Annotated in this window: 47 protein-coding genes (1 of these 47 cut by a window edge); 20 read left to right on the plus strand and 27 right to left on the minus strand. The window is 59.4% G+C overall.

Features of this window, described 5'->3' with window-relative positions:
* On the plus strand, positions 1–208 hold the end of the coding sequence (locus ACYQ14_RS20875; protein ID WP_283837766.1) for a tripartite tricarboxylate transporter permease. The gene continues 1,274 nt to the left of window position 1, outside the view; the window shows 208 of its 1,482 coding nt (coding positions 1,275–1,482); its start codon lies off the left edge, out of view; it ends in the stop codon at positions 206–208.
* A 309-nt stretch (positions 209–517) separates the two neighbouring features.
* Here the strand turns inward: ACYQ14_RS20875 and ACYQ14_RS20880 are convergent, their stop codons facing one another.
* Positions 518–1,690 carry an MFS transporter gene (locus tag ACYQ14_RS20880; RefSeq protein ID WP_459891110.1) on the minus strand — a complete coding sequence of 391 codons (1,173 nt, stop codon included), beginning with the start codon at positions 1,688–1,690 and terminating at the stop codon, positions 518–520.
* A gap of 433 nt (positions 1,691–2,123) precedes the next feature.
* Positions 2,124–2,948 (minus strand): IS5 family transposase, encoded by an 825-nt coding sequence (locus ACYQ14_RS20885; RefSeq protein ID WP_459891112.1) that lies wholly within the window; start codon positions 2,946–2,948, stop codon positions 2,124–2,126.
* Positions 2,949–3,384: 436 nt separating this feature from the next.
* Here ACYQ14_RS20885 and ACYQ14_RS20890 point away from each other — a divergent pair, with 436 nt between their 5' ends.
* Both ACYQ14_RS20890 and ACYQ14_RS20895 read left to right on the plus strand, forming a co-directional pair.
* Positions 3,385–4,035 (plus strand): type I 3-dehydroquinate dehydratase, encoded by a 651-nt coding sequence (locus ACYQ14_RS20890; protein WP_459891467.1) that lies wholly within the window; start codon positions 3,385–3,387, stop codon positions 4,033–4,035.
* 83 nt (positions 4,036–4,118) lie between these two features.
* Positions 4,119–4,799: an IS6 family transposase gene (locus tag ACYQ14_RS20895; protein ID WP_459891114.1), complete on the plus strand. Its 681-nt coding sequence runs from the start codon at positions 4,119–4,121 to the stop codon at positions 4,797–4,799.
* A 195-nt stretch (positions 4,800–4,994) separates the two neighbouring features.
* Here the strand turns inward: ACYQ14_RS20895 and ACYQ14_RS20900 are convergent, their stop codons facing one another.
* A complete protein-coding gene (locus tag ACYQ14_RS20900) occupies positions 4,995–5,546 on the minus strand; it encodes a hypothetical protein (protein WP_459891116.1) in 552 nt (183 codons plus the stop codon).
* Between the two features lie 1,062 nt (positions 5,547–6,608).
* On the opposite strand from ACYQ14_RS20900, the gene ACYQ14_RS20905 reads away from it, so the two are divergent.
* From ACYQ14_RS20905 to ACYQ14_RS20920, 4 genes are all read left to right on the plus strand, one after another.
* Entirely contained in the window at positions 6,609–7,886 is a 1,278-nt protein-coding gene (locus ACYQ14_RS20905; protein ID WP_459891118.1) for an orc1/cdc6 family replication initiation protein, read from the plus strand.
* Between the two features lie 658 nt (positions 7,887–8,544).
* Entirely contained in the window at positions 8,545–9,555 is a 1,011-nt protein-coding gene (locus ACYQ14_RS20910) for an ATP-binding cassette domain-containing protein (protein ID WP_459891120.1), read from the plus strand.
* Positions 9,552–10,388, plus strand: coding sequence for an ABC transporter permease (locus ACYQ14_RS20915; RefSeq protein ID WP_459891122.1), 837 nt, complete (start codon positions 9,552–9,554; stop codon positions 10,386–10,388). The genes ACYQ14_RS20910 and ACYQ14_RS20915 overlap by 4 nt, the downstream gene beginning before the upstream one ends.
* A 316-nt stretch (positions 10,389–10,704) precedes the next feature.
* On the plus strand, positions 10,705–11,886 hold the full coding sequence (locus ACYQ14_RS20920) for a M24 family metallopeptidase (RefSeq protein ID WP_459891124.1): 1,182 nt from the start codon (positions 10,705–10,707) through the stop codon (positions 11,884–11,886).
* Between the two features lie 408 nt (positions 11,887–12,294).
* Here the strand turns inward: ACYQ14_RS20920 and ACYQ14_RS20925 are convergent, their stop codons facing one another.
* Together ACYQ14_RS20925 and ACYQ14_RS20930 are read right to left on the minus strand one after the other, a co-directional pair.
* Positions 12,295–12,651 carry a TrmB family transcriptional regulator gene (locus tag ACYQ14_RS20925; protein ID WP_459891126.1) on the minus strand — a complete coding sequence of 119 codons (357 nt, stop codon included), beginning with the start codon at positions 12,649–12,651 and terminating at the stop codon, positions 12,295–12,297.
* A gap of 110 nt (positions 12,652–12,761) precedes the next feature.
* Positions 12,762–13,733, minus strand: a complete 972-nt coding sequence (locus tag ACYQ14_RS20930; RefSeq protein ID WP_459891128.1) for an NAD(P)-dependent oxidoreductase — start codon at positions 13,731–13,733, stop codon at positions 12,762–12,764.
* Between the two features lie 126 nt (positions 13,734–13,859).
* On the opposite strand from ACYQ14_RS20930, the gene ACYQ14_RS20935 reads away from it, so the two are divergent.
* From ACYQ14_RS20935 to ACYQ14_RS20945, 3 genes are all read left to right on the plus strand, one after another.
* The gene (locus ACYQ14_RS20935; protein WP_459891130.1) at positions 13,860–15,212 is read left to right on the plus strand and encodes an amidohydrolase; all 1,353 of its coding nucleotides are present in this window, start codon (positions 13,860–13,862) and stop codon (positions 15,210–15,212) included.
* Positions 15,209–16,441, plus strand: coding sequence for a threonine ammonia-lyase (gene ilvA / locus ACYQ14_RS20940; RefSeq protein ID WP_459891132.1), 1,233 nt, complete (start codon positions 15,209–15,211; stop codon positions 16,439–16,441). The genes ACYQ14_RS20935 and ilvA overlap by 4 nt, the downstream gene beginning before the upstream one ends.
* 280 nt (positions 16,442–16,721) lie before the next feature.
* On the plus strand, positions 16,722–16,979 hold the full coding sequence (locus ACYQ14_RS20945) for an AbrB/MazE/SpoVT family DNA-binding domain-containing protein (protein WP_459891134.1): 258 nt from the start codon (positions 16,722–16,724) through the stop codon (positions 16,977–16,979).
* 374 nt (positions 16,980–17,353) lie between these two features.
* Here the strand turns inward: ACYQ14_RS20945 and ACYQ14_RS20950 are convergent, their stop codons facing one another.
* From ACYQ14_RS20950 to ACYQ14_RS20975, 6 genes are all read right to left on the minus strand, one after another.
* On the minus strand, positions 17,354–18,715 hold the full coding sequence (locus ACYQ14_RS20950; RefSeq protein ID WP_459891136.1) for an aminotransferase class III-fold pyridoxal phosphate-dependent enzyme: 1,362 nt from the start codon (positions 18,713–18,715) through the stop codon (positions 17,354–17,356).
* A 142-nt stretch (positions 18,716–18,857) separates the two neighbouring features.
* On the minus strand, positions 18,858–20,534 hold the full coding sequence (locus ACYQ14_RS20955) for a BCCT family transporter (protein WP_459891137.1): 1,677 nt from the start codon (positions 20,532–20,534) through the stop codon (positions 18,858–18,860).
* 1,094 nt (positions 20,535–21,628) lie between these two features.
* On the minus strand, positions 21,629–22,276 hold the full coding sequence (locus ACYQ14_RS20960) for a DUF8102 family protein (RefSeq protein ID WP_283837789.1): 648 nt from the start codon (positions 22,274–22,276) through the stop codon (positions 21,629–21,631).
* A 218-nt stretch (positions 22,277–22,494) separates the two neighbouring features.
* Complete coding sequence (locus ACYQ14_RS20965) at positions 22,495–23,841, minus strand: amidohydrolase (protein WP_459891139.1); 1,347 nt, start codon at positions 23,839–23,841, stop codon at positions 22,495–22,497.
* 184 nt (positions 23,842–24,025) lie between these two features.
* Entirely contained in the window at positions 24,026–24,415 is a 390-nt protein-coding gene (locus tag ACYQ14_RS20970) for a Rid family detoxifying hydrolase (protein WP_459891141.1), read from the minus strand.
* A 6-nt stretch (positions 24,416–24,421) separates the two neighbouring features.
* Positions 24,422–25,792 carry an aspartate aminotransferase family protein gene (locus tag ACYQ14_RS20975; RefSeq protein ID WP_459891142.1) on the minus strand — a complete coding sequence of 457 codons (1,371 nt, stop codon included), beginning with the start codon at positions 25,790–25,792 and terminating at the stop codon, positions 24,422–24,424.
* A 453-nt stretch (positions 25,793–26,245) separates the two neighbouring features.
* Between ACYQ14_RS20975 and arcD the strand changes: the two genes are divergently transcribed.
* Positions 26,246–27,682 carry an arginine/ornithine antiporter ArcD gene (gene arcD / locus ACYQ14_RS20980; RefSeq protein WP_459891144.1) on the plus strand — a complete coding sequence of 479 codons (1,437 nt, stop codon included), beginning with the start codon at positions 26,246–26,248 and terminating at the stop codon, positions 27,680–27,682.
* Between the two features lie 433 nt (positions 27,683–28,115).
* Here the strand turns inward: arcD and ACYQ14_RS20985 are convergent, their stop codons facing one another.
* From ACYQ14_RS20985 to ACYQ14_RS21010, 6 genes are all read right to left on the minus strand, one after another.
* On the minus strand, positions 28,116–28,478 hold the full coding sequence (locus tag ACYQ14_RS20985; protein WP_459891146.1) for a Zn-ribbon domain-containing OB-fold protein: 363 nt from the start codon (positions 28,476–28,478) through the stop codon (positions 28,116–28,118).
* Between the two features lie 10 nt (positions 28,479–28,488).
* The gene (locus tag ACYQ14_RS20990; RefSeq protein ID WP_459891148.1) at positions 28,489–29,628 is read right to left on the minus strand and encodes a thiolase family protein; all 1,140 of its coding nucleotides are present in this window, start codon (positions 29,626–29,628) and stop codon (positions 28,489–28,491) included.
* Between the two features lie 8 nt (positions 29,629–29,636).
* Positions 29,637–30,845 (minus strand): CaiB/BaiF CoA transferase family protein, encoded by a 1,209-nt coding sequence (locus ACYQ14_RS20995; RefSeq protein ID WP_459891150.1) that lies wholly within the window; start codon positions 30,843–30,845, stop codon positions 29,637–29,639.
* 89 nt (positions 30,846–30,934) lie between these two features.
* A complete protein-coding gene (locus ACYQ14_RS21000) occupies positions 30,935–32,146 on the minus strand; it encodes a molybdopterin molybdotransferase MoeA (RefSeq protein ID WP_459891152.1) in 1,212 nt (403 codons plus the stop codon).
* A gap of 44 nt (positions 32,147–32,190) precedes the next feature.
* Positions 32,191–32,649 carry a hypothetical protein gene (locus ACYQ14_RS21005; RefSeq protein WP_459891154.1) on the minus strand — a complete coding sequence of 153 codons (459 nt, stop codon included), beginning with the start codon at positions 32,647–32,649 and terminating at the stop codon, positions 32,191–32,193.
* Between the two features lie 72 nt (positions 32,650–32,721).
* On the minus strand, positions 32,722–34,326 hold the full coding sequence (locus ACYQ14_RS21010) for a uracil-xanthine permease family protein (RefSeq protein WP_283837802.1): 1,605 nt from the start codon (positions 34,324–34,326) through the stop codon (positions 32,722–32,724).
* Between the two features lie 286 nt (positions 34,327–34,612).
* Here ACYQ14_RS21010 and ACYQ14_RS21015 point away from each other — a divergent pair, with 286 nt between their 5' ends.
* A complete protein-coding gene (locus ACYQ14_RS21015; protein WP_459891157.1) occupies positions 34,613–36,499 on the plus strand; it encodes a CocE/NonD family hydrolase in 1,887 nt (628 codons plus the stop codon).
* Positions 36,500–36,545: 46 nt separating this feature from the next.
* Here ACYQ14_RS21015 and ACYQ14_RS21020 read toward each other — a convergent pair whose 3' ends face one another.
* Positions 36,546–37,709 carry an MFS transporter gene (locus tag ACYQ14_RS21020; protein ID WP_459891159.1) on the minus strand — a complete coding sequence of 388 codons (1,164 nt, stop codon included), beginning with the start codon at positions 37,707–37,709 and terminating at the stop codon, positions 36,546–36,548.
* Positions 37,710–37,833: 124 nt separating this feature from the next.
* On the opposite strand from ACYQ14_RS21020, the gene ACYQ14_RS21025 reads away from it, so the two are divergent.
* A complete protein-coding gene (locus ACYQ14_RS21025) occupies positions 37,834–39,219 on the plus strand; it encodes a uracil-xanthine permease family protein (protein WP_459891161.1) in 1,386 nt (461 codons plus the stop codon).
* A 44-nt stretch (positions 39,220–39,263) separates the two neighbouring features.
* Here the strand turns inward: ACYQ14_RS21025 and ACYQ14_RS21030 are convergent, their stop codons facing one another.
* Positions 39,264–40,307: an alcohol dehydrogenase catalytic domain-containing protein gene (locus ACYQ14_RS21030; RefSeq protein WP_459891163.1), complete on the minus strand. Its 1,044-nt coding sequence runs from the start codon at positions 40,305–40,307 to the stop codon at positions 39,264–39,266.
* A 123-nt stretch (positions 40,308–40,430) separates the two neighbouring features.
* Between ACYQ14_RS21030 and ACYQ14_RS21035 the strand changes: the two genes are divergently transcribed.
* Positions 40,431–40,856: a universal stress protein gene (locus ACYQ14_RS21035; protein ID WP_459891165.1), complete on the plus strand. Its 426-nt coding sequence runs from the start codon at positions 40,431–40,433 to the stop codon at positions 40,854–40,856.
* Between the two features lie 65 nt (positions 40,857–40,921).
* On the opposite strand, the gene codB is transcribed toward ACYQ14_RS21035, so the two are convergent.
* On the minus strand, positions 40,922–42,310 hold the full coding sequence (gene codB / locus ACYQ14_RS21040; RefSeq protein ID WP_459891167.1) for a cytosine permease: 1,389 nt from the start codon (positions 42,308–42,310) through the stop codon (positions 40,922–40,924).
* Positions 42,311–42,462: 152 nt separating this feature from the next.
* On the opposite strand from codB, the gene ACYQ14_RS21045 reads away from it, so the two are divergent.
* Positions 42,463–43,761, plus strand: a complete 1,299-nt coding sequence (locus ACYQ14_RS21045; RefSeq protein WP_459891169.1) for a cytosine deaminase — start codon at positions 42,463–42,465, stop codon at positions 43,759–43,761.
* A 69-nt stretch (positions 43,762–43,830) separates the two neighbouring features.
* Here the strand turns inward: ACYQ14_RS21045 and ACYQ14_RS21050 are convergent, their stop codons facing one another.
* Both ACYQ14_RS21050 and ACYQ14_RS21055 read right to left on the minus strand, forming a co-directional pair.
* Positions 43,831–45,111 carry an amidohydrolase family protein gene (locus ACYQ14_RS21050; RefSeq protein ID WP_459891171.1) on the minus strand — a complete coding sequence of 427 codons (1,281 nt, stop codon included), beginning with the start codon at positions 45,109–45,111 and terminating at the stop codon, positions 43,831–43,833.
* 62 nt (positions 45,112–45,173) lie between these two features.
* Positions 45,174–45,932, minus strand: a complete 759-nt coding sequence (locus ACYQ14_RS21055) for a cyclase family protein (protein ID WP_283837811.1) — start codon at positions 45,930–45,932, stop codon at positions 45,174–45,176.
* Between the two features lie 353 nt (positions 45,933–46,285).
* On the opposite strand from ACYQ14_RS21055, the gene ACYQ14_RS21060 reads away from it, so the two are divergent.
* Together ACYQ14_RS21060 and ACYQ14_RS21065 are read left to right on the plus strand one after the other, a co-directional pair.
* Positions 46,286–47,173 (plus strand): FAD binding domain-containing protein, encoded by an 888-nt coding sequence (locus ACYQ14_RS21060; protein WP_459891173.1) that lies wholly within the window; start codon positions 46,286–46,288, stop codon positions 47,171–47,173.
* 122 nt (positions 47,174–47,295) lie between these two features.
* Positions 47,296–47,790 (plus strand): SRPBCC family protein, encoded by a 495-nt coding sequence (locus ACYQ14_RS21065; protein WP_283837813.1) that lies wholly within the window; start codon positions 47,296–47,298, stop codon positions 47,788–47,790.
* Positions 47,791–47,985: 195 nt separating this feature from the next.
* Here ACYQ14_RS21065 and ACYQ14_RS21070 read toward each other — a convergent pair whose 3' ends face one another.
* Positions 47,986–50,460, minus strand: a complete 2,475-nt coding sequence (locus ACYQ14_RS21070; protein ID WP_459891175.1) for a xanthine dehydrogenase family protein molybdopterin-binding subunit — start codon at positions 50,458–50,460, stop codon at positions 47,986–47,988.
* A gap of 3 nt (positions 50,461–50,463) precedes the next feature.
* Positions 50,464–50,970: a (2Fe-2S)-binding protein gene (locus tag ACYQ14_RS21075; protein WP_283837817.1), complete on the minus strand. Its 507-nt coding sequence runs from the start codon at positions 50,968–50,970 to the stop codon at positions 50,464–50,466.
* Positions 50,971–51,189: 219 nt separating this feature from the next.
* On the opposite strand from ACYQ14_RS21075, the gene ACYQ14_RS21080 reads away from it, so the two are divergent.
* On the plus strand, positions 51,190–52,620 hold the full coding sequence (locus ACYQ14_RS21080) for a dihydroorotase (protein WP_459891178.1): 1,431 nt from the start codon (positions 51,190–51,192) through the stop codon (positions 52,618–52,620).
* 2 nt (positions 52,621–52,622) lie between these two features.
* The gene (locus ACYQ14_RS21085; RefSeq protein WP_459891180.1) at positions 52,623–53,231 is read left to right on the plus strand and encodes a nucleotidyltransferase family protein; all 609 of its coding nucleotides are present in this window, start codon (positions 52,623–52,625) and stop codon (positions 53,229–53,231) included.
* Here ACYQ14_RS21085 and ACYQ14_RS21090 read toward each other — a convergent pair.
* Positions 53,201–54,346 carry an XdhC family protein gene (locus tag ACYQ14_RS21090; protein WP_459891182.1) on the minus strand — a complete coding sequence of 382 codons (1,146 nt, stop codon included), beginning with the start codon at positions 54,344–54,346 and terminating at the stop codon, positions 53,201–53,203. The genes ACYQ14_RS21085 and ACYQ14_RS21090 overlap by 31 nt on opposite strands.
* A gap of 268 nt (positions 54,347–54,614) precedes the next feature.
* On the opposite strand from ACYQ14_RS21090, the gene ACYQ14_RS21095 reads away from it, so the two are divergent.
* Complete coding sequence (locus ACYQ14_RS21095; RefSeq protein ID WP_459891184.1) at positions 54,615–55,379, plus strand: IclR family transcriptional regulator; 765 nt, start codon at positions 54,615–54,617, stop codon at positions 55,377–55,379.
* An 821-nt stretch (positions 55,380–56,200) separates the two neighbouring features.
* Here the strand turns inward: ACYQ14_RS21095 and ACYQ14_RS21100 are convergent.
* Both ACYQ14_RS21100 and ACYQ14_RS21105 read right to left on the minus strand, forming a co-directional pair.
* Positions 56,201–56,869: a hypothetical protein gene (locus ACYQ14_RS21100; protein ID WP_459891186.1), complete on the minus strand. Its 669-nt coding sequence runs from the start codon at positions 56,867–56,869 to the stop codon at positions 56,201–56,203.
* Between the two features lie 59 nt (positions 56,870–56,928).
* The gene (locus ACYQ14_RS21105; RefSeq protein ID WP_459891188.1) at positions 56,929–57,501 is read right to left on the minus strand and encodes a hypothetical protein; all 573 of its coding nucleotides are present in this window, start codon (positions 57,499–57,501) and stop codon (positions 56,929–56,931) included.
* Positions 57,502–57,671 lie beyond the last annotated feature (170 nt).

Consider the following 57,671-nt stretch of genomic DNA (forward strand, 5'->3'; position numbering starts at 1 on the left):
ATTCGTGATGCGCTTCCGAGGGTATCCGCTCGCTCCGATGGTTCTCGGACTGATACTCGCGCCGATCGCCGAAGCGAACCTTCGGCGTTCGCTGGATATTTCCGGTGGCTCACTGGACATTTTCTACACCAGCCCAATCGCACTCACCGTTATCCTCCTGAGCATCGCAACGGTGGCGGTGCCGGCGATCAGATCGGTTCGGGACTAACCTGATTCAGCCGGATTACTCTCTTCTCGTTTCAGTTTTCTCATTTCTCATTTTAGTTTCTCGTTTCAGTTACTCGTCTCTCATTCTAGTTTTCTCGTACGGCCCCTCGAGGAGCATCGCGGTTCGGTTTGACAGTAGTGGCTACTACGTTCGGAACAATAACGGCAATAACAGCATGAAAACGGAGGAATACGAATCGTTGAAACGAATGTTGTAACTCTGGGACAAGGCTCTGCCACCGTGGAACAGTTTCGCTGGCAAATACTCGGCAGGGAACGATAGACCGTGCTAAGACGGCAAGATAGCTCGTCAGTAGCCAAGGTCAAAGAGGGCGTTAACGACGAGCAACAAACAAACGCCGACGAGCAGAACAGTCAAGAAGCCGAAAGAAACGGTCCAGCTAAACAGGTCTGCCAGCAGTCCAACGACAACCGACCCAGAGGCGGCAATAGTCATGTACACCGTCCGAAAGAGCCCAAACCCAAATCCTCGTTCGTCTTGTGTGAGACGATCCATAAGCCGCGGGAACACCCCCGCACCCCACGCCATTCCGAGACCGAGCAAGAGCGCCCCAAGTATCATCAACCAGGCCCCTGAACCCTGGATAAGCAAGAGTAACCCTGCGATAGCAGAAGTCATACAGATACCGATCGCTATATCGCGACCGAAGCGATCCGCTATAGCCCCGACACCGACCTGTAACACACCCTGGGAAAGGAAATACAGGCCAAACAGGACCGCCGCAAACGTCGTCGAAAAGCCGTGTTGTTGGACCAGAAATGCGGGCAAAAACGACGCGACAGCTTGCCAGACGAACTCCACGATGATAGCGATCGTTCCAGTGAACACGACCGGTGGACGGGAGAGTAGCCCCAGTATCTGCTCTAGTTGTACCTGTTTTCGCATTGACTGATCAGGATTGGACGGCTCGATCGGGCGAATCTTCCATAGAGCGAGACCAAATACGAGAAATGCGACGATAGCGGTGCTGAAAATAGCAGGACGCCAACCATATCGAACGGCGATCCACGAGATAATAACCGGCGTTGCGAGACCAGCGAGCGGAGCCCCAGAGTTGTGGATGCCAATTGCGGTCCCGATATCGTCGTAGATCCGCGTGAGCAACGTGGTTGCAACGCTGTAGTGAAGACCAGCGACACCGCCGAGCAGAATCGTTCCCAGAACGAAGACGCTGAAAACAGGTGCAACCACGATTATGAGTGTCGTGAGACCGGTTCCAGCAACAGAGATGAGGATAATCAGTCGCTCACCATACCGATCAGCGAGGATGCCGCTCGGAAATTGAGTGAGTGCATATGCGAGCCACATACACGTTAGCGAGATGCCGATGAGCGTGTTTGAAATCTCGAACTCGGCGGCGATATCAGGAACGACTGGACTGATCGCCAGACGACCAAACACTGTCACGAACAGAGCTAATGTACAGACGGCTAGCACTGTATCCCGATATTGCCAATCCATCGATTGATAAGATATGTTCATGTTGAGTCATCTAAACACTTCGGAAAACACACCAACTCGATAGCGAGAAAGTATCGAAGTGAAGATATAGTAATATATTGGAGTCACCAATAATAAGTAAAATTAAACATATTTTGATTATATCAGAGAGGATTAGTTACCAGCCACTCCACTAAACATCATATGATAGATATATAGTGCATTATATTGATTTCTTTTCATTTTAGACAGGTAGTTGACGAGAACGTGGCTCTCAATACGCAATTATAAGCCAACTATCCCGTTATAAGCTATCGTATCTCATTTGAAGGCATCCCCTGTTCGAATGAGCGTATTATTTATATTTTGATTTTAAGTCTTAGTTCGTGATTTGAATTCTTGTATATTTTCCCATATTGGGCCGTGGTGAATCGCCATACGGCGCTTGATTTTGCTAGTTGACGGCACGTTTGATGTTGTAGACGACACACATCAGGACGATTTCACGGAACTCACGATACCAGCTTCGCGCACGCACGGCGTCGCCGAGCGTGCGCTTGCTCACCGAGAAGACGGTCTCAGACAACGCTCTCTGGCCGTAGAGAGTCCCATCGATCACGCGCATAACGCGCGGATCGATGGGACGGAACTCTCGATGCTTGATTAGCGGTCTTACGTCCTTTACCCGGAGTTTATCGCGTAATTGTTGCCAGTCGTAACCTTTGTCAGCGGCGAGGCTGCGCAACTCGCCCGCATTGCGGCGGGCGAGTTGCCAGCCGATCTGCGTGTCGTGACGTTTCTTGGTCGTGCAGTGAACGTCGAGGACAGCTTGTGACGCTGTATCGACGAGTGCGGTTGTTTTGAGCGTCTGAACACGATAATTCGTCCGACGGCAGTAGTGTTTGCTCGCGTTTTCGCGGTCGAAAAACGTCGCATCCATCGCAGTGTGACCAGATGGCTCGTGCAGTTGCGCCGATAGGCGCAACAGCACTCGCCAGACCTCCATCTTGATCCTGTCAAACGCCTTCACTAGCGTCGAGTGATCAGGGAGATCGGCCTTCTCAAGGCCGATCTCCGCCAGTATTTGTGGCATCTCGCTCAAGAGATCAAGCGCTTCCCGGTAGGATTTCTCCAAGTAAATCCGCAGACAATGCAGCGAAACGACGGCGTAGTCGGCGAATCCGCCGCCACCCTTCGGGGCGGCGGATTCACCTTGGCCACCAACAGCACTTTTAGCCAACGTTACTACTTTCCCAGTGAAGCGGGAAATTTTGGACATAGAGCATCCGCCGTTTCCCGCTTCAACTCCCTAGTTCTGACGGTCGAAGTCTACGCAGTCATGCGATTCACCAGAGCCCCATATTGTTATAATCGAAGAGGGTAATCGAAGGAGGATGTTTAAACCAAGTGCAGAAGGGTTGGTGTCAGCATAATTGAAATTAGCAACCGAAAAGACCGAAGTGGCTTGGCCAATTCACCATTACATCATATAAAATACATGTATGTGGATTAGATATGAGTTCGAGATAGCACTCATCGATTCGATCCGGTACATCATGAATAATCAGAGATAGCGAGAATGGAATAGGAACATTTTATAAGATCGAGTGATAAAACATACCATGGACCGCGACGAGTTCGCTCTGGCAGCGACAACAAATGATCTGACACGGGAGTCAGAAGCTCGAGGGGCGGCTGATTTTATTGAATTTCGGATGGACAAAGCAGATGAACCGATCGCTCAACTCGACTCCTACGACGGGGAACTACCAATCATTGCGACCAACCGTTCACAATGGTTCGGCGGAAACGCGATCGACCACGGCCGTCTTGATCGACTGATGGAGGCTGCCCGATCCGATGCCGTCGAAATGGTCGATATCGAGTTAGAAACCGCTCGCGGAAAAGAGTGGGTTGTGGACGAATTTCGTGAGACGGATATTGAACTAATCATTTCATTTCACGAGTTCGAAGAAACACCCGATCAATCCACACTTAACGCAATCATCGAAGAGTGCGCTCAGTACGGAGATATCGCAAAGGTGGCAACCTTCGCCAACGATCAAACTGATACGCTCCGGATGTTAAACGCGATTAATACGGCGACTACGGACGGAACGAAGATTGCCGGAATTTCGATGGGTGAGATTGGAAGCCACGTTCGAGTCCTCGGTCCACTGTACGGTTCAAAGCTCGGATACGCACCGCTCGAGACCGATACGAGCGAATACGCGCCAGGGCAAATTTCTCTCCAACGGCTCAGGTCACTAATCGAAGCGATAAAGCAGGGAGAAACGGAGACGCAGATAATTGACGGGGTAGAAGAAAGCGTCTCAGCGTCACAGGGATTTAGCCAGACGGACTAATCAGCAGACGAACTATTTTGGCAAACAGGCAGTGTCTAGTTAGCCCAGTTTGAGAAGCGAGCAGGCCGTAGAGTTACTTTGGCATGAAGCTCGCAGACCTGCTCAGCGAGTCCTACGCGGCGGAACTTGATGAAGTTTGGGAGCGTGAGCGGACGGCGACGCCCGTCAGGGTGTTCGCCGTCCGGCTCCACGCGACCGGTTGTTCGCTTCGAGAAACACAAGCAATTCTTCGCTTGATAGGCGTTGAACGCTCTCATCAAGCAATCTGGAACTGGGTACATCAGCTGGCTGACAGCGTACCAGACCCGCCGGTGGCGAAGCCATCGCGGGTCGCGGTTGATGAGACTGCTGTCAAAATTAACGGCGAATGGTCTTGGTTGTACGCTGCAATAGACCTCGATACAAAGTTGATTCTCGATGCTCAGTTGTTCGGTCGCCACGGCACCGATCCGGCGGCTGCGTTCCTGCATAGACTCCGCGAGAAACATGATCTCTCCGAGACGGTGTTTCTCGTCGATCAGTTTGGCTATCGGACTGCCCTTGCTCGATTAGGACTAAACGGTCGGGTTGACTACACCGACCGAAACCTCATCGAAAAGTGGTTTCACACATTCAAAATGCGCGTTGACCGTTTCCATAACTCGTGGGTGGGCAGTCGGCGGAGCGCTCGCAAATGGATTGAACATTTTGTGCATTATTACAACCACCAGAGACCGCATCAATCGCTCGATGGACGAACGCCGGTTGAGGAGGTTCTAAACTAGACAGTGCCGGCAAACAGACTATTTCGACAAACGAACTATTTTCGTTGGGTACGGGTTAGCCGGTTCCGTTCGTGACGATTTTCTGGCCATTTTCGTGACGATTTTCGGACTATCTTCGTGCCGATTTGGCAGGTTCTATCTATACTCGGTCGTGGCCCGGTCACGTCAATAGTGGTACTAGCTACGAATAGTGGATTAGTTCTCGAGTGTATCATCGACGGATCTGGCAGAAACGTCCACCGAAACGGCGAACACCGCACCAAGAACCATTCCGAAGAGGACGTGTCCGATCATTGCCTCGGCGGCTAAAGCAGGAAATTCCTCGATTGCTGATTGACTGATAAGGCCAATTTGAGCCGGAGCCGCAAACACGGGAAGGATTGTCCAGACTAGAATACCGTAGGCGAACCCAGCTCCGACAAAGCGGATTGTATCAGAGAGTTCAGAAAGCGCTTCGGTTTCAACGGACGCGAGTAACGTCCCGAGAACCAGATCTCGAGTTACAATAAAGGCGAAAACAAGACCCAGTATTGCACCGTGAACAAGATGGATTACCCAACCGGTTTCGCTACCAGGTTCAAATCCATACAATCCGGGAATCGTCGCTTGAATGATTTCGGGATTTACGAACCACACGAGGAGTCCAAATACCCCTGTTCCGATTACCCCTCCAAGAACGCCGCCGACTGGCCATCCATATACACCGCCAATTCCGTACTGAACAGCATCTTTAGATTCGTTTCCCATGGGAAGGGAATTAATGGGCTGGAACTGATAAGGATTTTGCAGTAATTAGCTTGCATGAATTTCGATTGTTCGGAACCAATAGATTGTCCAAAACCAATACCACCGAATTAGACTGAAAGTCGTTACTGTACATTGAATCGAAACTAGTGTATTCGCCTACGGCTACTAGGTTGAGAAAGCGTCAGACACCACCATGTCCGCTGTTTCTCTTCAACGTCAACCGCTCAAGAACAGCGGACAAGGTGGAGTTGATTGGCCAACCATAACAGCGGACATTGTGGTGTTCACATGGGCAAAATTGGGATGGAAAGGGAAGGGAAGGGAACGTACTATTTCCTCGAGTAGTGGGAGAGAACGAACTTACCCACACCACCTTGTCCGCTGTTCTGGTGAAATTCACTCATCAATTAGTAGAACAGCGGACAAAGTGGTGTCCAAAGGAACAGTTGTAACGGACGATGTGATAGTACCTGTTTTTCAGATATTTCTTCGAACCGGACGAAAGGTATAGTAAAACGCGTTCATTACGTCGGTATTGGCAGATAGGAGAAGACATCCATTCGTCTGCCTCTAATTTCCAATCCCGGAATTTACCCGTTTTCGAAAGAAGCAGAATGTCCGAATTAGAGGATAGGCCGAGGTCACTAATGCGGTGTGTTCCACACTCTTCCTAAAATACTCCTCCAACGATACTAGGAATAACTACACACCACCTTCCGTTGTACACACCCACCCCACTTTGTCCGCTGTTCTGACCAGAACATACGGGTGGGCTGTTGATCGATAGGGAGTGCCGAAAATATCCACCTAGGACGGGATAATATTCAACATATCCTCAATGAATATAACTAATAAGGTGCAGTACGGACTAATCTCTCAGGAGGGATTATAAAACCTTCCATTCAATAAGTCCCATTTCTCTCCCCACTTCTTCTTCACTATAACTGCGGACAAAGTGGGGTGGGTGTGTTTTCCCGTTTATTATAAAGTGAACAGAACAGCGGACACTCCGGACACGGTGGTTTTATAACCATCCATGATAACGGTCTGCTAAGAAAGCGAATGGGTCTATTCGAACGCGACACAGAAATATACAAAAATCGCGATGCGCTACGCGAGGACTATCAACCCGAAGAGTTGGTCGGACGTGACGAAGAGATTCAGATGTATCAAGCATCACTTCAGCCAGTAATTAACGGAGAACAACCGAACAACGTCTTCCTCTATGGAAAAACGGGTGTCGGGAAAACGGCTGCGACGAGATATCTTCTTTCACATCTCGAGGAAGATGCGAGCCAGTACGACGACATCGATCTCAACCTCACGTTTCTCAACTGTGACGGCCTAACCTCGTCATACCAAATCGCGACTCGACTCGTCAATGAACTCCGCGAAGAAACGAATCAGATCAGTACGACCGGATATCCACGAGCGACCGTTTACGAAATGCTCTGGGACGATCTCGATTCTCTGGGAGGAACCAACTTAATCGTTCTCGACGAAGTCGATCACGTCGAAGACGATTCGATTCTCTATCAACTTCCTCGAGCGCGCGCAAACAATAATCTCAGTGATGCTAAGATCGGTATTATCGGGATTTCGAACGACTTTTCGTTCCGCGACGATCTCTCACCGAAGGTCAAAAGCTCACTTTGTGAACAGGAGATTCACTTTCCGGCATACGATGCGGGAGATCTCCAGAAAATCCTCGAGCAGCGCGCGGAAGTCGCGTTCCACGATGGTGTCATTGACGATGCGGTGATTCCGCTTTGTGCTGCGTACGGAGCGAAAGATGCCGGTGATGCTCGGCAATCGATCGACCTCCTCATGAAAGCAGGTGATTTGGCTCGCGAAGAAGAGGTAACCCAAGAACAAGCAAACGAAATCATCATCACTGAAGAACACGTCGAGGCAGGACGCCACGATCTGGAACGAGGTCGAATAGAGGAAGGGATTAACGGCCTTACCCAACATGGACATCTCGTTTTGTACTCGCTTCTCACATTACACCTGCAGGATGAAACACCGATCCGATCACGGGACGTCCGCCCGCGATACACGAACTTCGCACAGCGGGCGGGACGCGACCCGCTCGTTCCACGCCGAATGCGTGATCACCTTTCGGAACTCGCGATGCTCGGCCTCGTCTCTGTTACAGAACGGAATGAAGGGAGACGAGGTGGGACGTATCGGGAATACACGCTCGATATGGATATCGAGTTAATTCTTTCTGCGTTAGATGACATTCTCGAGGATGTTGGCGTTCACGATTCTATCCAGAAATATATGTCTGATGAAAATCCCCAAAGTGAAGACACATCATTATTGGAGTTTCAATAATATAATTCACCGTCAACCTCCCAACAACTATCCGTTCGCCAGACTGCTATTGTCTTTGAATAGTCTACTGACTTTGATCACAAAACCTTCTCCTTTCTCCTAAAGTACTGTCTCTCTTGTATACTAGAGTAAACGTAGGGGATAGGAATCATCCGCTCGAACAGCGGACGGAGTGGTGTAGTAAACTGACTGTCTGTGGTTAATTTATGGTTGATTGTCGCAGTGGTCTGGTTCGATTCGCGTACGGTGCCGATCGCTATCGTGTGTGCCGACTCGGAAGCTCTCGTGTGAGGTGATCGAAAGTGATACGTCACACTCTGTATCGTCCGATATCCACCACCTCAGAACGTCTAACAACTACTTCCGCTCCACTCATGGCGCAGGTTCATACACTCTGGAGGCGTCTACCTAGCGAGGAGAACGTGATGATCACCAACCCCCAAACTGAGACGGCTGCGGTGCGTTATTCCACTTGCCATCGATCAGAATTCAGTGAATTGCAGGTGCGAAGATGACTGAACACGAACTCACAGGAAACCGATCCGAATTCCAGGGATCGTCGACGCCTGCAGAGATGACTTCATCAGAGCCGACTCAATCTCCCCCCTCACCTACTCCGACCAAGGACGATCGGACTCGAAATCGGTCGTTCGGGGTTTTGGACGATACGGCGCTCGAGAGCAAGCAGGTGACCGATAGCGTTCCACTCGCAATCGAGACCAGCGGCCTCGTCAAACACTTCGGCGAGACGAAAGCCGTCGATGGAATCGACATGGCAGTTCCAGCGGGTGGTATCTACGGCCTCCTCGGGCCGAACGGTGCGGGCAAGACGACCACCATTCGCATGCTCGCGACGTTGCTACAGCCCGACGAGGGAACGGCGAACGTACTCGGGCACGATGTCGTCCGCGAAAGTGACGCAGTGCGATCCAGCGTGAGCATGACCGGACAGTTCGCGTCGGTAGACGAGGATCTCACCGGGAACGAGAACCTCCGCTTGCTGGCACGACTGTTGGGCTACTCGAGGTCACGATCCAAGGAACGAACTGCTGAACTGATCGACGCCTTCGGACTAACTGAGGCGGCGACACGCCAGGTGAAGACGTACTCGGGCGGCATGCGACGACGGCTCGACATCGCGGCGAGTATCGTCGTCACACCCGATTTGCTCTTTCTCGACGAACCGACGACGGGTCTCGATCCACGAAACCGAAACCAGGTCTGGGATATCATCCGGGCGCTCGTCGATAACGGGACGACGGTGCTTTTGACCACGCAGTACCTTGACGAGGCCGACTACCTGGCCGATCGGATTGCGGTCATCGACGATGGAAGAATTATCGCCGAAGGAACACCGAGTGAACTCAAGTCCTCGATCGGCTCCGGAGTACTGAACGTCCGATTACGCGATCCAGAACGTCGAGTGGATGCCGAACGGCTGCTAGCTGAGATACTCGACGCGCCCATCGAGCTCGACTCTGATCCGGTGGCACTTTCAGCGCGGATTTCCGACGCCGCAAACGCGGCAAACGCGTTCGAAGTACTCTCTCGATCCGGGATCGAAGTTACGGACTTTGCGCTCGGACAGCCGAGTCTCGACGAGGTCTTCCTCGCTCTGACCGATCGACCAGCTACCGACGAATCGGGGGAGGGAGGGAATTCTCGATGACGGTTTCGAGCGAGTCCGACGAGCCGGACGTCGAAATGCTACAGTCAGCGGTGGCGACCGGGGATCGACCGGACGGTCCGAACGCCGTCTCCTCGTCGCTCACGTTCGGCTGGCGGGCGTTGCTGAAGATCAAACACGTCCCCGAGCAACTGTTCGACGTGACCGTCTTCCCGATCATGTTCCTGCTGATGTTCACGTATCTGTTCGGCGGTGCGCTGGCCGGTTCGACGGGTGCGTACCTGCAGGATCTCTTACCGGGTATCCTCGCGATGACGGTCGTGTTCATCACGATCTACACGGGGGTTACGCTGAACAACGACATCGACAAGGGCGTCTTCGATCGCTTCCGAACGCTACCGATCTGGCAGCCGTCGGTTATCGTCGGTGCACTGCTTGGCGATGCGGTCCGATACACGATCGCGTCGACGCTGGTGATCGTCCTCGGTCTGATACTTGGATTCCGACCGGAAGGCGGGGTAATCGGAGTGCTGGCGGCGGTGGCGCTCCTGTTGGTGTTCTCCTTTAGCCTGTCGTGGATCTGGACCGCACTCGGGTTCGTTATGCGCTCGCCCGAGTCGCTCATGGGCGTGAGCATGATGATCCTGTTTCCGCTTACGTTCGTCAGCAACGTGTTCGTCGACCCCGAAACGATGCCCGACTGGCTCGAGGTGTTCGTCGAGATTAACCCGGTTAGTCACCTCGTGACGGCGATGCGCGGGCTGATGCACGGAAGCGCCACGGCCGGAGAGATCGGCGTGGTGCTCGCAATGTCCGTCGCGCTCGTGGTCGCCTTCGGGCCGATTACCATGTACCTCTTTCGCACTTCGACGTAGCTCTCCGTATAGCTATTTTCGGTAGTGAAATTTGAACGGGCTTGGGAGTATTTTGCTTGCCCAACCCTTAATATTTCGCTTGTCCAACCGCTGAATACTTTGCTTGCCCAACTGCGGATGCGCCTTCCTTTGCGAGGGCGGATTTGCTTACCGAGCACACCACTTATAAAAATCTTGTCGTGATGATCTGAATACGTTAAACGATTTTGTCTCGTAGATGATAACATGAGTGCGGTTATACACACTATCTGTTATTGACGTACACGAAAAACTTTTAATCCTCCTGATTGATCCTCTCACTAGAGTCCTTGTTATCATGTCACGAGATGTCTTCGACGAGGCCGAATACGAGCGCCGAGTGAGTCGGACGAAAGCGCGGTTGCGCGAGGCGAATCTCGACGCCACCGTCGTTGCCGATCCGGCGAACATGAACTATCTGACGGGGTACGACGGCTGGTCGTTTTACGTTCATCAGGCCGTAATCGTCACGCCCGACGCGGACGACGAACCGGTCTGGGTCGGTCGCGAAATGGACGCAAACGGAGCGCGGGCGACGGCCTGGCTCTCCGAGCCGAACATTCGATCCTACAGCGACGATCACGTCCACTCGCCGTACGACCTACATCCGATGGACTACGTCGCGGGCGTCCTCGAGGACTTGGACGTTGAGGACGGCCGAATCGGTCTCGAGATGGACGCCTCCTACTTCACCGCGAAGTCCTACACGCGCCTGCAGGAGAACCTCCCAGAGGCCGAGTTCGAGGATCGGACGCTGCTCGTCAACTGGGTTCGAGTCAAAAAATCCGAGCGGGAACTCGAGTACATGCGGGAAGCCGCGCGGATTTCGGAGGTAGCTATGGAGGCCGGGCTCGAGACGATTGAGGAGGGCGTTCCTGAGTACGAAGCCGCCGCGGCAATCTCCGAGGCGCTCATTACCGGGACCGACGCGTTCGGCGGCGATTACCCGTCTATCGTCCCGCTGATGCCGTCGGGTGATCACACCGGAACGCCGCACCTGACGTGGACGGATCGGCCGTTCGAGCAAGGTGATCCCGTAATCATCGAGCTCTCGGGCTGTCGCCATCGGTATCACTCCCCGCTGGCGCGGACGACGTTCGTCGGGGATCCGCCCGCAATCCTCGAAGACACCGCAGAGATCGTTGTCGAGGGCCTCGAGGCGGCGCTCGACGCCGCCGAGCCCGGCGTTACCTGCGAATCCGTCGAGAAAGCCTGGCGGGATACCATCGCGAAGTACGACATCGAAAAGGAGGATCGAATCGGGTACTCGATGGGGCTGGGCTATCCGCCGGACTGGGGCGAGCACACGGCGAGCATTCGACCGGGGGACGAAACGGTCCTCGAGGAGGACATGACCTTCCACATGATCCCCGGCATCTGGACGGACGAGGTCGGCGTCGAGATCAGCGAGACGTTCTACGTGACTAGCGACGGCGCGGAGACGCTCGCGGAGTTCCCGCGGGAACTGTTCACGACGTAAGTCACGTCCGATTGTTCGACTCCGGAATCGGTACCGTTCTTTGGCTTCTTCTACAGCCGTTACAGATACTCGAGAAGCATCTCGATCGCATCCTCGAGCGGCTCGGCACGAATCCGGCAGACGTAGTCGGTTACCAGATTGGGTTGGAGCGACGCAACAGCGTGTGGAACGATCGAACTATCGCTCGGTGCTCGACGATGCCGAAAGTCGTCATCGCTCAGCGGAATACGTCTCTCGTACCATGTTCGTGTCGTTATTCCATTACGACGTATTGTTCCCCGTCGAATGGGTGTGTTTCATTATTAACGACTACCCAGGGTCTCGTCGCCTCGTCGGTTTCTTTGAAAGGGTCCGGCGCGAGGACAACGTGTCCCCGTTTGAGGCCGTCGGACGGCGGCTGTGAATCTGTTACTTGTCGTCCTCGGCGCCGGACTTTTGTGCGGCGTCGAGCCACTCTCGACGGTCTTCTGCGCCCAACGTTTCATCGAGAAACTGACTCGTCGACTGAAACACGAACGCATCACGAACCCGCTCGAGATCGCCGATCGCCCAGTACGGCTCCTTGTGTCGGACGAGTTCGCGCGATCGGAGCCGATTGAGAACTGGCTGAATCGAGTTCTCGTTGATGCCGGTTTCGTCGGCGATTTCGCTCGCCTTGAACGCTTGCTCTCGGTTCATAACGAGAAACCGAACGACTCGTTCAGCATTCGTTTCGTGGCGTTGTGGCGAATCGAACTGATCGAATTCGTCGATGCTGATTGGCATGAGACGATCCCGTTAGTGACAGAAACGGCCACGATACGTATAAATGTACTCTCGTATGGTCTGTATTCTGAATCGTGTATTATGTATCTGACTTTAGCCAGTACGGCCTCTCACCGCGGACCCGGTTGCGACGCTGCGTTTTCCAGATCCCCTCCCGACTCGAGAGCGTCGACGTTGTGCGCGACGATGTCGGCCAGTCGATCCCAATGTTTCGGCGTGTGACCGCCAGTGTGGGGTGTGATCAGACAATTTTCGAGATCCCAGAGTTCGTGATCGCTGGGAAGGGGCTCGGGGTCGGTGACGTCGAGTGCGGCGCCGCGAATGCCGTTGTACTGGAGCGCAGAGACGAGCGCGTCGGTGTCGACGATCCCGCCCCGAGCGGCGTTGACGATCACCGCGTTCGGCGGCAAGGTCGCCAGCGCGTCCTCGTCAACGAGGTTGCGGGTTAGATCGTTCAACGGACACGCGAGGACGACGTACTCGCTCCGGGAGAACGCCTCGTGGATGTCTTCTTCATCGAAGCTTAGCACCTCGTCCGTCGGCCCGCCCTTCGACGGCGTGTACCGTATTCCGATCGTCTCGACGCCGAAGCCCTCGAGTCGTCGAACGACCTCCTGACCGATCGATCCGAGGCCAACGACCGCGACGGTGCTGTCGGTGAACTCGTGAGACTGGAAGTGACGCCACTCGTTGTTCGACTTGCGGCGCCACCCTTCGTGGAGGTTTCGGGCGAAGACGAGCATGTTCCCGATCGCCTGCTCGGCGATGCCGGGGGCGTGAATACCGCCGGCGTTCGTCACGGCGACGCCGCACTCGGCGAGCGCGTCGATCGGAACGTGCTCGGTGCCGGCGAAGGTACAGGCGAAGAGTTCGAGTCGATCCGCCTGCTCGAGGAGGGCTTCCTCGATCGTGATTCCGGTCACGACCTGCGCCTGTGGGACGAGTTCGCGCTCAGCTTTCGGCGTCCGTGCGAGTTCGACGGCGTGGTTCGGCAAGCGCTCGGACAGCGTCTCGGCGTACGATTCCATCGACAGGCCTTCCGTCCCTTCGCGGAGGACGACGACATCTGGGTTCGTGCTCATATCGATCTCTTCGCGCCCGGGTGACGCTTGCGTGAGGATTGTCACGAACAGTCTTATTCTTTATGTGTAAACGACGTTAACGAGAATTGTGTATTATTAAGGTAATGGGGCGCGTCAGCTAGTCGCATGAACGAACCGGTTCAGGATCGCCTCGTCACACTCCGTCGAAGTCTCCACCGCCATCCCGAACCCGCGTGGCGGGAGTTCTACACGACCGCTCAACTCGTCGAGGAAATTAGAGCGATCGGCGTCGACGAACTCGCTGTCGGCCCCGACGCCTACGATCCGGGTGACCGAATGGCCGTTCCCGCCGACGAAGAACTCGCATGGTGGGATCGACGAGCGCACGAGCGCGGTGCCGACCCGGAATTGCTCGAGCGAATGGCTGGCGGAAACACAGGAGCCGTCGCAGTTCTCGAGTGCGGCGACGGACCTCGGATCGGCCTCCGAGTCGACATCGACGGCCTGTTCGTCGAGGAGGCCTCGGGCGACGACCACGTGCCGGACGCCGAAGGCTTCTGCTCGGAAATCGAGGGGACGATGCACGCGTGCGGGCACGACGTTCACATGACTTGGGGACTAGCCGTTCTCGAGGCGATCAAAGAGAGCGATTTCTCTGGTCAGCTGGTGGTCTTTTTCCAGCCCGCAGAGGAGGTAAGTGGCGGCGGCTGTCCGATGGCAAAGAGCTCCTTCGCCGACGACCTGGATTACCTGCTCGCGATCCATGTGGGTCTTGACCACCCAACAGGACAGGTCATCGCGGGCATCGAGAAACCGCTCGCGATGTGTCACGTCGACGTGACGATCGAGGGAACGTCTGCCCACGCGGGAAAGGCCCCGCAGGAGGGCGACAATGCGATCCAGGCTATGGGAACGGCGATCGAGAACACCTACGGAATCCCCCGTCACAGCGGTGGGATGACCCGGATAAACATCGGTCACGCGGAGGCGGGAACCGCGAGCAACGTCATCGCCGAACGCGCCCACCTCGAAGCCGAAGCACGGGGTGAAACGACGGAACTGATGGAGTACGCGAAAGCCGAACTCGAGCGTGTCATGCGATCCGCCGCGACGATGCACGGCTGTCGGGCCGACGTAGACGTGATTAGTGAGTCGCCGCGAGCTGACAGCGATACGGAACTCGTCGACGTCATCGCGACCGTTGCGGGTTCCGTCGAGGGGATCGACGACGTCGTCCCCACTGCCGATTTCGGCGCGAGCGAGGACGCCACGTTTCTGATGGAACGCGTACAGGAAGACGGCGGCTTCGCGTCCTACCTGATCGTCGGTACCGACCATCCGACGAGCCACCACACGCCGACGTTCGACGTCGACGAGGCGAGCCTCGAGCACGGCGTCTCGGTGCTGGTCGAGACGATCCGAGAACTCGAGCACCGACATCCGATCCCCGGGTTGGAGGAGCGTTCCAGCACGCGGGCGGAAGAACGTCCCGTCTCGCGTTCGGAGGGCGAGAAATGAGCGGGGATCGCGTCTCGCTCGAGGACATCGAAGCCGCCGGAGAACGCATCGACGGCGTCGTTCACCGCACGCCGCTCGACACGTCCCGGACGTTCGCCGAGATGAGCGGTGCCGAATCGGTCGCGCTCAAACTCGAGAACACCCAACGGACGGGGTCGTTCAAGATTCGCGGCGCGTACAACACGATGGCCCAGCTTTCGGATGCGGAACGCGACGCCGGGGTCGTCGCCTCGAGTGCGGGCAACCACGCACAGGGGGTGGCGCTGGCCGGCGACGTACTCGATATCGAAACCACCATCGTCGTTCCGGAAGTCACACCCGCCGCGAAGATCGAGGCGACCCGCGGCTACGGAGCCGAGGTCGTCGTGGAGGGGAAGATCTACGAACGATCCTACGAGTACGCCCTCGAGCGGGTCGACGAGACGGGCGAGACCTTCGTTCACCCGTTCGACGACGAGGCGATCATCGCGGGCCAGGGAACGATCGGGCTCGAGTTGCGAGCACAGTATCCGGAACTCGATACCGTGCTCGTCGCCATTGGCGGCGGCGGACTGATCTCCGGCATCGGAACCGCGCTGAAGGCCACGGATTCGGATATCCGCGTCGTGGGCGTCCAGCCCGAAGGCGCCCTTCACGCGAAGCCGTCGCTTGAGGACGATCGAATTCACGAACTCGAATCCGTCGACACCGTCGCGGAAGGAATCGCCGACACCAGAATGCTCGAGACGACCTTCGCGGTTGCTCGCGATGTCGTCGACGACGTGATCGCCGTCAGAGACGACGAGATGGCCGTCGCCGTGACGCTACTGGCCGAACGCGCCAAGACGGTCGCGGAAAGTGCTGGAGCCGCACCGCTCGCGGCTGCGCTCTCGGACTCGAACTCACTCGATCTCGAGGGCGAACACGTCGGTATCGTCGTCTCGGGCGGCAACGTGAACCTCACCGAGCACGCGGAACTGGTTCGAACCGGATTGGGGGAACTCGAGCGTTATCTCGAGGCCAGGCTGGCCGTCGACGGCTGGCCCACAGCGCTCGGCGAGCTCATCGAGACGGTCGAGGACTGCGGAGCCGAACTGGACGTTCTCGAGCGCGCTCGCCGTCGCCCCGTCGATCAGCCAAATCGCGTTCCGGTGACGACCGGACTCGAAGGGAGCGGTCCCGAGCATCTGTCAGGCGTTCTCGAGGCACTTGAGGAATTGGACGAGATTTCGGTGCTCGAGTCTCGATAAACGGGGCGGAAGTGCGGTCCTCGGATCCCGATAAACCGTCAGCGGGCTGGTTTTCTCCGAACAATCGAATTCCATGCCGAGAAGACAATTTTCTCTGCACGGGAAGAGCGGAAGAAGCGACTGTCGTCAGCCCGTTGTTCTGAGTCAAATAGCTCCCCGTTTCCTGATAAATAGCGCACCGGTGGCTGTGAATCTCGTTCGCTTCCGGTCGGGTAAGTTTGGGGGGAATAAATCACCGTTCGTGGACATTTTTTAGTATTGCCGCCATAGTGGAAACTTCATGGGTGAAACAGTTGAGGCCGACGATCGAGGTCGGATCGTCATTCCTCACGAGATCCGTGGGAAACACGGCGACCGATATCGGGTCGTCGAACGCAGAGATCGGGTCGAATTGATCCCGCTCCACGACGATCCGATCGAAGGACTCCGCGATGCCGTCGGCGACGCATTCGACGATACATCGATCGAGGAGATCAAACGAGAGTCCCGCGAGACCGCTCGAGAAGATGCGTTAGACGAACTGTCTGGAAACCGGTGATGATCTACGCTGACACGGACTTCTTTACCGCGTTACAAACGACCGTCTCTCGAAAGAAGAATTCGACTACCTAATCCGTCGCTATCGAATCGTGGAAAGCCCGTGGGATGCCCGGGGGATGCCTATGGGACGAGAGGGGTGGAGATGAAGGCTGAGTGGGGATGGGTGGAATGGAGGGCAAACCGTGTTGCCCACGGGTATTCACCACTTGGAGTCGATTCAGTATAAAAACTCTACCTGATCCCCGAAGTTTGGGAATGGGGTGGTAATTGTATCTACTACGGCGTTTCAGCGGTTTCGCTCGATCACCGCGATCGTGTCCGCGAACTCAACACGGTTCCGAACGAACCGAAGCTTCCACCCGGGAGATACCGTTAGGCCGCTCTCGCGCTCTTCCCGACCGAATCGATCGCCTCGAGAAAAAGCCCTCCCCCAAGCGCGATTTCGCGTTCGCTCGAGTCCAGCGGCGGGAGCAGCCGAATCGTCTTTTTGCCACAGCCCAGCGTCAGCAATCCGCGTTCGAGCGATTCCTTCACGACGGCGTTGCGACGTTCGGTCGTGTCGAACTCGACGGCGAGCATCAGCCCTTTGCCGCGCACGTCCTCAACGTAGTCCGGCGCGTCGTCGCGAAGCAGTTCTTTGGCTTGCTCGCCGCGTCGCGTGGCGTTTTCGAGCAGACCGTACTCCTCGATGGCCTCGAGGGTGAACGCGCCCATCATCGACCCGAGCAGGTCGCCGCCGCCGAACGTCGAGCCGAGCCGGTTCTTTTCCGCGGGGAAAATTTCCGACCGCGAGATGGTCGCACCAACGCGAAGCGCTTTGGCGCTGGCGATCACATCTGGTTCGATCGGGTAGTGATCCGACGCCCATATCTTTCCCGTTCGGCCAACGCCGGATTGGATTTCGTCGACGACGAGCGGGATGTCGTACTCGTCGGTGACGTCCGCGACCTCGCGCATGAACGCCTCGCTGGGGAAGCGATAGCCGCCGACGCCCTGGATCGGCTCGAGGGTGAGAAAGGCGATTTCGTCGGGGTTGATGTGGCCTCCCTCGGGCGAGAGCGAGTTTCGGAGCCGCGAACCCGATCCGGTAAAGAATCCGCAGTCACACGTCTCTGCGCTACAGCCGCGGTCGGCACAGAACGGTATCGTCTCGATGCCGCTGATTTCGGGATACTGGCGCGTGTAGATCTCCTTGGATTTCGTCAGCGACAGCGTTCCGAGGGTACGGCCGTGAAAACTCCCTTCGAACGCGACGCCGTATTTTGCGGGGGCCCGGTGGTCGTGCGTTATCTTCATCGCGTTCTCCATCGCTTCCGCGCCGGAGTTCGAGAGGAAGACGGTGTCCATCCCGTACTGACTCGAGATATCGACCAGTTTTGCCATCAGGTGACTCGAGCCCGGAACGTCGGACTCGTCGGGGGTTGGCCCTGCCCCGAAGTACATGTCCTGGCCCGCGATTTTCATCGGCTCGACGAGGTCGAACTCCCGAAGCTTGTCGAGAAGTTTCTCGTTGTTGTATCCGAGCGGCGCTGCACCGATGTGACACGTAAAGTCCAGCAGAACGTTTCCGTCGACGTCGGTGACGAACGGCCCGTCGGCCTCGCGAGTGATATCCCAGACGAACTCGTGGGAGTACTCGCTCGGTGCCGCGTTGGCCCCGTGAAACTCGACCCACTCTCGAGCGTTCGGTCCGGGGAACGCGGCCACGTCGGGCTCCGCCGTGCTCCTATCCATACACAGAATATGTGTATGACATACATTAAAACTTGTTATAGGCTGTCTCACCGGTTCGGACGGCGGTCGGTTGGTTTCTCGAGTCTTCCGCCCAATTTTCGGTTCGGTCTTTGTGACGGTGAAGTCGAATTCCCACTGCCCGTTAGTCGTCGTCGCCAGGATCGACGCTCGTCGGCGGATCGCTATCCGATTGCTCCTCGCTCGTACCGATCAGCACCGTCTCCTCTTGGAGCAGGATTCGACCTTCCGTCGCGCTGAAGTTCTTGATAAGCGAGAGCATCGCGAGGAAACAGACGAACGCGAACGGGGCGCCGGTGATGACGACGGCCTGCTGTAACGCATCGGCGCCGCCTTCGCCGCCGAGAATAATGAGGATCGCGGCGGTTAATCCGAGAACGATTCCCCAGAAGATTCGGTTTATGCTCGAGGGACTCGCTTTCCCACCGGTCGTCATCATCGAGACGGCGAGGGTCGACGAGTCGGCAGATGTGACGAAGAAGGTGGTTACGAGGACCATGAAGACCAATATCAGGATCGAACCGACCGGCAACGTCAATTCGGCAATCCCCAGATTCACCGAAAACTGGAGCGCGTCGAAGAGAATAAAGCCGGAGGCTTCCGCACCGGCCTCTCCCGCAAGCACTTCGCCGAAGTCGGCAACACCGTTGTGTTGGGCCCAGACGGCGGTTCCGCCGACGAAGGTAAACCACGGAATCGTCGCCGCGGAGGTCGCAACGATCCCTGTGAACGCGACTTCGCGGACGGTTCGTCCCTTGGAAATTCGCGCGATGAACAGTCCGGCAAAAGGCGACCACGAGAGCGCCCACGCCCAGTAGAAGACGGTCCAGGCTTCGACCCATCCGGTCCCCCCTTCACCGGCACCGGTGTACAGGCTCATCGCCGTAAAGTCCGAAATCATGCCGCCGACGGCCTGGGAGCCGAGCAAGAGGAGGAACATGGTGGGCCCCACGATGAAGGTCGTAATCATCAGCCCGACGAACATGATCATGTTGAAGTTCGAGAGCCGACGGATTCCCTTGTCGATCCCGAGAACCATCGAAATCGTAAACAAGACCGTCATCATCGTCACCACGAGAAGCACGCCAACGTCGCCCAAATTGATCCCCCACTGGTAGTCGAGTCCGCTGACGAACTGGCTCCCGATGAAGCCCAGCGAGGTCGCGACGCCGCCGATCGTCGCGAACACTGCGAGGATGTCGATCACTTTCGCAGCCGGCCCGTCGAGATTGTCAGCACCGAGTATCGGCGTGAGCGCCGACGAAACCCGAAGGGGCACGTTGTCGTAGTTGTACGCGAAGTAGCCGATCGCAATTCCCATGATGGTGAAGACGGCTAACTGCGGCAACGCCCAGTGGAACAGCGTTTGTTGCACCGCGAGCGAAATCGCCTCGCTCGAGCCGCCGGTTGCGCCGAACAGCGGATTCGGGTCGTCATAATAAAACAGCGCTTCAGTCGGTCCCCAGAACACGACGCCTGCGGCGAACCCGGCCGAGTACAACATCGCGAAAAACGAGAGGAAACTGTACTCCGGATCGCCGTCTCCAAACTTGATCTTCCCCCACGGCCCGACGATCAAGAAGAGCAAGAAGACGACGATCAAGAAGACGATCACCAGTAGCGCCCAGCTCAGGTAGCTGAGCATTTCGTTGTGAACGACTTCGATTCCGGTCGAAACGGCGTCTCGGTCGACGAAGAACGCTGCGATCACGCCGACCGAAAGCAACGCACCGAACACGAAGACGACTGGATCGAGTTCCTCGAGGAACCGATTTACCATCCCGCGGTCTGCATCACTCATTGCTATTCACCTCCAATTCCGCGGTAGAGCGTGTCGTTCGGCGACACCATCCCTGTCTCCACGTAACACATACTATGCTTTGCGAAAGCATACCGAACTTGTCGTTAGTCTATGGTATAAATATTTCCTTTTTGTAACTGGCATATACAGATTTTGTTTATACAGAACGTCCAACTACGCGTCGTCAATCTCGGATTGAACTGACCGAATGTGTAGAATCCACTGGAAGAACGGTTTGAACGGATTCCTATCGAGTTACCACGGATCGGTAATAGCATAAAATCGGCATGAAACCTCCGTTTACGCAGGGAGAATATCACGTTCAAGCGTGTTTGTCGAATGCGACGAGCGGATTCCGCAATTCCGGACCGATGTCCGCGCCTGCAAATGAGCGATTGATCGGCCCGAACGGGGGCTTTCATTTCGCTTCGTGCGACTCAACGAGCCCGTTCGTATCAGCGGGGATATTCGATCCGAACTCAGTCGATTCGGATTCAGTCGACCCGGGCTCTCTCGTACGACCCACATCTCGTACGACCCACAGGTAATCCGTTACGCGTACGACACCCTCAGGTATCGAGTTGTTGGAGTCACCGCTGCCCAAGCGTTGTGTATCAAAGGGTAGGGGTAGTAGAGATCAGGCGTCGGATTCGACGCCACGGGTGATCCCTTTTGGAGACGGGTGGGTGTGATAGTGGTCGGATCGTCGAAATTGACGGCGGCCTTCCCCCCGTCATGTACGTAATGCAACCAACACTAGATAGCTATAGGGTCGATAAAGCGAGTTTTCCCTTTCGTTGGTTTCTGCTCAACTGTTCTTCCTGTTCAAATTGTTCACCGAGTGTCTTGAGTCGTGAACCAGCGTGTATCGCTATTGCTACCAGACGTTCCTGGGTTCTACCATTGACAGCTGATACACCGACGGCTGATACTGTAGAATCGTCGGTGTTCGTGAGTCTGTCCTTTCGGTGAACGATTGTAGAACCCCGAATCCGAGCGGCTGATGGCGAACTCGTCCGGCTCCGTTCCCGCCCCACGTCGGTTGGTCTGTCCTCATCCAGCGAAGCGACGACAAAGGCAGTACGGAGTGCAACTCAGTTCGTCAGTTTCTCGAGTTTCTGTTCTCGTGTCTCGGTGCTCTCGTTGATTTTCTTGGTGTACTCGTCGACGCGGTCTTTGATCTCCTCTCGAGCGTCGTCGGGCGAGAATTCGTCGGACATCGTCAGCAACCGGACGAACGCCCGTAGTTCCTCGTCGGTGAGCTGGGCAAACTCCTCGTCCTCGAGTTTTTCGACCACTTCGTCGACGTCGATCTGGCCAACGGGGTCAACGTTGAACTCGACGTTGACCATCCGGTAGTTCGACCCGGCGAGTCGCTGTTCGGCTTTGCCGACTCCCTCGGAGAGCATGTCCTTGAACGGCGTGTGATAGCCCATCGTCCCGAGGTGCAAAAACGCGAGCATGTCGGTGATACCCTGCGTGTAGGCGTCGCGCTCCTCGTCGTCGGGATCGAAAACCGTGTTCCGATCGCGTTCTTCCATATATTCGAAGAGGATACTGAAATCGAGCACCGCGTTTCGAACTCGTCTTCGAATGCGATTTCGTTTCTGTTTCTTCGAGTGGTCGGTGTAGTCCGTCTTCCGTCCGAGCAAGAAGTCACGATCCGATGGTGTGAGGATACCACGAGGGCGATCCGCGTCCGCTGCCGTCCGAAGCGACTCCGGCATCTCGTCCTGACTCATACAGTGAACACGGGTAGCCCCCGAATTAATGCTTCTGATCCGATAAATGTGATGGTTGGCGAACAGGTTCGCAGAGAACGCGATCCGGATCCGAGCACGAACGGCCTCACTGCTCCCGGTAATGCCGCTGTTTCGACGGTTCTCTTCGGTCGAGAATCTGGAAACGGTACAGACCGACTACACACCTCGCTCGATATCCGGTCGTGAGAAGAGGCCCCCTAGTGGTGTCGATCCGAGCATTCGACGATAGCGTCAGCGAGGACCGAAACGCCGATCTCGAGGGTTTTTTCGTCGATGTCGAACGTCGGGGTCTGCTGATTCGTGGGTGAATCAGTTCCGACGAGGACGTACGAGGCGAGTCCGCCGTTGTCCTTGACGTGTTCCATGAGGAAGGTAGCGTCCTCGCTCGCGCCGAACTCAGCGGTGGGCACGACCGAATCGACGCCGTCGACGGTACTCGCGATTTCACCGACGATGTCTCGAAGCGCCGGATCGCTATCGACGCGGGGCGACTCGCTTGTGACGCGCGGGGTCACGTCGCAGTCGTGCATCTCCGCGGCTGCGTATAGTACACGCTCGAGTTCGGTTCTGGTGTACTCCATCAGTGCCGTCGTCTCGCCGCGGACTTCGCCCTCCAGCGTGATTTCCTCGGCGATGACGTTGCTCGCGGTGCCGCCTTCAATGTGACCGAAGTTGACTCGGGTCATTCCGTTGCTGTGGCGCGGAATCGCGTAGGCGTTCTGGACGGCGCTCGCGACGGCCTGCATCGCGTTGGCACCGTCGTTCGGCGCTTTGCCCGCGTGGGCGCTCGCCCCCTCGAAGGTTACGGTCAAGTGAGCCATCGCCAGCGGCTTCTCGGCGCCCGCCACGACCGTTCCGGTCGGATCGTCGTGTCCGATGTGAACGGCGAGAAGATAGTCGACGTCGTCGAGATAGCCGCCTCGGGCCATCGCCCGGCCGCCGCCGGAAATCTCCTCCGCCGGCTGGAAGAACACTTTGAACGTCCCCGAAAAGTCGCTTCTCTTCACCGCCTCGAGGGTCCCGAGCCCCATCGCGATGTGTCCGTCGTGACCGCAGGCGTGCATGTACCCGTCGTGTTCGGACCGAAACCCTTCGTCCGCGGGTCGATGGCCGGGCTCGTTCGACTCCCGCAGGGAGATAGCGTCCATATCGACTCGAAGCCCGACGCACGGTTCTCCCCCACGGACACCGCCGATGGAGTCGGTTTCCTGTCCGCTATCGCCGCCGTGACCACTGTCGGGGTTCCCCTGTTCGATAACCGCGACGACACCGGTGTGACCGTCCGCAGTTCGCTCGAGAATATCGTCCCGAACGCCCGCCTTGCGCGCTCGCTCGAGCCACGGCTCGAGATCATCGTCGTCGGGTACGGCCATTCGCGCTTCCGACGAGAGCGCGTCCCGCCCGACGGCGATTTCGTCGACGCCGATTCGCTCGAGTTCCTCGACGATTCGGGCCGTGGTTCGGAACTCACACCAGCCGGGCTCGGGGTAGCGATGAAACGCCCGTCGTAGCTCGGTCAGCCTGTGTCGTCCGTCGTGTCCCATCGTAGTCGTCACAACGAAGGGGGGATACTTAATCGTGGTCGATAATCGCACACGGCACCATCGCGATCGGTGTAGAATCTCGTCTGCGGTTCGCCGTTCGGTCGGGATACTGTCCGCAGTTGTGCGGTCGTGAAGTCGGATCGTGAAGTCGGATCGTGGAGTTGGATCGTAGAGTCGGATATCTCTAGTCAAGCGAAGCGATCGCATCCAGTTCGACGCGGATGTCGTCGGGGAGCCTCGACGCTTCGATGCAGACTCTGGCAGGGGGCGTCTCGCCAAACCTGGCACCGTAGGCCCGGTTGACTTGCTCGTAGTCCTCGAGATCCGTGAGATAGACGGTGACTTTGACCACGTCCTCGAGACTGTTCCCGCCGGCTTCGTCGACGACCGCGGCGATATTGTCGAGGATCTGGTCGGTCTGTGCCGCGATATCGCCGTTGACGACCTCGTCCGTCGCCGGATCGACTGGCCCGTACCCGGAGACGTAGAGTGTCCCATCGTCGCGGACGCCCTGCGAGTAGGGGTTGTCGTTGCTCGGCGCACCGTCGGTTTCGATTGGTTCGGGTTCGGTCATCCGCGATCAGTTCGCTCCGGTCGTCTGTCCGATCGCCTCCACGACGACGTCGAGGGCCGTCTCAGCAAGCTCGTGAGTGAGCACGAGCGGTGGGAGGAATCGCAAGACGTTGCCGTGGCGACCGGCCGTCCAGACCAGCACGCCCCGTTCGAAACAGTACTGCTGGATGTCGTCGACGAGGTCGCCGTCCGGACTCCCCGTCTCGTCGACGAACTCCGCGCCGATGAACAGGCCGCGGCCGCGGACGTCCGCGAGACGTTTGGTACCGTCGGCGGCCTCGTGGAGCCGATCCCGAATGTACTCACCAAGTTCGCGGGCGTGCGAGAGCAGTTCGTGTTCCTGAATGTACTCGATCGCACGAGTACCGGCTCGCATGCCGACGACGTGGCCACGATATGTTCCGGCATGGTCGCCCGGGCCCCAGGTATCGAGATCTTCGTGGTACAGCGTCGCAGAGAGGGGGAAACCGGCACCGCCGAGGGCTTTCGCCGAGGTCATCGCGTCCGGCGTGACGCCCGCCCAGTCGCTCGCCCACCACTCGCCGGTGCGGCCGAGTCCGCTCTGAATCTCGTCGAACACAAGGACGATGTCGTTGTCGTCTGCGATATCACGCAATCCCTGCAGGAAGCCCGCCGGCGGCGTTACGATGCCACCTTCTCCCTGGATCGGCTCGACGACGATACCGGCCGGGTTGGCAAGGCCGCCGTACGGATCTTCGACGATGGCCTGGACCTCCTCGAGTGCGTGATCGACGGCCTCCTGTGGTTCCTTTTCCTGTCGGAACGGGTCCGGATACGGCGCGTGGACGACGTCAGCGAGCAACGGCGTGTAGTGTTCTTTGAAACTCTTGTTCGACGTGAGACTCATCGCCCCCGTCGTCGCGCCGTGGTAGGCCCCGCGGAAGGCGATGAGTCCATCGCCGCCCGTGTTGTACTTCGCGAGTTTGATCGACGCCTCGATGGCGTCGCTGCCCGTCGGTCCGCCGAAGACGACGCGATTTTCCCCCTGTAATCCCGACGGGGCGATTTCATCGAGTTTTTCAATCAACTCGAGGCGAGCCTCGGTCGGGAAGTCGACCGTGTGCACGAACTTGTCCGCCTGCTCGTGGACGGCCTCGAGAACGTACGGGTTCGAGTGGCCGACGTTGAGCACGCCGATTCCGGCGAACATGTCGATGTAGGTGTTGCCGTCTACGTCCCGTACCGTTGCTCCCTTTCCATCCTCGAACGCGATCGGAATATCGTTCGGGTAGGCGACGGCGCTGCTGTCGATCTCGCGTTGTTTCTCGAGGAGCCTCCTGGTGTTCGGTCCGGGAACGTCCTCGACGTTCGGTGCGTCTTCGAAGTGAATTTCCTCGATGGGCGGTCCAGCCGTCATACGTGGTATCAGGTGAAACAATTATAAAAAAGTGTCTACAAAAACCATACTGACTGTACACAGATATTGATATTCACTCGATACCATGCGGCTAAACCGGCTTTCCACCCAATCGCGCTCGTGCTACCGGTTTTTCGATCCCGATTTCTCGACGTCGAGAACCGGGAGGGAAAGCGCTGAAGGTCCCGAGACCGATTCGGTGATCGGTCCTGTCGTTGCGCGTGTACCGGTCGGCCTCGTCCGCTAGAACCCTGATAGGATCGGTTATACGTCATTTCCGACCAGTCGCCACCCCGCTCTGGCGACTGACCGGTAACCAGTTACAACTGACCCTATGAACCCCTGATTGCGGCTTCACCGATGGGTCACGAGAACGTGCATCTCGGTAGCAGGAAACATACACTATAGTAATCAAACAATCTCTTTTTATTCCTCGAGGGCATTATCTCGCCAATGGCACTCGACTTCACCCCGACCACTGTCGACGAACTGGACCCGGATCGGCGTCCGTCGGTTCGGCTCGCGCTCCTCCCGGTTCTGGCGGTCGTCGTCTCTCTTGGTATCGGATCCGCAGTGCTCGGACTCGATCCGCACGTTCCGTTGCTCTGGAGTATCGTCTTCGTCGGCGCGTTCGGGCAGTACCTCGGGTATTCGTGGGCGGACCTCTACGATGGTATCTCGAACGGCCTCCTGATGGGGCTGCAGGCGTTGCTCATCATCTTCACCATTTACGCGCTCATCGCCACGTGGGTCGACGCGGGAACCATTCCGGCGATGATGTACTACGGTCTCGAGTTGCTGTCGCCGATGGTGTTCCTGCCCGTTGCGACCGTTTTGGCCGCCGTCGTCGCGTTTGCCATCGGTTCCTCGTGGACGACGGTCGGAACCCTCGGCGTCGCGTTCGTCGGCATCGGAACCGGTCTCGGCGTTCCGAGCGCGATGACTGTCGGAGCGGTGATCTCGGGGGCGTACGCAGGCGACAAGCAATCGCCCCTCTCGGACACGACCAACCTCGCCGCGGGTGTGACGAACACGCCGCTGTACGACCACATTCGTCGCATGCGGACGGGAACGCTGATCGCCTTCGGGATCGCGGTTCTCGCCTTCGCGGCACTCGGACTCCAGTCGAGCGGATCCGTCCCGGCCGAACGGGTCGTGGAGATCCAGAGCGCCCTCGCCGGAACGTACGACGTTTCGCCGCTGGTGTTTCTCCCGCTCGTGATCACGTTCGGCTTCGCCCTTCGTGGCTACCCCGCGCTTCCGACGCTCGTAGTCGGCGTCTTCGCCGGCGTCTTCACCTCGATACTCGTCCAGGGGACCGGGTTCGTCCCTGCCTGGGAAGTCTTTCTGAACGGAACGAACCCCGCCACCGGTTTGGAACTCGTCGACGAACTCCTCGAGACGGGCGGGCTCACCGGATCGGCCTGGACGATCACGGTCGTCGTGGCTGCGCTTGTCCTCGGTGGCCTCCTCGAGAAAACGGGCGTTCTCGCGGTGCTCGCCCACCGGCTCTCGCAGGGGGTTCGGAGTTCGGGAGGACTGATCGCCGGCACGGGCGTCTCAGCGATCCTCATCAACGCGCTCACCGCCCAGCAGTACATGAGCATCGTCCTGCCGGGAATGACGCTTCGAAACCTCTACGAGGAGTTCGACCTGGATAGCGACCAACTTTCTCGAGCGGTCGAGGCGGCGGGAACGCCCACCGGTGCGCTCATTCCGTGGCACGCGGGCGGGGTGTTTATGGCCTCCGCCACCGGCGTTCCGACGCTCGAGTACGCCCCGTACTACCTGTTCGGGATGCTCTCTCCGCTGGTGTTGTTCGCGATGGCGCTGACCGGTTTCGGCGTTCCGTCGACCCACCGTGCCGAGACCGTTCAGACGGCAGATTGAGGGACGACTGTCGAACGAGGACCTGTACGGTAATCGGAAAATAACACATTGAATGTTCGACTATTAGAGAGTAATGACAGAAAACACTGAGAGTGTTAGCGAGGAAATCGCAACTATACTTCGGATTCTACTTTGTTAACGGCCGGTACCATTCTGTGAGAAAAATCCTATACCACTCTCTATCTGGGTATAAAATGGCAATTATGGCTAAAATACGGGAAATATAAAATATATGGGCGCATTTTCACCTTCCACGTGTAGCATCTGCGGATTCAATCACTCGAAGAAACTACTGGAATCACAGAATGCATTCGAAACTGGCTGGTATTGAGTATTATCTCAAATGGGAGAGTTACTTACAACTTCGATTTCCGCCGAACCGATATCGCTGTTCGCCGCTCGAGAGATCTCTGCTACGCGGTCGTCGGGTTCGCTACTCGGTCGTCAGTTGCGGGCCGATACTCGCCGTGTCTCCCTCCCGAAGTGTGACGATCTCGCCGAACCCGACTGATTCGCCGACCGAAACGCCGGAACTTTCCAACTGAGCGATGAGGCTCACGCCGTCATCGAACCGAACCAGTCCGAGGTAATTCGGCGTTTTCACGCCCGGGGGCGTCGCGTGCACGGTCGTCGTCGCGACGACTTGCCCCGGGCCGAGTCCGTACGTCTCGAACGACGACGACCCGCAGTCGAGACAGCGATCGCGCGTATAGTACCAGCTACTCGAGCAGTTCGTGCATCGAAACGCTTGGCCCGCGTCGTCGCTTTCGACTGTAGGCTCTCTGCTCTCGTTCATATTTTCCCCGTCATGCTCGCTTCACGATCGTACAGATCGAATTGTTCCCGAACCCGGCGACGTTGATCGCCAACCCGACATCTGGATCATCGAGCTGGCGGCCCTCCCCGGGCGCGTCGCCACGAAGTTGCCAGACGAGTTCGATCACCTGTGAGACGCCGGTCGCACCGAGCGGATGCCCTCGAGCTTTGAGTCCACCGCCGGGATTGACCGGCAGTTCTCCGCCGCGATCGGTTCGCCCGTCGAGCGTCGCCCGCCACGCTTGCCCGCTATCGTAGAAACCGAGTTCCTCGAGTTCGAGCAGCTCGAGGATCGTAAACGCGTCGTGGATACAGGCGACGTCGACGTCCTCGTGGGTGATCGAGGCGCTTTCCATGGCTCGTTTGCCCGCGAGCGCGACGCTCTCGATCTCGAGCGGATCCGGTCGTTCGGCGACCGCGTGGGAGCCGGTTGCACCCGCGATAGCTGACAACCGAATCTCCCCGCCGTCGGCCGACAGAACGACTGCGGCGGCGCCGTCGCTGGTCGGACAGCAATCGTACAGTCGGAGCGGTTCGGCGACCGGCGGCGAATCCAGAGCGTCCTCGATCGTAATCTCCTTCCGGAACTGGGCGTACGGGTTGGCGGCCGCATTTCGGTGGTTCTTGACCGCGACCGCTGCGAGCGCGTCTCGATCGGCGTCGTAGCGCTCGAGGTACGCGTCGGCCGCCAGTCCGGCGAACGAGGGCAGCGTCAGTCCCTGCACGTACTCGCGGTCGTGTGTGAGACTGCTGATTACGTCCGTCGCGGTGTCGGTGTCGACCGACGACATCGTCTCGACGCCGACGACGAGTGCGGTCCGCGACCGTCCGGCGCGGATCGCGTCGACCGCGCGAAGGAGTGCGCTCGCGCCGCTCGCGCTGGTGTTTTCGATTCGATCCGCCGTCGCGCCCTCGATTCCAAGCGCGCCACAGACGGCGTTCTCGAGGCCCGTTCGCGCGTCGAGCGCCTCGGCGGCCATGTTTCCGACGTGGACCGATTCGACGGCGCTGGGGTCGATCTCGGCGTCCTCGAGCGCGTCCCAGGCGACGCGTTCGGCGAGCTCGAGCGTGCTCGCCTGGGCGTCGCTTTCGAAGCGAGTCATTCCAACGCCGGTGATGGAGACGTCCATCGGAGCCCTCACTCCCCTCCGCCGAACGCGCCGCGGGCTTCGAGGTCGTCTAGTTCGTCCTCACTGTAGCCGAGGTCCGCGAATACGGATCGGTTATCCTCGCCGAGTTTGGGTGGGGGCGACTCGAAGCCGCTGTTCGAGCGGTCGTACTTGAGCGGGTGCTCGATGACCGGAATCTCGCCGCGCTCGGGATCCTCGATAGTCGTGACGGTGTCGCGCGCGTCCGTCTGCTCGTTGTAGAGCGCGTCTTCGGCCTCGAGAACGGGTCCAGCGGGGATGCCGGCTTCCTCGACGAGGAGGACCATCCACTCGTCCGTGGTCAACTCTCGGAACGTCTCCTCGAGTTCCGCCTCGAGTTCGTCCATGTGCTCGACCCGGTCGGCGTTCGTCTCGAAGCGCTCGTCGTCGACGAGGTCCGGTCGCTCGAGGGCCGTACAGAGGCCCTTCCAGAGCTTCTGGTTGAGGCAGGCGACGTTGATATGGCCGTCAGCCGTCTCGAACGTCTGGTAGGGTGCGAGGACGGGATCTTTGGTTCCCATCCGCGAGGGCGATTCGCCGGCGAAGACTTTTCCGGCCTGTTTGGTCAGCCACGGTAGCGCGGCGTCGAGCATGCCCAAATCGATGTACTCGCCCTCGCCGGTTCGCTCACGCCGGTAGAGCGCGTTCGAGACGCCGAAGGCGGCCCACATCGCGGTGATGAGGTCGGTCATCGGAAGTCCGACTTTCACCGGTTTGCTGTCGGGTTCGCCCGTGACGCTCATGATGCCGCTCATGCCCTGAATCAGCAGGTCGTAGCCCGGACGCTCTCGCCAGGGGCCGGTCTGGCCGAACGCCGAAATCGCACAGTAGATGATGTCGTCGTTGTGCGATCGAATCGCGTCCTCGTCGACGTCCAACCGCTCGGCGGTTCCCGGGCGGTAGTTCTGGATGAAGACGTCGGCCTCGCTCGCGAGTTCGTACAGCGCCTCTCGGCCAGCCTCGGATTTCAGGTCGAGTTCGACGCTCTTCTTGCCGTAGTTGACCGACCAGAAGTAGGGCGATTCGCCGTCGATGAACGGCGGGCCTGAGTGGCGATTATCGTCGCCGACTTCGGGCCGTTCGACCTTGATGACTTCCGCGCCCTGGTTCGCGAGCATCAACGAACAGAAGCCGCCGGTGACGAACGTCGTTAGATCGAGGACTCTCACGCCGTCTAAGATGCGATCGCTGCCAGTCATGTGATGTCGTATCACTCCGTACGGATCGGGGAAAAAGCTTCCTATCAGGTCGGACGGCGGCTCGTGGGAACCGCCAGCCCGCTGGAACGTCACTCGAGTGCCGACGTTCGAACCACCGCCACGTCCTCGCCGGCCGCGATATCGCTCGTCGTCAGGACGAACCCGTCGGCCGCGGCCGCTCGCGTGCTCGAGGAGAGGACGCTCGGGTCGAACGTCTCCTCGTAGACCGCGAGCGGGGAGTCGACGTGACCGAGCGGGGTCGCCGTTTCGTCCTCGAGCGTGACCGGAATCACGTACTCGAACCCTTCTGGGCCGAGGCCGATATCGTGGGTCATTTGGTATTCGACGGTGGGAACGCCCTTCTCGCCGGTGAACAGCGCTCGAGCGACGAACGCGGCGCTGACGTACGCGCCGATCGGTTTCCCCGGAATGGCGACGGCGAGCGCGTCGTACTCGGGCAACCGAGCGACGGCGATGGGTTTCCCCGGACGAATCCGAACGCGGTGAAAGTCGACGTCTCCGAGATTCGCGAGGGCGTCGATGACGTAGTCCTTCGCGCCGACGCTCGTGCCGCCGGTGGTCACGACCACGTCGTGCTCGAGGGCGAGTTCTTCGATCCGCGTTTCGACCCGGTTTCCTTCGTCGGGAACCGATCCTTCGTAGGTCGGCTCGTGGCCCCACGAACGGAGTAGGTTACACAGCATCGGCGAATCGAGGTCGGTGTGACGGCCCTCGTGAATTTCGGTGCCGGTCGCCAGAACGCCGACGGAGAACGGCTCCGTGACTTCCACCGCCTCGCGACCGATATCGCCGAGCAAAATCGCGTCCAGCGCGGAGAGTCGGTCTCCACTCGAGTAGAGCCGATCGCCCGCCGACAGGTTCGAGCCGCGCTCGTAGACGTACGTTCCCGCCGAGAGCGACGGCGGAGCGATCATCCCGTTCTCGAGGTCGACGTCTTCCTGTTTGACGACCGTATCCGCCCGTTCAGGGAGGGGCGCTCCCGTCGCGATTTCGATCGCCTGGCCGGACTCGATCGTCGGCCGGTCGGATTCGGGGTAGCTCGTTCCGGAAACGACCTCGAGCGGGCCATCGTCGCTCGAGGCGAACGCGTAGCCGTCCATCGTCGCCCGATCAGTGGCTGGTTGATCTGCGGGTGCGAGGATCGTTTCGGCGAGGTGGTGGCCAGCGATATCCTCGACCGGACGGGCTGTCGTCGCTCGAGACTCGAGAAACCCCTCTCGAACGGAGAGTGTTCGTTTCGTTGCCTCTTTTCGCCAGATAAGATCGTCGTGCTCGCTCATGGCGATACCTCACCGGGCATCGAAAAAAGCGTTTGGTGAGCCGACTACTCCCGTTTCTGATGGCGGTCTTCGGTTTCTTCTGCTTCTTCTCGGACCGCCTCGATGGCGGGCTCGAGTTCCGCATAGAGCGTTTCGACGTCTTCGGGGAAAATTTCGACCGGCTTGGGTTGACTGTGGGTATGTACCCGAACGCGATCTCGATGCTTGTAGGTCCGGTAGAGACTCCAGAGACCTGCCGCGGCGAACCCGCCGCCCAAAAGCGGATTCGACATCATCGAGTAGAGTCCGAACACGACGAGCGCACCGCTGAGAATCGCGAGAAACCAGTTGAACGCCTCGTTGTTGATTTCCTCGACGTTCGTGTAGGGGATACTCGTGAGTTCGTCGTCTGCTTTGACCAGCAGCCGCTTTTCGGTGACGCCAACTTCCTCGTTGTTTCGAAGCCCCCCTCTGTAGTGGAGTCGTTCTCCGCGATCGAGGTCGAGGCCGTGTCGACTCGGCATTGCCAATGTGTGGGTGAGGCCACCTAATCAAATTTTCCCCCGACTGCTAAAAAAGCGCGAACGACTCGTCGATTAGTCGGCCTGATCGACCGGTTTTTGCTCGTCACCGGAGCGCATCTGCTCGAAGTAGGTGACGAATTCGTCTTCGCCTTCGGCCAACTGGTCCCACTGTGTGAGTCCGCGCTCCTCTCGAGTGCCGCGGATCGTGTTGTCCAGCAGGACAGCGATGATACCACCAACCGCCATCGTCGTCGATCCGATCACGAAGATCGTATCAGATATCACCTGCTGACCGAGGATTGGTCCAATTACGGCGGCGTTGGACGTGATTTCCTCTCGGAAGTAGTCGGTGGCTCCCATATCGGCGGCCCCGGCGGCCGCTTCGATGTTGCCCATGTACACCGGAATCGCGAGTCCCATGAACAGGGCGATACCGATAATGAAGACGTTGCGCGAGGAGTCGAGGTCGACGTACTTGAGATTCGAGAGACCGACCGCGGCGATCTGTCCGAACATCGCGATGTACAGTGCGCCGACGATCGGGGCCGGAATCGTCGTGATAAACGCGCCGAAGTAGCCGATAAATCCGACGACGAGCATCACGACTGCGCCGATCTGGACGACGTAGCGGGATGCGACGCCGGTGATACCGATCGCACCGATGTTCTCACCGTAGGACGTCGATCCGTTACCCGTCCCCATGATGCCGGCGATGATGTTCCCGATCCCTTCCATCCCGATTCCGTGGTTGATCCGTTTTTCACTCGGTGCGCCAACGCCGGCGATCCGGGCGACCGCGTAGTAGTCGCCGAGGCTTTCGACCATCGATGCGAGGATTCCGGCGAAGATACCGATCGCGAACGCGAAGGTAAACTCCGGAATACCCCATTGCAGCGGTACGATCGGTTGAATCAGGGACGCCTCAGCGACAGCTCCGGTGTCGACGTAGCCGGTCGTTTCTGAACCGTAGACACCCGTAAACGAGAGCACTGCGGCGACGATCCAGGCGACGGCGATTCCCAGAAGCACCGGGAACAGTTTCGCGTACCGACTGTACTGGTCGAGGTACTGTGAGAACAGCACGATCAGGAACAGGGTGAGCCCGAGCAGCCACCAGTTCTGGTCCACCGTCGTCACGTCCGCGACGTCGAACAGGGAGAGACCGATCAGCACGATCACCGGTGCGATCACGACCGGTGAGAGGTAGTATTTGAGCTTCCCGAGCACACCGATGTATCCGAGCCCGACCTGGACGACCGCAGACGCGATGATCGCCCCCTGTAACTCGAGTATCGTGACTTCCCAGCCAACGCCCTGTGCACCGAGCGCACCGATGATCGCAAGCGCCGGTGCGAGCAGGGCGAACGTCCCGCCCTGTACGATCGGGTATCGATTCCCGAACGTCGTCTGTAACAGCGTTGCGATCCCCGAGACGACGAAGAAGGTTCCGACGAGCCTCGCCGTTTCACCGTCGGGCATCCCCATCGCACCTGCGAGGATCAAGGGGATCGCGACGGTCGCCCCGATCATCGTTAAATAGTGTTGTAAACCGAGGAGGACCGATTCTCCCAGCGGCGGTTTGTCCTCGATTCCGTACTCGACGAACGACGCCTCTTCTCGAGAGACGGAGCCCCCGTCCGCCTCTATATCGTCCGAATTGCCAGTATTTTCTGTCATGTGTATCTCTTTCCCCGGCTCTCACCGAGTGTGCTGTACGAGGGTATGCCACACTCGAACAGACATGCGACCAAAAACCCGTGGAATGTACATAAAGGTACCGGCACTACTGAATATCGATTCGGCCCTTTTCCGGCGACTGTGCGTCGTTGGTCGGAAATCCGAACCTTCGACCGGTATCTGTCAAGAAATCGTTCGACTTTCTGTCCTCGAGTTCGGACGACCCGTATCAGAAACCGGTCACGTGGGGATACACTCTTACAGGATGACCGTCTCTGTGGGAGTGATGGCATCCGATCCGGAGTACGCGGTCCACGCCGAGTTAAACGTACAGGTCGAAACGCGTGACGGAGTACAGCTTGCGACTGACGTCTATCGTCCCGCCGACCCGGCGACGGGCGAGCCGATCGACGAACCGAAACCGGTCCTGCTCGATCGGACCCCCTACGGCAAGCGGGGGCGCATGGAACGACACGGCGAGTGGTACGCCAAACGCGGCTACGTCGTGGCGATACAGGACTGTCGCGGCCGGTTCGACAGCGAGGGCGAGTACTACATCTTCAAAAACGAACCCGAGGACGGCTACGACACCGTCGAGTGGCTCGCCGAACAGCCCTACTGCGACGGGCAGGTCGGTACCTTCGGCACCTCCTACGGCGCGTGGGTCCAGAGCGCGCTCGCGACCCAGGACCCGCCCCATCTCGAGGCCATGTTCGTCAATCAGGGCGCGGCCAACGGCCGAAAGGCGACGTTCCGTCACAACGGCGCGTTCGAACTGCGCTGGCTCGCCTGGGCCTTTACCCTCGGCGGCGGCTTCGCCAAACGCGCGCTCGAGAACGAAGACGTCCAGCAGCGACTGGCCAACGTCGACGTCGGCGATGTCCTCGAGAACGGGCCCGTCCAGCGCGGGCAGTCCCCGCTGCGACACATCCCGGACTACGAGGAGTGGGCCTTCGACATCATGACCAACGGTAGCGCCAGCGACGAACTCTGGCAGGAACCCGGCCTCAACTTCGAGGCGTTCTACGACGAGTCGGCAGACGTCCCGACCGTCTACTCGGGCGCGTGGTACGACTCCTACACGAAGGCGACCTGCGACAACTTCGAGGCGCTGGCCGACCGCAAGGAGAGCGATCACTACCTGCTGATGGGGCCCTGGACCCACGGCTGGAACGGCTATCCGCTCCCCTCGTGGAACAAGTCCTACTCCGGCGAACTCGAGTTCGGCGAGGAGTGTCTCCGGGACTACCAGCACACACGCTTGCGGTTTTTCGATCACTACCTCAAGGGTGAAGACACATGGTCGGACCAGCCGACGGTCCAGTACTTCGAGATGGGGACCGGCGACGGATCGCGTTCGGGAGACCGCCTCTTCCACGGCGGCGAGTGGCGCTCGTCGACGGAGTGGCCGCTTCCCGATACCGAGTTCGAGACGTACTACATTCACGGTGACGGGACGCTCTCGCCGGAGAAGCCGACGGTCGACGAGGCCTCGACGACCTACGAGTTCGATCCAACCGATCCCGTTCCGACCCTCGGGGGCAACTGTTCGTCGTACATCACCTACGAACAGCGCGAAGAGAACATCCTCGAGTACCCCCTCGCACAGCGGAAACTGCAGGATCTCACGGGTCGGGGCGGCTACGACCAGCGCACGCGTCCGGACACGCTTGGTGCCGACGAACCCTACGGCCCGCTCGAGGAGCGAAACGACGTGCTCGTTTATCGCACGCCGCCGCTCGAAGAAGCCGTCGAGGTTACCGGCCCGATCAACGTGACGGTGTACGGGTCGACCGACGCGCCGGATACGGACTTCACCGCGAAACTGATCGACGAATATCCGGCCAGCAAGGACTTCCCTAACGGGTTCGCCGTCAACGTCTCGGACTCGATCTGTCGCGGCCGGTACCGCGGCTACCGCGACGAGCCGGACTTCCTCGAGCCCGAGACGGTCTATGAGTTCGAGATGGAGCCGTATCCGACCTCGACGGTCTTCGAGGCGGGTCACCGAATCCGGCTCGACATCTCCTCGTCGAACTATCCGCGCTTTGACGTGAACCACAACACAGGCGGTCCGCTCTACGGCGACCGCGAGTACAACGTCGCGAACAACACCGTCCACCACGATAGCGAGTACGCGACGCAGATCGAATTGCCTGTCCAACCGCGGTAGTCGACGCGGATCGAATCCGCTGAGCATATCGTTTTCTCTTTCCTTTTTAGTGGCCGATCGACCGGACCCACAGCGCCCAGATCGCGCCGACGGAGAGTCCCATCGCGGCGAAGCCGGCGGCGTATCCCGCCGTCGCGGCCAGCAACCAGCCGACGAGCCACGGGTACGCAAGCGCGCCGGCGTTACCGACGAGCAACATGCCCGACAGTGTCACCCCCGAATCGTCCGTCAGTTCGGAGAACGCGAGGCTGAACAGCGGACCGAACGGAATCCCGAACCCGAAGCCAGTCGCGACGAGCCCGACCGAGATTCCGAGTGCGGAATCCGCTGTGATCGCCACTGCGAGTCCGACGAGGACGACCGCGAGTCCGAGCAACGATCCCGACACCGTCGCCCGCTCGCCGTAGTCACGGGAGAGCCAGCCGCCGAGCCCGCGACCGAGGACGGTCGCCAGCGCGAATCCGACGAGGACGACGACGGACGGGACGGCGACCTCGGCGAGCACTTCCGTGTACCAGGTCGCCGCGACCATCAGAAAGCCGAAGGTCGCCATGTTTCCGAGGCCAAGCGCGAGGCCGCCGGTCGACGTGAACGGTTCGACGTACGAACGAAACGAGGTCACGGCGTTCCCGGTGACGCCGGCGAGTCGACCCGTGAGCACACAGCCCGCGAACGTGACCGCGGCTGCGGATATCACGGGCGCTGTCGCCCCGTATACGTCGACTGCGGGAGGGCTCGCCGCTAATCCGACCGCGAGTCCCAGCGTAAAGAGCGCGCCGAGCATTCCCTGTGCTGTCGCAGTGTCGGCCCCGCTCGTCCGCAGGCCGACGTATTTCATTCCGGCTACGAACGCCGTTCCCTGTCCGAGTCCGAGCAATAACCGCGATAGATAGGTCGTCTCGAGGGTGACGACGCCCCCGATCGCGATTCCGACGCCGGCTCCGGCGAGTCCGAGCGCGGCGACTCGTTCGACCCGCACCGTCCGAGTCAGCCTGTCCGCGGGAACGACTGCGAGCAGTTGGCCGAGTAAAAACAGAGACATGCCGAATCCCGCCGCATCGGGTTCGACCCCGCTCGCGATAAGCAACGTAACGTAGGTGCCGTAGGACCCGGCGGCGAGTCCGAGCCCGAACAATCCGACGCCAACGGAACCCACCGCACGCCAGGGAATAGCTCGGCTACTGGTCGACATCCGCTTCGCGGTTGCCATTGGAATGTCCAACCCGTTACCTCATTAAATGCGTTGCGACGTAAGCGACGCCGCCGGAGTTGTCGATCATGTGGACACACCGAAGAAAAGTATATACGTGTGAGATTAAATTTCAGTTTGTAAGATGGATGGTAACACTATACATCCTGATGGTGACGCTACGAAGTCTTCTTCGTCCGGAGATGACCAACTGATCGAGTACGGGATCGAAGACGATCCCAAGTTGACGGAGGCGATTCCGCTCGGGTTGCAACACCTGCTGGCGATGTTCCTCTCGACGGTCGCCTTGCCGCTCGTGATCGCGGGCGCGATCGGGCTCAACGACGCCGAAACTGCGTTTATCGTTCAGATGGCGTTGCTGGTCGCCGGACTCGCGACGATCGTTCAGGTGTACTCGATCGGACCAGTCGGCGCGCGACTGCCGATCGTGATGGGAACGAGCGCGATTTTCGTCGCTCCGCTGATCAACATCGGCGCGACCTACGGCGTTGCCGCCATCTTCGGTGCGGTCATCGTCGCCGCCCCTGTCGAACTCGTGATTGGATACTTCTACGAGGATCTTCGTCGACTGTTCCCGCCGCTCGTGACGGGAATCGTCGTCATGCTCGTCGGCCTGACGCTTATTCCGGTCGCCATGGACTACTCCGCCGGCGGACCGGGGTCCGAAAACTTCGGCGCGCTGTACAACCTCGGCCTCGCCGGACTCGTCTTCGTCCTCGCGATCGGGCTGAACCAGTACCTCGAGGGCTTTCTCTCGATCTCGAGCATCCTGATCGCGGTGGTCGTCGGGTACATCGTCGCGTACCCGCTCGGCTTGCTTGATCTCTCGGGTGTTGCCAACGCCGCGTGGGTCGAGGTGCCGATGCCCCTGGAGTTCGGCCTTGAGTTCCACCCGAGCGCCATCTTGATCGCCGCCTTCGCCTACATCATCGCTTCGATCGAGACGATCGGGGACATCGAAGGAACGACCGGAACGGTGGGTCGAAGAGCGACGTCGGACGAAATGAGCGGCGGACTCCTCGCGGACGGCGTCATGAGCATGTTCGCCGGCGTGTTCAACGCGTTTCCCAACACTTCGTTCTCGCAAAACGTCGGTCTCATCGGATTCACCGGCGTCGCAAGCCGATTCGTCGTCGGGATTTGCGGCGTCTTTCTCGTGGTCCTCGGACTCATCCCGAAGGTTTCGGCCGTCGCCGCGGCGATGCCCGATCCGGTCCTCGGCGGCGCGGCCATCGTCCTCTTCGGGATGATCTTCTCGATCGGGCTCCGTATCGTCTCGAACCGCGTCGAGCTAAACCGCCGGAACCTGACGATCATCGCCGTCTCCGTCGTCCTCGGCGTCGGCGTCGAGATCACCCCCGAGATGCTCGAGCAACTGCCCGAAGACGTGCAGGTGCTTGTCGGCTCCGGCCTGCTCGTCGGCGGCGTCGCCGCGCTCGTGCTCAATCTGGTTCTGCCGGGCGACGGCGGACTGGACGGAGAGCCAACCCGGTCGACGACCGACGACTGACGGATCGGTCACTCATCGGCAAAAACAACGAATCTCCTTCGAAATTACGGCTCGAGAACGATCATCCCGTGGCTCTCGCCGTTCCTGATGCGCTCGTGTGCGCCCGGCACCTCCTCGAGCCCGATGCGTTCGGTGATCACGGGACTGATCCTGTCGGCCGCAAACAACTCTCCGGCACGGACGACTTCGTCCTTCGTCGCGTACCGTGACCCGACCAGTGCCCCCTCCTTGACGACGAATTCCTTTAATTGCGGCGCGAACGAGCGGTCGTGGTGGGTCGTCAGCGTGACGACCTGCCCACCCATTCCGAGCGCGTCCCATGCGGCCTCGAGCGTCTCGATGTCGCCGACGGTATCGACGACGACGGTGGGGCCGCGATCGGTCGCCGCCGTCTCGCGAAGCCGCTCGCCGAACCGGTCCCCGCGAGCGTCGACCGGCCGAACCGCGTCGCCGGTCGCACGATCGACGTGCTCGAGTCGATCGTCGTCGATATCGACCGCGAGCACTCGAGCGCCTCGACGGGCGGCGAGTTGCGAGAGGTGGACGCCGACGCGTCCCGCGGCCCCGATGATGACGACGGTGTCGGTGTCGTCGATACCGGTTCGTCGACAGACGTGAAGGGGTGTTGCGAGCCCGTCGGCGGCGACGGCTCCCTCGGCGAAACTCGCACCGTCGGGCAGGGGGAGCACGTTCGCTGCGGGTGCAATCGCCTTCTCGGCGTAAGCTCCGTCGCGGTGCACGCCGTACCAGCCGCCGAAATCCAGACACTGGTTCGTCTCGCCGCGACGGCAGGCCGAACAGGTGCCACAGGAGAGATAAAAGTACGCGACGACTCGATCCCCCGGCGTCACGCCCTCAACGCCATCGCCGACGGCGTCGACGATCCCGGCGAACTCGTGACCCGGAATTCGCGGCGTGAGCTCGGAATCGTCCGCGAGCCCGCCCTGGATCGCGTTTTCGATCGTTCGGGTGACGCCGCAGGCGCGAACGTCGATTCGAACCTCGTCCGGCCCGGGTTCGGGTTCTGGAACCGTTTCGACCGAGAGCGATCCGCCCCACTCCTCGAGAACGCACGCGTTCATGCTCATACATACCGCTGTTCGCGCGAGGCTAATAGGATTACCCCCCGAGGAACCCGTTCGGCATCGTTTCTTTCTGGCACTCCTAACTGTCGGCGAAGATATAATACCAATGCCGTCCATCGGTGTGGTATGCCTAACCGTATCCTGGTGCCAGTGGACGGGTCGCCCCGATCCGACGACGCGCTCGAGTACGCAACCGATTCATTTCCCGACGCCGAGATCACGGCGTTTCACGTGATTTCGGCGGGACAGGGGGACATCGGCGCGTTATCCGGAATGACGGGGAACGTTCCCGGCGACGAGGCCGCACTGGAACGCTCCGAAGAGATCCTCGAGCGGGCTCGCGAGCGCGGCGAGGAACGCGATGTCGTGGTCGAGACCGAGCGCGGCCGAGGCCGCCCCGATCGGTTGATCGTCAAACGGGCCGAGGACGGCGACTACGATCTGGTCGTTATCGGCAGTCACGGTCGCGACGGCGTGGCCCGGATCCTCCTCGGAAGCGTCGCGGAGAACGTCACGCGCCGATCGCCGGTACCGGTTCTGGTCGTCCGGTAGAGAGCACTCTCTTTCTCGGATAGAGAGCGCTGAAACCGAAATCGAACGGGCCGTTTTTCTCCCAATCAGACTCGGTCTGCGTCCTCGGGAATCCGGTGAGCCGGAAGCAGGCCAGTTCTCTCGAGGCCGTAGTAGCCGAGGATGTGGACGGCCGCGGCCGCGATCATTCCGTTAAGCGCCGCCATGCCGGGAATCGGTGCCGCGACCGCGACGCCGGGAACCACCGATCCGGCGGTCAGTACCGCGACGAGACAGCCCACGAGGTAGGCGATCACGCTCGTCCACCGAACGCTCGCGAACTGAACGTCGTCCATCCGCGGAATCGGTCCGCGCCAGCAAAGCAGGAAGTCGGCGATGATGATGGCACCCAGCGGCGGGATGTACTGTCCCAGCAGTTCGAGCCACGGCAGGAGGAGACCGTCGGCCCCGGCCAGCGCGAGTCCGATTCCGATCAGACAGCCCGCGATGACGAACGGCCGCTTGCGGTCGAAGTCGAAGGCCTCCGCCCCGGCGACGCTGAACGCGTAGGCCGCGTTGTCGTTGGTCGTCCAGATGTTCAAGATCAGCGCGATCAGCCCGACGGTCGCGAGTCCCTGTGCGACGAGCACCTCGTATAGGTCTCCCTGTGGCGTGACGTCGTAGACGGCACCGCCGACCGCCCCGCTGAGAAAGAGGAAGCTGTTACCCACGAGGAAGGCGATCAATCCGGCCCAGAACGCGACTCGAGAGTTAATCGCAAAGCGCGCCCAGTTCGGGGCTTGCGTGCCGGCGCTGATGAACGTGCCGACGACGATGGTAACCGCGAGGCCGAACGACATCTCCCCGCCGCCTGTCTGGGCCATCAGGCCGTCGACACCGCCCGCATCACCGATTGCGAGGTATATCGAGAGCACGCCGACGAGGATCAGAAACGGAACGGCGATGTAGGAGAGTTTCTCCATCCCGTCGTACCCGAAGTACGCGGTCATCATGTGGAGGAGCCCCCAGATGAGAATCAGGGCACTGAGCATCGCGGCGCTCTCCAACCCCAGGTACGTCGCCGTCGGAATTGCGACCATCGGGATGGTAACCCCGAACCAGCCGACTTGCGTCCCGCCCAACAGGAGGTCGGCCCACTTCGCGCCGACGCGGCCGAACGAATATCTGGCCAGCAAGACTGTCGTCAGTCCCGCTTTCGCGGAGATTCCACAGAGAAGTGCGACGTAGCCCCCGAGGATAATGTGGCCCACGACCATCGCGGACAGCATTTCCTGAAATCCCATCGCCGCGCTGACCTCCGCGCCCGCCCACATCGTTCCCGCGAAAAAGACGAGTCCGAGCAGAACCGCCGAGAGGCTAACGAGCCCCTTCCGTTCGTCCTTCGGGACGTGATCGAGCGGGTAGTCGGGATCGGGAAGGTTTTCGTCGCCGAATACGATGCGCCGCCAGTCGAATCCGCCACCGCGTGTTGCCATTGGGCATGACAGGTCACCCCACCACAATCAATCTTTCCGACAAACGACCAACGATTTGGTATCGAATTTTCGTTCCAGCACGATTACCGATACGATCTACCTGATCGGCGTACCCCAGAAACTATTATCGCCCCGGGAGACGTTCGGACCGTATGACTACGTGGCTCATCTCAGACGCAACGACGCTCGAGGGATCTTCGGTTGACATCGCGATCGAGGACGGCACCCTCTCCCGGCTCGAGGAGGCCGGTTCGATCGATCCGTCGATCGCTCCCGAGGATCGGCGATACGACGCGAACGGGCGTCTCGTGACGCCGACGTTGACCGAACCGCACATCCACCTCGACGCGACGCTCACAGCGGGGGAGCCGAGCTGGAACGAGTCGGGAACGCTCGCCGAGGGGATCGGTATCTGGGCCGACCGGAAGGAATCGCTCGAGGCGGCAGACGTGAAAGAGCGGGCCGAACGGGCCATCGAGTGGATGGCATCCAACGGCGTTACCCGCGTTCGGACGCACGCAGACACCACCGAGGAGTCGCTGACCGGCGTTCGCGCCCTGCTCGAGCTCCGCGAGGAAGTGGCGGATCTTGTCGATCTCCAGGTCGTCGCGTTTCCACAGGATGGCATCTTCACGGACGAATCCCACGAGGACCTGCTTCGGGAGTCCCTCGAGATGGGTGCCGACCTCGTCGGTGCGATTCCACACAACGAACACACCCGGGAGGACGGCGTCGAGTCGGTCGAACTCGCGATGGACCTCGCAGAGCGATACGGTCGTCCGGTCGACATGCACATCGACGAGACGGATGATCCCGGCTCGCGGTTCACCGAGGTGCTCGCGAGCGAGTCGATCAAGCGCGGCATCGGCGATCGGGTGACGGCCAGTCACACGACCGCGATGCACTCGTACTCCAACGCGTACGCGGCGAAGGTGATCTCGCTCCTCGCCGAGAGCGGGGCCAGTGTGATCACCAATCCGCCGGACAACGCGGTGTTGCAGGGACGGTACGACGACTACCCGCGACGGCGCGGTCACACCCGGATCGACGAACTGCGCGAGGCCGACGTGACCGTCGGGATCGGGCACGACTCCGTGATGGATCCGTGGTATCACTACGGGCGCGGCGATCAGTTAGACGCCGCGTTCGTTCTCCTTCACTACGCCCATATGAACGGCCGGAGCGATGTCGAACCGCTCTGGGAGATGCTCACGACGGCGAACGCGGACGTCTTCGGAGACGAGGAGTACGGCCTTTCGGTCGGATCGGCAGGCTCTCTCGTCGTCTATGACGCGCCGGATGCGTTCAACGTGCTTCGAACGCGAGCCCCGCGAACGCTGGTGCTCAAGGACGGTCGCGAAATCGCACGAACCAAACCCTCGAGCACGCACGTGGTCCGCGAGGGCGACGACGGCGACGAACTCGAGCGGTCCGTCGATTTTCATCGCTAAAGACGAACCCCCTCAGTTAGTAGCGCCCGAAATCACCGCTTCTGGCTCCTGTTCCCCGCACCCATTCCGTCACCGCCGAACTGCCGACTCGAGCCTGTTCTCGGCGACGACCGTCCCGTCGTGGACGACCCAGCGCGGTGGCCGTCCCAGCCTGAGGGCCTCGTGACGGCTCTCGATGGCGCTCGAGAAGACGTTGAACGTCGCCGGCTCGCCGGGTTCGATTCCGTGCTCGCACTCGAGGATCGACGCGGCTTCTCTCGTCACGAACTCCCACGCGAGTCGTCGCTCGTTCGGCGTCGTCAGCTGAGCCGCGTGTGCGGTGAGAAGCGCCGTCTCGAGCATGCTCGCCCGGCCGTAGGGATAGAACCCGTCGAGCAAACAGTCCTGACCGGCGGCGACGGTGACGCCGGCATCGACCAACTCATCGACTCGAGTGATTCCGCGACGCTTCGGATGCCCATCGTGGCGACCTTGAAGAAGGAGGTTTGTCGGCGGGTTGGTGATCACAGATAGCCCGGCCTCGGCGACCAGTTTGATCACCCGCGCGGCATGGGGATCGTCGTACGCCGCCAGCGCGCAGGTGTGGCCCGCCGTCACCGGTCGATCGAACCCCCGGTTGATCACCTCGGCCGCGAGGTACTCGAGCGAACGGGCCGACGGGTCGTCGCTCTCGTCGATGTGCATGTCGACGCCGACGTCGTAGCGCTCGGCCAGGTCGAGGCAGCTGTCCACGTGCTCGCGCCGATCGGCCGCCGTCCGTTCGGTATCCGGCATGCCGCCGATCAGATCAGCACCGCTCTCGAGTGCCCGCTCGAGCAACGTCGCGGTGCCGTCGTCCTTCAGAATTCCTTCCTGGGGAAACGCGACGATTTCCACGTCGGCGATTTCGGCACAGGCCTCGCGGGCGGCGACGACCCCCTCGAGCGGTGTTAGTCCGCCGATCGTGTCCACGTCGACGTGCGTACGGATTCGCGTACAGCCGCGTCGGACGTGGGCTTCTATCGCCCGAACGGCACGATCACGGACGTCCTCGAGCGCGTAGTTGGCTTTTCGATCGTGGATGCTCTCGATCGCCTCGGCGAGCGTTCCCGACTCGTTCGGCGGAAGATCGGGCTCGATGTACGCCTTGTCGAGGTGGACGTGCGGGTCGACGAAGCCCCTCGCTACGAGCGCACCGTCGGCGTCGAGAACGGTCGTGTCGTCGGTTTCCGTGAACGGTGCTGTTTCGTCGGTATCGCCGTAGATGCCGGCGATCCGTCCGTTCGAGACGCTGATCGTCGTTGGTTCTTGACGGCCGGGCAGTGCCGCGTTCCGGACATGCAGATCCGGTGTTTTCCGCTCGAGAGTCATACCCTACCGTTCGCGTCCGCAATAAAAAGCGTTGAGTCGGAGTTCTGCGTTGGGCCGGTCAGTTATTCGAACGCGACACAGCGACAGACGCTCGATTCGCCGCCGCGGAACCGCCACGGGAAGGTACCGATCTGGACGCGCTCGTTCAGCAGTTCCTCGGGAACCTGCGCGTTTTCGACGTGGATGATCCCCTCGGGGAACAGCTCGTTGTGCATGAGCTGGTAGCCTTCAGGCGGGAAAATCTCGTCGAGGTCGTCGACGCCGAGTTTGTCCGCAGCTTCTTCCGCAAGTTTCGGTCGGATGTCTCGGATAACCGTGTTCATCGGGTGATCGGCGCTCCCACAGTCCAGTAGGAGGTAGTTGATCTCCATCTCCTTACACCAGTCGGCGAACTCCTGGTTCGGACCGGGGTGTTTACAGAAGAACCGGTGCGGATCAGCGTCCTCTTTGTGCCAGGCGTAGTCCTGATAGCCGGTGTGAACGAACAGGATGTCGCCTTTCTGAACGTCACAGACGTCCTCGATCATTTCGCTGGTGTAGACGTCGTAGTCGCCGACCTTGTCGGAGATGTCCGCGACGACGGCGTCGCCGACGAGTTCATCCAGTCCCACCTGTTCGATATCTCGACCGCTGGCGACGAAGTGTTTCTCGCCGTCCAGGTGAGTCCCGGTGTGGTTCATGAACTCAATCTTCTGTCCGTTCACTTTCTCGGTGTCGAGGCTCTTCTCGTACCACACCTTGGGGTTGTCGTACGTCGGCCACGCCGGCGTGTCCTGTGACCACGGCTGTGTCAGGTCGTGCATCTCGTAGTCGTCGAGCATGACCAGAACGTACCCGTCCCCGCCACTTAAACTTACGTGAACGGGATAACTGTCCCTTCGATCGAAATTTCACCCGCCCGTAGCTGTCGCGCACTCGAATCCTCTCCGCTCGAGACTATTTCTGGACAAATGTGGGCATGCCAACACCCAACAACACTTATTAGTACCGTTGGGATAATGATACGGTATCCGTGTGACCGACAGATGACTATACGAACCACCGCCCAGTACGGATTCGAATCCACCTACCAGCCGCCCGTCGGCCGGCGACTACGCGGTCGCTATGACTCGAGCAATCGCCCCCGACTCGGGTGCGATAGTCGGAGACGGGACCGTGGTCGATTCGAGGGGCTATGAAACCAGCACCGTTTACACACCACCGCCCGGAGACGATCGAAGAGGCACTCGAACTCCTCTGCGACCTCGAGGACGCGGAACTGATGGCGGGCAATCAGTCGCTGGGCATCGTGATGGCGAACCGCCTCGCGACCCCGGATCATCTCGTTGATCTCAACGGTGTCGACGACCTCGCGTACATCGAGGAGCGAGACGACGAGGTCCGGATCGGAGCGATGACGACCCACCGAACCCTCGAGCGATCGGACAGGCTCGCCGACGCGCTTCCGATGCTTCCCGACGCCGCCGGACAGATTGCGGGCCCCTCCGTTCGAAATCAGGGGACGGTCGGCGGCAGTCTCGGCGAAGCGGACCCGGCGGGGAACTACCCGGCCGCGTTGCTCGCGCTCGAGGGCTCTCTCACCCTTCGATCGCTCGAGGGAACTCGCTCGGTTCCCGTGAGTGAGTTCTTCATCGCGTACATGTTTACCGATCTTCGAGAGGAGGAACTCATCGAGAGCGTTTCGGTGCCGACGGATCCGTTCCCGCCCGAACGAAGCGGCATGGCGTTCGTCGAACTTAAGCGGGCCGCTCAGACCTTCCCGACGGTGAGCGCGGCGACAGCCGTTCGAGTCGACGATCCGACGGCCGACGACCCGGTTATCGAATCGGCACGAATCGCCCTCGCGAACGCGGCGGACGTGCCGTTGCGAGTCGAAGACGCTGAGTCGGTTCTCGAGGGCGAACCGCTGTCCGAAGCCGACCTCGATGAAGTTACCGAACTCGTCACGGGCGCTGTCACCCCCGAGGGCGAGATGCACGCAGACCGGGAGTACAAGGAGGAAGTGGCCGGCGAGTACGCCAAACGGTCGTTCGAGAGCGCGTACGACGATGCTCTAGAGTGATCGTCCGTCGCCGAGAGCGACCACCCCGTACAGACAGCAACGGACCACCCCGTACAGACAGCAATCGACCACGATATCACCCACACCAATCATACATGTTAGAATTCACTGGCGAAAACGAGATGGAACAGTCGAGAGAAGAACTGTGGCCGTACTTTACTGACCCCGACGTGCTCGCGGAGTGCGCCCCGGGCTGTAAGGAGATGATCCTCGAGTCCCCACACGAGATCACGGCGGTCCTCGCGGTCGGCGTCGGCAGCGTCAAGCCCGAGTTCGAGGTCGACGCGGTCGTGACCAACATCGAGTACCCGGGGGTGCTCGAGCTGACGGCGGTCGGTCAGGCCCCGCGAAACGAGTTCGAGATGACGGCGACGATGGAGCTGATCGAACAGGACGACGGCGGAACGATCGTCGATTGGGAGGCAAAGGCCGACGTTTCCGGAACGATCGTCAGTCTGGGAAGCCGAGCGTTGAAGAGCGTGACCAACCGGCTGGTCAAAAAGTACTTCTCGGACATGCAGGCGGTCATCGAGGAGGGCAAGGGAGCCGAATCGAAACTCGAGGAAGCGCCGGACGAGGCGGACGCGGACCTTGACGTGGAACTCGAATCGACGTAATCGCTCGCAGTCCGTTTTGATACACTCGCGCGGTTTCGATTTTCTTGTCGACTTCCCGAAACCAATAGCCAATGGACGTCTCTCTCTCGGCGAATGCTATCGCTCGCTCGTTCGAAAATCAACCCGCCGACGGAGATCATCGACGAAACCCGGTCGCACGCGACGCATCAGCGCAAATCAGTGGCGAACGAGCGGTTACTCGAGATCTCGGACGTTCTTCCGGATGTGATCGGGTGCGACGGGGATCTGATCCGCGGGCTCGTCGATGCCGAGCGGCTCGAGCGCCGCGTTGATCGAGGTAGCGATGCTCGCGGGGGCGTCGATCATGCCGCCTTCGCCGACGCCTTTCGCACCGGTTTCGGTGTAAGGCGAGGGCGTCTCGGTGTGTTCCATCTGGATCTCCGGGACGTTTTCGATCGACGGAAGCAGGTAATCGAACAGCGTGATCGCCTGTGGTTGTCCGTCGTCCTCGTAGCCGAACTCCTCTAAGAGCGACGCGCCGATTCCCTGAGCGATGCCGCCGTGGGCCTGGCCTTCGACGATCATCGGGTTCAACATCGTTCCGCAGTCACGCACCGTGTGGAACGTGAGGATGTCGACCTCGCCGGTTTCGATGTCGACCTCGACGATGGGCGCGTTCGCCCCGAAGGCGGCCGTCGGGTAGACCGGGAACTTTCGCGAGAACGCCTCGTCGAACTCTTCGAACTCCGTCGCGGGGTGGTCGTAGTTGTAGCTGACCTGTGTGAGCCGTCTATCGGCGTCGTCGATCGCCGCGAGATCAGCTAACGAGAGCGAGTCGCTGGTGTCGATTCGCTCGAGCGCGCCGTCCCGGTAGCTGACGTCTTCTTCGGAGACGCCCCAGTGGTCGGCTGCGACCGCTTTCGCGTTCGTGACGAACTTTTCTGCGAGGCCGACGGTCGCTCCCGAGAGCATCACGGCCATCCGCGACGCTGCGCTTCCGTACTCCGTAGGGGCGTCGATGCTGTCGAGGTAATCGACCTCGATATCGCTCGGGAGGATCTCGAGTTCGTCGGCGAGCAGTTGGGAAACCAGTGTCTGGTGGCCCTGTCCCGACGAGTCCGTCGCGAGAGAGGCCGTAACCGTGCCGTCGTCCTCGAGAGTCGCCCGGAGGTGTTCCGGTAGTTCCTCGACGTCGTCGCGGTCTCGGTCCTCGAGCGCGTCGCGGTCGCTTCGCTGGCGATCGGTCCAGTCCGAGCCGCTGACGCCAGGCTCGATGATGACGCTCGGCTGGACGCCCCGGTACTTGCCCTCTTCGCGTTTTGCCTCGACGACCTCGGGATCGAGGAGTCCGCCGTTTCGTTCGTCGTCGATGATCTCCTGTATGCGATCGAGGGTCGCGGGGTAGTCTCCCGAATCGTAGATGTTCTTCGAGGGAAGGGTGTAGGGCATCTGCTCGGGCTGGATCATGTTCCGGCGGCGGAACTCCGTCGGATCCATCCCGATTTCGCGGGCGGCCTTGTCGACGACCATCTCGAGCGCGTAGATGTGCGGATCGACGCCGAATCCGCGGTAGGCCGTCTGAGAGGTTTTGTTGGTCAGGACGAGATCGTATTCGTAGGTGACGTCGTCGATATCATAGGAGTTGGTGAGCACCGAGAGCGGCTTGAGAACCTGGTTGACGGGATAGCGCGGGTACGCGCCGAAGTCGTCGACGAACCAGACCTCGAGGCCGCGGATGGTTCCGTCGTCGTCGACGGCCATGCGCATTTCGTACTCCCGATCCGAGCAGTGCATGTCCCCGCCCTGTAGGTTCTCGATCCGGTCCTCTTCGAATTTGACGGGTTGCCCGAGTTGCTGGCTCGCCATCGCGGCCAGACAGCAGTAGCGGTGAATGCCGATCTTGGTTCCATAGCTCCCGCCGACGTCCGCCGGGACGTTGACCCGAACGTCGTCTTCCCCGTAGCCAAGCGTCTCGTAGATCATGTTGTCGACGAGGGTGTGCAACTGGATGTTGCAGTCGATATCGAACGAATCGCCGTTCTCGTCGTAGCGTGCGACGACGCCCGCAGTCTCGAGCGGGACGCCGGATATCCGTCCCCACGAATAGTCGCCCTCGACGACGGTGTCGGCGTCGTCGAACGCACCCGACGGATCGCCGAACTCGATTCGTTCGTGGTCGACGACGTTCGTTCCCGCGTGCTCGTGGACGACGACATCGTCTTCTCGAGCGGCCATTCCGTCCGCGACCGCATCCATGGAGTTGTACTCGACCGTGACGAGATCCGCGATATCTTCAGCCGCGTATCGGTTCGAGGCGACGATTGCCACGACGGGTTCGCCGACGAAGCGAGCTTTCTCGTCGGCGAGCGACCACTCGAACAGGTCGGCCTCGCCGTCTTCGGTCTCGACGCTTTCGATACCGGTCGGCATCGGGTTGTACTCCGCTTTGATGTCCTCGGCTGTCAGGACGAGTTCGCAGTCGGGGTGGGCTTTGGCCTCGCTCGTCTCAATCGACTGGATCTCCGCGTGGGCGTGCATACTCCGAACGAGCGCCATGTGCAGACAGTTATCCGGCGTGATGTCGTGGATGAACTCCGCTTTCCCCGTCAGAATTCGGTGATCTTCGACTCGAGGGAGTCCCTGGCCCGTGAACGATTCAGATTCGGCATCGGCGTCGTCGCCGACTTCGGTTGGTTGCGATCGGGACATGGATTACTCCTCCATCTTCTCCGCGGCGTGTTCGACCGCTTCGTAGATGTTCTGGTAGCCGGTACACCGACAGATGTTGTCGGCCAGTCCGGTTTCGATCTCTTCTCGAGTCGGATCTGGATTCTCCTCGAGCAGTTCCTTCGTCGCCATCACGAACCCGCTCGTACAGAATCCACACTGGAGCGCGTGCGTTTCGTGAAACGCCTCCTGAATGGGGTGGAGCGAGCCGTCGTCGTCCAGTCCTTCGACGGTTTCGATCTCCGCCCCGTCGGCCTGGACGGCGTAGGAGAGACAACTTTTGACCGTTCGGCCGTCCTGCTGGACCGTACACGCGCCACAAACCCCGTGTTCGCAACCGACGCGGACGCCGTTGAGATCGCACTCGTATCGCAGAAAGTCGGAGAGTTTGAGCCGCGGTTCGACGGCCGCGGTTACCGGTTCACCGTTGACGGTCACCGTGATCTCTTCGGTCACGGGGCCGTCCGTTCCATCTGTGCTATCGGTGCTCATGGAGATAGGTAAACTATCCCGTGACCGAGACATAAGCGTTGCGTTGCCGGCGGACGATCTCCTCGATTCGTTTGGCCGGGTGTGGATCGTGCTGGGGCGGTCAAGAACGTAATCGTCGATTGATCAAGCAGTCGGGGACAACCGTCGACTAATCAAGCAGCCGAGAACAACCGCCGACTGATCGGGTACACTCAAGTAGGATGAGCTACGTGTAGACGTATGGTCGACGCAACCGGAGACCTTCGAGTGACTAATGCGCGAGTTGTCACTCCGAACGGCACGATCAGCGGCGGAGTTGTAGCGAACGACGGTATCATCGTCGGTGTCGGCGATGAGTCGAACCTTCCCGAAGCGGACCGAGAGATCGACGCTGAAGGCAATTACCTGATTCCTGGATTTATCGATCCCCACGTTCACTGGGGGCTCTCTCGATACGAGTTCGACTACCACGAGGGACTCGAGCACGACTTCGAAACCGAGACGCGCGGCGCGATTCACGGCGGCGTGACGACGGTCGTGAACTTCCTCCTGCAGAAAGAGCCCTACGTCCCGGATATGGACTTCTTCAAGCGCGCCGGCAAGGAGAACTCCTATATCGATTTCGGCTATCACGCGATCATCCATCAGGACCATCACGTCGCCGAAATCGAGGAACTCGCCGACGCCGGCGTCCGTTCGTACAAGGTCTTCTTTAACTGGTACAAACACGCTTCGCCCGAACTCGGTATCGATCACTCCGACGCGGGTCGAACGTATCGCGTGCTCGATCGCGTTTCGGACATCCCAGGCGGCGTCGTGATGTTCCACGCCGAAAACGAGGACCTCGCGATCGAACGTCGCAAAGAACTCCAGGAAGAGGGCCGCAACGACCTCGAGGCGTGGTCCGAAGCCTCGCCGAACGTCGCCGAGGCGATGCAGATTGAACAGATCGGCCGGCTCACTGAGTACACGGACTCGCGCGCCTACATCGTTCACATGAGCACCGGCGAAGGCGTCGACGTCTGCGAGCGCTTCCAGGACAAAGGAGTCAACCTCCACGCGGAAACGCTTCCGGCGTTCCTCAGCCACACCTACGAGCAGGACGACCTCGGTATCTGGGGGAAGATTTCCCCGCCGCTTCGGGGCGAGGAGAGCAAGAAACGCCTCTGGGAGGGAATCCGAACTGGCGTCGTCGACTACGTCGGAACCGACCACTGCCCGCACAAAATCGAGTTCAAGGAGAAGGACACGGGCAAACACGGCGATATCTGGGACGCGATCCCCGGCGACAACAACGGGATCGAGTACTTCCTCCCGGTCATGATGAGCGAGGGCGTCAACAAGAACCGCCTCAGTATGGAACGACTCGTCGAGGTCTGTTCGACCAACAACGCCAAACGCTGGGGGCTCTACCCCCGCAAAGGAGCCATCGCAGAGGGCTCGGACGCCGATATGGTCATCGTCGACTTAGAGAAGAGCACGGTCGTCGACGACGACTTCTATCACACGATGGAGCCTCGCTACTCGACGTACCACGGCGAGGAACTCACCGGCCTGCCGACCCACACGATCGTCGACGGCGAGGTCGTCGTCGAAGACGGCGAGTTACTCGCCGAACCGGGCGGCCGCGAGTACCTCCCGCGCGGACCGGAAGGGGTCGCGCTCGAGTAACCATGACCGAACTCGTCGGCGTCGTGCTCGCGGCGGGTCTCGGGACTCGATTCGAGGACGGTAACAAGCTGCTCGCGACGGTCGAGGACGAGCCGATCGTCCGCCGGGCCGTTCGATCGCTCGCCGATGCATCGCTCGATCGTACGGTCGCCATCGTCGGAAACGACGCCTCGGTCGTTCGCGACGCGGTTGAGCCGCACGTCGACGAGACGCTCAAAAACGACAAGTACGAACTCGGACAGAGTCGTTCGGTTCGACTGGGTGCGCGATATGCACGGGAAGCCGGTGCCGACGCCGCGGTGTTTCTTCCTGGAGACATGCCCTGTGTCGATCCGGAAACCGTTCGGCGGCTCAGTACCGCGTATCGAGACGGTGGGGCGGACATACTGGTCCCGACTCACGACGGCCAGCGCGGCAACCCGGTCCTGTTCGATGCGGTCCACTTCGACGATCTAACGTCGCTTTCGGGAGACGTCGGCGGTCGATCGTTGTTCGCCGAGGGGACTGTCCGTCGCGTTTCAGTCGACGATCCGGGAATCAATCTCGACGTCGATACGGAAGCCGACCTCAGAAGCGCCCGTCAGTCCGACTGCGGCGTCGGCCGTTCGTGAATCGGGCCGTCTCGATCGCGGAGCCGCCCACCGCTTTTATCGTTGCTCACCGCGATGACCTCCGAGACGATACTCAACGCGATTTCGACCGGCTCGCCGCCGCCGAGCTCGAGACCGACTGGCGTCGCTATCCGCTCTCGGTCGTCCGTCGATAGCGTCACTCCTTCCTCCCCGAGATCGTCTCTGAGGCGTTGGAACCGTTCTCGAGGACCCATAAGTCCGATAAACGGGACCGGTGTTTCGAGGAGCGTCTCGAGGGCGAGTCGGTCGTCGACGAAATTGTGAGACATGACGACGGGGTAGGTCCGCTCGTCGACGAGTTCGTCCAGGTCCGACGGATGCGTCGAAACGACGCGATCGGCCCGCGGAAACGCCGATTCTTCGGCCTGTCCGCCTCTGGCCGTCGCGACCGTCACATGTAGCCCGACGTCTCGAGCGAGACGCGTCACGGGTCGAACGTCGGGCTGACCGCCGAACACTAACAGCCGCGTCGGCGGAGTGATTCCGTCGACGAAGAGTTCGACGGAGCCCTCGGCCGTTTCGACTGTTCGGGTACACCACTTACCGTCTTTCGCCCGCTCACGTGCAACGTTCCTGACCCGTTCGAGAACGGCGGGCGGCAGCGGTGAACTGTCCACTGCGTTCGTCGGTGAGCTATCGGCTGTAAGAACAGCTTTCGACCCGGTTGGAACTGCGTCGGTTCCATCGATTGCCGTCACGAGCGTTCGAGACTCCCCGCGGTGGAACGCATCGACTGGTTCCGTCCACGCCCCGTCCGCCGGCTCGACGAGAACGTCTACGATACCTTCACAGCCGAGACCGAGCCCCCATCCGTCCTCATCATCGGTGAGGTCGAAGGTGACGACCCGCGTCGCGTTTTCCGCGATGACGTCCTGTGCAACCTCCTGAAGGGGCCCCTCGAGACAGCCCGCAGTAATCCCGCCGTACGTCGACCCGTCTCCCCCGAGTATCATCTTCGCGCCGGGTCGTCGGTACGCGGATCCGTCCACCCGTATCACCGTCGCGACTGCGTGCTCGACGGGGTCGCCGAGCGTCTCCTCGAGCAGCTCGAACAGGTCGAGGGTGGTCACGCCCCAGGGGTCTGTATCGCTCATACGCGTACGATAGGGGGCAAGCTGTATATTTGTTATCCTATGCCACTCTCCGTTCGGTATCGTGGAACGACGTGAATATCGCCGCGGTAGACGCTCGTTCAACACGATCTGTGGATTCTCCACCATTTTTGTTTTTGTACACTTCTACGAGTGATTTTGCTCAGCTCTGGAAACGCTCTCTGTCAACGGTTACCATCCGGTAGGATTCGCTGGAGGGTCCGTTCTACGATGCTGAACATTTAATAACATCCGCTTCGTACCGTTGGATATGACAGAGGCCGAAACAAACGGCATTCAGGCGATCGAGCGAACGTTCACCATCGTGGAAGCGCTCAACGAACTCGACGGTGCGGGTGTCTCCGAACTTGCGAGGCACGTCGACCTCCCGAAAAGTACCGTCCACAACCACTTGAATACGCTCGAGTCCGCGGAGTATATCGTCCGCCGAGATGGAGAGTATCGAACTGGGCTGAAATTCCTCCAGACCGGTGAGATTGCCCGAAATCAGCACAAACTGTATCAGGTAGCGCGATCCGAGGTCGATAAACTCGCCGATAAGACTGGGGATATCTCCGGTTTGATGACCGAAGAGCACGGGCGCGGCGTCTTCATCTATCGAGGGCGCGGGCCGGAAGCAGCCCGGATCGACACCCACATCGGGGATCGAATCCCTCTACACTGCACCGCGCTCGGTAAAGTCATTATGGCGTTCCTTCCGGACGACCGTGTCGACGCAATCGTCGAGCGACACGGCCTCGAACAGCTCACTCACAACACGATCACCGACCGCGACCGGTTGTTCGAAGCGCTCGAGGAGGCCCGAGAACGAAAGATTGCGTTCGATGACGAGGAGCGACTCAACGGGTTGCGAAGCGTCGCGGCACCGATTCTCGACGGGACGAATACGATTATCGGTGCCATTAGCGTCGCCGGACCGACGCATCGAATGCAAGGCGAACGGTTCCGGACTGAACTGCCGGATCAGGCACTCGGGGTCGCGAACATCATCGAACTCAACATCCAGCATTCGTAGCCGTTCTATATCGTTGAACGGCTCCGGAAACTTCTCGGCCTTTATGCTCTGTCTCGCACTCTGCGTTCGGAATCGGTCACGAGATTTACGAACATACCCGTGTAATATGATCTCGCTCTGCTAGTAGTTAGAAGTCTTTACTCGAAATATCACCAGTTGATAACCGTCGCTATGTGATACTGTTTTGTGGGGATACCGACAAAATCCGGATACCGATTTTCTATGTCTCTCCATCTAATCTATCGAACTACCACCGGAAATGCAAGGATATTCGGTCTGATCCTTCTGATTCGGTCATTTTTCGCGAAACAGCATTGGTGCCGCCAGTATCGATACCGAGCATGTTACTATTATATACTGTATTAAGATAACAAACTATAGAATAATATGTATCATAATAACGCTTTTCTTTCAAGGTTTGTATAATAATAGTCCCTTAGCAGTACCTTCTCGGGATCTCTACAGTGGATACCCTAACTATTTATTCGGTTTTCGCTTTACTATCGACCTCTCACAGGAGATTTATTGTACTCTTTGGCTGGATGAATTGGGAAATAACTTCTGAATTATACCGCGTATTTGTCGTCGAGTGGACGGCTGGACCGGTCCGATAGCTTCCTCCGACAGCGAGGACATCCGTGGCCAGTAGCTGTGATTTCTGATCGCACCGCAAAACAATAGTGGTCCGCTCGGTTGATCGCCAGCGGTGCCGTCGTTCCCCTTGACCTCAGTTACGACTTCGAACGCACCCGCTCATCATCTGGCGCGTCTGGGCAGTATAGTACGTCGTCGCTCCCTCGGCGGTGATTGCTCCAGTGGGTTCACTCATTGGTCGGCTGACGAACCCTCAGTCCAACGGATTCGATTCGATCGTATGTTTCGGTCCCACGGGCGTTTACCTCGACAGCTACACAAAGTAACTCCCTCGGATCCACGACGACTCCACTTTCCTGGAGTAGGTCACCACTCCGGCCCCGCTCTGGAATCGTATAGTGAAACTTCACAGCGCCGTTCGGTTGTACAACCGAACTTTCGTCAGTCGGTGTCCCATCGTACAGCCTCAGGTGCAGTTCGACGGGTTCTCCGCGCGTCTCGGTTTCGACTCCACCGAGGTTTGCGATGATAAACGCGACGTTCCCTGGATCGACGGTTCCTTGACGGGTCAACCGGCCAACTCGAGTCGTCGAATCCAAGTTCACCGATTCGAACGCGATGTGCTGTAGAAACCCACTGTCGTCTTCCTGAATAATACTTGATCGACTAACCCCGATTTCGTCCCTTCCCAACGCCTGGAAACGATGATCTGTGTTGTCGAGGTCGGCGATCGTTTGGACACGGACGTCGCCGCTTGTCGAACCGTCGATTTCGCTCGTCTGGACCCAGTTTCCTCGACTCCCGTCTTGGTCGCCCCCGAACGCACCGCTCGCGATGAACTTGCTGCTACCGAATCCGAGGGCACCGAGGCCGATCAACAGATTTCTGCGTTGCATTAGTGGAAATCCTTCAGTGGAACGAGTAACTGGTACTAACGCTCGAGCGACGATTCCCGCTATTCGTCTGTCGATGCGTGAACGGTGATCGAATACCCGTTGCCATCGTCCGGCTCAGTGTATCCACCGTCGGCTGTCGTATCGATCTCGAGACTTACTAGCATATAATCGCCTTCCTCCTCATCGAGGTCGTCCTCTTCGATGTCCTCTCTGACTCCACCGGGTTCGATGTTTTCGCTGTTTTCATCGCCGCCGGTGATATCGTCGTCACCAGCCTTGAACGCCACGCCCTCGACGTCTTCTCCGGTTTCGAACCAGATGTCCACATCTTCGGTGCCGTTGTTGGCGACGAGAAAGAGGTCGTTGAAGGTGGTCACCGCATTGTCGTTGATACCTGCATCGTCGTCAGTGCCGATGTTGATTTCGAGCAGTTCGTTGTCTTCTCCGTCGAACTGGACGTAGTCCTCGTCGAGCGGGATCAACTGGAGGAGTGCACTTGCGTCGCCATCGAGTTCGACTGCAAAATCACGATCGGCTTGCACGGTATCGAACGCACCCGTTCCCCCGATTAGTCCTATTCCGCCCGCGAGCCCCCCGAGTCCGATTAGCGTATTTCGTCGAGTTATTTTCATGCGTTAGCTACTCCATACGATGATAGTCACTTTATACTGTAGGACCGTTTTCCAGACAGGAGGCCCCTGAACCGGAGGAACGCATGCCCTGTATCCCGTTCTGGCGGTGCCTGAGTCGCTTCTGAGACGCTGTACCGGCCGTCCTTCTCAAAGACGTATGATCTGATAAA

The sequence above is a fragment of the Halostagnicola bangensis genome (genome assembly GCF_054653435.1).

Excerpts from the sequence above, each read along its gene's own strand:
- ACYQ14_RS21020 (WP_459891159.1), bottom strand. The coding sequence starts at position 37,709 with ATGGCAACCGCGAAGCGGATGTCGACCAGTAGCCGAGCTATTCCCTGG.
- ACYQ14_RS20955 (WP_459891137.1), bottom strand. The coding sequence starts at position 20,534 with ATGAGTGATGCAGACCGCGGGATGGTAAATCGGTTCCTCGAGGAACTC.
- ACYQ14_RS21030 (WP_459891163.1), bottom strand. The coding sequence starts at position 40,307 with ATGAGCATGAACGCGTGCGTTCTCGAGGAGTGGGGCGGATCGCTCTCG.
- ACYQ14_RS21015 (WP_459891157.1), top strand. The coding sequence starts at position 34,613 with ATGGCATCCGATCCGGAGTACGCGGTCCACGCCGAGTTAAACGTACAG.
- ACYQ14_RS21005 (WP_459891154.1), bottom strand. The coding sequence starts at position 32,649 with ATGCCGAGTCGACACGGCCTCGACCTCGATCGCGGAGAACGACTCCAC.
- ACYQ14_RS20975 (WP_459891142.1), bottom strand. The coding sequence starts at position 25,792 with ATGACGGCTGGACCGCCCATCGAGGAAATTCACTTCGAAGACGCACCG.
- ACYQ14_RS21025 (WP_459891161.1), top strand. The coding sequence starts at position 37,834 with ATGGATGGTAACACTATACATCCTGATGGTGACGCTACGAAGTCTTCT.
- ACYQ14_RS20950 (WP_459891136.1), bottom strand. The coding sequence starts at position 18,715 with ATGGATAGGAGCACGGCGGAGCCCGACGTGGCCGCGTTCCCCGGACCG.
- ACYQ14_RS21065 (WP_283837813.1), top strand. The coding sequence starts at position 47,296 with ATGGAACAGTCGAGAGAAGAACTGTGGCCGTACTTTACTGACCCCGAC.
- ACYQ14_RS20970 (WP_459891141.1), bottom strand. The coding sequence starts at position 24,415 with ATGACCGAACCCGAACCAATCGAAACCGACGGTGCGCCGAGCAACGAC.
- ACYQ14_RS20985 (WP_459891146.1), bottom strand. The coding sequence starts at position 28,478 with ATGAACGAGAGCAGAGAGCCTACAGTCGAAAGCGACGACGCGGGCCAA.
- ACYQ14_RS20880 (WP_459891110.1), bottom strand. The coding sequence starts at position 1,690 with ATGGATTGGCAATATCGGGATACAGTGCTAGCCGTCTGTACATTAGCT.
- ACYQ14_RS20895 (WP_459891114.1), top strand. The coding sequence starts at position 4,119 with ATGAAGCTCGCAGACCTGCTCAGCGAGTCCTACGCGGCGGAACTTGAT.
- ACYQ14_RS20925 (WP_459891126.1), bottom strand. The coding sequence starts at position 12,651 with ATGCCAATCAGCATCGACGAATTCGATCAGTTCGATTCGCCACAACGC.
- ACYQ14_RS21080 (WP_459891178.1), top strand. The coding sequence starts at position 51,190 with ATGGTCGACGCAACCGGAGACCTTCGAGTGACTAATGCGCGAGTTGTC.
- ACYQ14_RS21055 (WP_283837811.1), bottom strand. The coding sequence starts at position 45,932 with ATGCTCGACGACTACGAGATGCACGACCTGACACAGCCGTGGTCACAG.
- ACYQ14_RS21070 (WP_459891175.1), bottom strand. The coding sequence starts at position 50,460 with ATGTCCCGATCGCAACCAACCGAAGTCGGCGACGACGCCGATGCCGAA.
- ACYQ14_RS20930 (WP_459891128.1), bottom strand. The coding sequence starts at position 13,733 with ATGAGCACGAACCCAGATGTCGTCGTCCTCCGCGAAGGGACGGAAGGC.
- ACYQ14_RS20945 (WP_459891134.1), top strand. The coding sequence starts at position 16,722 with ATGGGTGAAACAGTTGAGGCCGACGATCGAGGTCGGATCGTCATTCCT.
- ACYQ14_RS20905 (WP_459891118.1), top strand. The coding sequence starts at position 6,609 with ATGGGTCTATTCGAACGCGACACAGAAATATACAAAAATCGCGATGCG.
- ACYQ14_RS20920 (WP_459891124.1), top strand. The coding sequence starts at position 10,705 with ATGTCACGAGATGTCTTCGACGAGGCCGAATACGAGCGCCGAGTGAGT.
- ACYQ14_RS20990 (WP_459891148.1), bottom strand. The coding sequence starts at position 29,628 with ATGGACGTCTCCATCACCGGCGTTGGAATGACTCGCTTCGAAAGCGAC.
- ACYQ14_RS21035 (WP_459891165.1), top strand. The coding sequence starts at position 40,431 with ATGCCTAACCGTATCCTGGTGCCAGTGGACGGGTCGCCCCGATCCGAC.
- arcD (WP_459891144.1), top strand. The coding sequence starts at position 26,246 with ATGGCACTCGACTTCACCCCGACCACTGTCGACGAACTGGACCCGGAT.
- ACYQ14_RS21010 (WP_283837802.1), bottom strand. The coding sequence starts at position 34,326 with ATGACAGAAAATACTGGCAATTCGGACGATATAGAGGCGGACGGGGGC.
- ACYQ14_RS21105 (WP_459891188.1), bottom strand. The coding sequence starts at position 57,501 with ATGAAAATAACTCGACGAAATACGCTAATCGGACTCGGGGGGCTCGCG.
- ACYQ14_RS20900 (WP_459891116.1), bottom strand. The coding sequence starts at position 5,546 with ATGGGAAACGAATCTAAAGATGCTGTTCAGTACGGAATTGGCGGTGTA.
- ACYQ14_RS20995 (WP_459891150.1), bottom strand. The coding sequence starts at position 30,845 with ATGACTGGCAGCGATCGCATCTTAGACGGCGTGAGAGTCCTCGATCTA.
- ACYQ14_RS20960 (WP_283837789.1), bottom strand. The coding sequence starts at position 22,276 with ATGAGTCAGGACGAGATGCCGGAGTCGCTTCGGACGGCAGCGGACGCG.
- ilvA (WP_459891132.1), top strand. The coding sequence starts at position 15,209 with ATGAGCGGGGATCGCGTCTCGCTCGAGGACATCGAAGCCGCCGGAGAA.
- ACYQ14_RS21095 (WP_459891184.1), top strand. The coding sequence starts at position 54,615 with ATGACAGAGGCCGAAACAAACGGCATTCAGGCGATCGAGCGAACGTTC.
- ACYQ14_RS20935 (WP_459891130.1), top strand. The coding sequence starts at position 13,860 with ATGAACGAACCGGTTCAGGATCGCCTCGTCACACTCCGTCGAAGTCTC.
- ACYQ14_RS21045 (WP_459891169.1), top strand. The coding sequence starts at position 42,463 with ATGACTACGTGGCTCATCTCAGACGCAACGACGCTCGAGGGATCTTCG.
- ACYQ14_RS20965 (WP_459891139.1), bottom strand. The coding sequence starts at position 23,841 with ATGGGACACGACGGACGACACAGGCTGACCGAGCTACGACGGGCGTTT.
- ACYQ14_RS21090 (WP_459891182.1), bottom strand. The coding sequence starts at position 54,346 with ATGAGCGATACAGACCCCTGGGGCGTGACCACCCTCGACCTGTTCGAG.
- ACYQ14_RS21060 (WP_459891173.1), top strand. The coding sequence starts at position 46,286 with ATGAAACCAGCACCGTTTACACACCACCGCCCGGAGACGATCGAAGAG.
- ACYQ14_RS20885 (WP_459891112.1), bottom strand. The coding sequence starts at position 2,948 with ATGTCCAAAATTTCCCGCTTCACTGGGAAAGTAGTAACGTTGGCTAAA.
- ACYQ14_RS20890 (WP_459891467.1), top strand. The coding sequence starts at position 3,385 with ATGGACAAAGCAGATGAACCGATCGCTCAACTCGACTCCTACGACGGG.
- ACYQ14_RS21050 (WP_459891171.1), bottom strand. The coding sequence starts at position 45,111 with ATGACTCTCGAGCGGAAAACACCGGATCTGCATGTCCGGAACGCGGCA.
- ACYQ14_RS21085 (WP_459891180.1), top strand. The coding sequence starts at position 52,623 with ATGACCGAACTCGTCGGCGTCGTGCTCGCGGCGGGTCTCGGGACTCGA.
- ACYQ14_RS21100 (WP_459891186.1), bottom strand. The coding sequence starts at position 56,869 with ATGCAACGCAGAAATCTGTTGATCGGCCTCGGTGCCCTCGGATTCGGT.
- ACYQ14_RS21000 (WP_459891152.1), bottom strand. The coding sequence starts at position 32,146 with ATGAGCGAGCACGACGATCTTATCTGGCGAAAAGAGGCAACGAAACGA.
- codB (WP_459891167.1), bottom strand. The coding sequence starts at position 42,310 with ATGGCAACACGCGGTGGCGGATTCGACTGGCGGCGCATCGTATTCGGC.
- ACYQ14_RS20915 (WP_459891122.1), top strand. The coding sequence starts at position 9,552 with ATGACGGTTTCGAGCGAGTCCGACGAGCCGGACGTCGAAATGCTACAG.
- ACYQ14_RS21075 (WP_283837817.1), bottom strand. The coding sequence starts at position 50,970 with ATGAGCACCGATAGCACAGATGGAACGGACGGCCCCGTGACCGAAGAG.